General features: G+C 62.3%; 42 protein-coding genes and 1 riboswitch (1 of these 43 running past the window's edge). Of the genes, 25 read left to right on the forward strand and 17 right to left on the reverse strand.

Annotated features, from left to right (window positions below; genetic code table 11):
- Positions 1-1,598 precede the first annotated feature (1,598 nt).
- Both ACMO9O_RS00080 and plsY read right to left on the reverse strand, forming a co-directional pair.
- Entirely contained in the window at positions 1,599-3,299 is a 1,701-nt protein-coding gene (locus ACMO9O_RS00080) for an AMP-binding protein (RefSeq protein WP_418981560.1), read from the reverse strand.
- A 21-nt stretch (positions 3,300-3,320) separates the two neighbouring features.
- Positions 3,321-4,031 carry a glycerol-3-phosphate 1-O-acyltransferase PlsY gene (plsY, locus tag ACMO9O_RS00085; RefSeq protein WP_418981562.1) on the reverse strand — a complete coding sequence of 237 codons (711 nt, stop codon included), beginning with the start codon at positions 4,029-4,031 and terminating at the stop codon, positions 3,321-3,323.
- A 141-nt stretch (positions 4,032-4,172) separates the two neighbouring features.
- Here plsY and der point away from each other — a divergent pair, with 141 nt between their 5' ends.
- Complete coding sequence (gene der / locus ACMO9O_RS00090) at positions 4,173-5,477, forward strand: ribosome biogenesis GTPase Der (protein WP_418981564.1); 1,305 nt, start codon at positions 4,173-4,175, stop codon at positions 5,475-5,477.
- 440 nt (positions 5,478-5,917) lie between these two features.
- On the opposite strand, the gene ACMO9O_RS00095 is transcribed toward der, so the two are convergent.
- The 4 genes from ACMO9O_RS00095 to ACMO9O_RS00110 all read right to left on the reverse strand — a co-directional run bounded on the left by ACMO9O_RS00095 (position 5,918) and on the right by ACMO9O_RS00110 (position 12,213).
- Complete coding sequence (locus tag ACMO9O_RS00095; RefSeq protein WP_418981566.1) at positions 5,918-7,486, reverse strand: DEAD/DEAH box helicase; 1,569 nt, start codon at positions 7,484-7,486, stop codon at positions 5,918-5,920.
- A 26-nt stretch (positions 7,487-7,512) separates the two neighbouring features.
- Positions 7,513-8,880, reverse strand: a complete 1,368-nt coding sequence (miaB, locus tag ACMO9O_RS00100; RefSeq protein WP_418981568.1) for a tRNA (N6-isopentenyl adenosine(37)-C2)-methylthiotransferase MiaB — start codon at positions 8,878-8,880, stop codon at positions 7,513-7,515.
- A 3-nt stretch (positions 8,881-8,883) separates the two neighbouring features.
- On the reverse strand, positions 8,884-9,876 hold the full coding sequence (locus ACMO9O_RS00105) for a YitT family protein (RefSeq protein ID WP_418981570.1): 993 nt from the start codon (positions 9,874-9,876) through the stop codon (positions 8,884-8,886).
- 237 nt (positions 9,877-10,113) lie between these two features.
- On the reverse strand, positions 10,114-12,213 hold the full coding sequence (locus ACMO9O_RS00110; RefSeq protein WP_418981572.1) for a cation:proton antiporter: 2,100 nt from the start codon (positions 12,211-12,213) through the stop codon (positions 10,114-10,116).
- A 570-nt stretch (positions 12,214-12,783) separates the two neighbouring features.
- Here ACMO9O_RS00110 and ACMO9O_RS00115 point away from each other — a divergent pair.
- From ACMO9O_RS00115 to uxuA, 7 genes are all read left to right on the forward strand, one after another.
- On the forward strand, positions 12,784-13,944 hold the full coding sequence (locus ACMO9O_RS00115; protein WP_418981573.1) for an MFS transporter: 1,161 nt from the start codon (positions 12,784-12,786) through the stop codon (positions 13,942-13,944).
- A 1-nt stretch (position 13,945) separates the two neighbouring features.
- Entirely contained in the window at positions 13,946-14,539 is a 594-nt protein-coding gene (locus ACMO9O_RS00120) for a porin family protein (RefSeq protein WP_418981574.1), read from the forward strand.
- A 3-nt stretch (positions 14,540-14,542) separates the two neighbouring features.
- The gene (locus tag ACMO9O_RS00125) at positions 14,543-15,550 is read left to right on the forward strand and encodes a PhoH family protein (protein WP_418981575.1); all 1,008 of its coding nucleotides are present in this window, start codon (positions 14,543-14,545) and stop codon (positions 15,548-15,550) included.
- Positions 15,551-15,552: 2 nt separating this feature from the next.
- Positions 15,553-17,016, forward strand: coding sequence for an aminoacyl-histidine dipeptidase (locus tag ACMO9O_RS00130; protein ID WP_418981576.1), 1,464 nt, complete (start codon positions 15,553-15,555; stop codon positions 17,014-17,016).
- Between the two features lie 5 nt (positions 17,017-17,021).
- On the forward strand, positions 17,022-18,119 hold the full coding sequence (locus ACMO9O_RS00135; protein ID WP_418981577.1) for a diacylglycerol/lipid kinase family protein: 1,098 nt from the start codon (positions 17,022-17,024) through the stop codon (positions 18,117-18,119).
- A gap of 119 nt (positions 18,120-18,238) precedes the next feature.
- The gene (locus tag ACMO9O_RS00140; RefSeq protein WP_418981578.1) at positions 18,239-19,051 is read left to right on the forward strand and encodes an SDR family oxidoreductase; all 813 of its coding nucleotides are present in this window, start codon (positions 18,239-18,241) and stop codon (positions 19,049-19,051) included.
- Positions 19,052-19,061: 10 nt separating this feature from the next.
- Positions 19,062-20,237 carry a mannonate dehydratase gene (gene uxuA, locus ACMO9O_RS00145; RefSeq protein WP_418981579.1) on the forward strand — a complete coding sequence of 392 codons (1,176 nt, stop codon included), beginning with the start codon at positions 19,062-19,064 and terminating at the stop codon, positions 20,235-20,237.
- A gap of 40 nt (positions 20,238-20,277) precedes the next feature.
- Here the strand turns inward: uxuA and ACMO9O_RS00150 are convergent, their stop codons facing one another.
- Positions 20,278-21,969, reverse strand: coding sequence for a SulP family inorganic anion transporter (locus ACMO9O_RS00150; protein WP_418981580.1), 1,692 nt, complete (start codon positions 21,967-21,969; stop codon positions 20,278-20,280).
- Between the two features lie 167 nt (positions 21,970-22,136).
- A riboswitch (TPP riboswitch) is annotated at positions 22,137-22,234 on the forward strand.
- 40 nt (positions 22,235-22,274) lie between these two features.
- On the opposite strand from ACMO9O_RS00150, the gene ACMO9O_RS00155 reads away from it, so the two are divergent.
- Complete coding sequence (locus tag ACMO9O_RS00155; protein WP_418981581.1) at positions 22,275-24,554, forward strand: TonB-dependent receptor; 2,280 nt, start codon at positions 22,275-22,277, stop codon at positions 24,552-24,554.
- Between the two features lie 113 nt (positions 24,555-24,667).
- Positions 24,668-25,381 carry a nicotinamide riboside transporter PnuC gene (gene pnuC / locus ACMO9O_RS00160; RefSeq protein ID WP_418981582.1) on the forward strand — a complete coding sequence of 238 codons (714 nt, stop codon included), beginning with the start codon at positions 24,668-24,670 and terminating at the stop codon, positions 25,379-25,381.
- A 32-nt stretch (positions 25,382-25,413) separates the two neighbouring features.
- On the opposite strand, the gene ACMO9O_RS00165 is transcribed toward pnuC, so the two are convergent.
- Positions 25,414-25,797 carry an MmcQ/YjbR family DNA-binding protein gene (locus ACMO9O_RS00165; protein WP_418981583.1) on the reverse strand — a complete coding sequence of 128 codons (384 nt, stop codon included), beginning with the start codon at positions 25,795-25,797 and terminating at the stop codon, positions 25,414-25,416.
- A gap of 82 nt (positions 25,798-25,879) precedes the next feature.
- Here ACMO9O_RS00165 and ACMO9O_RS00170 point away from each other — a divergent pair, with 82 nt between their 5' ends.
- The gene (locus tag ACMO9O_RS00170; protein WP_418981584.1) at positions 25,880-26,455 is read left to right on the forward strand and encodes a hypothetical protein; all 576 of its coding nucleotides are present in this window, start codon (positions 25,880-25,882) and stop codon (positions 26,453-26,455) included.
- A gap of 82 nt (positions 26,456-26,537) precedes the next feature.
- Here the strand turns inward: ACMO9O_RS00170 and ACMO9O_RS00175 are convergent, their stop codons facing one another.
- The 4 genes from ACMO9O_RS00175 to ychF all read right to left on the reverse strand — a co-directional run bounded on the left by ACMO9O_RS00175 (position 26,538) and on the right by ychF (position 31,508).
- The gene (locus ACMO9O_RS00175; RefSeq protein WP_418981585.1) at positions 26,538-27,593 is read right to left on the reverse strand and encodes an aldose epimerase family protein; all 1,056 of its coding nucleotides are present in this window, start codon (positions 27,591-27,593) and stop codon (positions 26,538-26,540) included.
- Positions 27,593-29,128, reverse strand: coding sequence for a glutamate--tRNA ligase (gltX, locus tag ACMO9O_RS00180; protein ID WP_418981586.1), 1,536 nt, complete (start codon positions 29,126-29,128; stop codon positions 27,593-27,595). Before gltX ends, ACMO9O_RS00175 begins: the two co-directional genes overlap by 1 nt.
- A 524-nt stretch (positions 29,129-29,652) precedes the next feature.
- Complete coding sequence (locus ACMO9O_RS00185; protein WP_418981588.1) at positions 29,653-30,378, reverse strand: SIMPL domain-containing protein; 726 nt, start codon at positions 30,376-30,378, stop codon at positions 29,653-29,655.
- 29 nt (positions 30,379-30,407) lie between these two features.
- The gene (gene ychF / locus ACMO9O_RS00190; RefSeq protein WP_418981589.1) at positions 30,408-31,508 is read right to left on the reverse strand and encodes a redox-regulated ATPase YchF; all 1,101 of its coding nucleotides are present in this window, start codon (positions 31,506-31,508) and stop codon (positions 30,408-30,410) included.
- 365 nt (positions 31,509-31,873) lie between these two features.
- Between ychF and ACMO9O_RS00195 the strand changes: the two genes are divergently transcribed.
- From ACMO9O_RS00195 to ACMO9O_RS00215, 5 genes are read left to right on the forward strand one after another with little or no spacing between them, the layout of a single operon-like run.
- On the forward strand, positions 31,874-33,145 hold the full coding sequence (locus ACMO9O_RS00195; RefSeq protein ID WP_418981591.1) for a hypothetical protein: 1,272 nt from the start codon (positions 31,874-31,876) through the stop codon (positions 33,143-33,145).
- Positions 33,146-33,147: 2 nt separating this feature from the next.
- Positions 33,148-33,855, forward strand: a complete 708-nt coding sequence (rsmI, locus tag ACMO9O_RS00200) for a 16S rRNA (cytidine(1402)-2'-O)-methyltransferase (RefSeq protein WP_418981592.1) — start codon at positions 33,148-33,150, stop codon at positions 33,853-33,855.
- 1 nt (position 33,856) lies between these two features.
- On the forward strand, positions 33,857-35,239 hold the full coding sequence (locus ACMO9O_RS00205) for a TIGR00341 family protein (protein ID WP_418981594.1): 1,383 nt from the start codon (positions 33,857-33,859) through the stop codon (positions 35,237-35,239).
- 11 nt (positions 35,240-35,250) lie between these two features.
- The gene (locus ACMO9O_RS00210) at positions 35,251-36,171 is read left to right on the forward strand and encodes a lysophospholipid acyltransferase family protein (protein ID WP_418981596.1); all 921 of its coding nucleotides are present in this window, start codon (positions 35,251-35,253) and stop codon (positions 36,169-36,171) included.
- Positions 36,158-37,168: a glycosyltransferase family 2 protein gene (locus ACMO9O_RS00215; RefSeq protein WP_418981598.1), complete on the forward strand. Its 1,011-nt coding sequence runs from the start codon at positions 36,158-36,160 to the stop codon at positions 37,166-37,168. Before ACMO9O_RS00210 ends, ACMO9O_RS00215 begins: the two co-directional genes overlap by 14 nt.
- A 563-nt stretch (positions 37,169-37,731) precedes the next feature.
- On the opposite strand, the gene ACMO9O_RS00220 is transcribed toward ACMO9O_RS00215, so the two are convergent.
- From ACMO9O_RS00220 to ACMO9O_RS00240, 5 genes are all read right to left on the reverse strand, one after another.
- The gene (locus ACMO9O_RS00220; RefSeq protein WP_418981600.1) at positions 37,732-38,382 is read right to left on the reverse strand and encodes a hypothetical protein; all 651 of its coding nucleotides are present in this window, start codon (positions 38,380-38,382) and stop codon (positions 37,732-37,734) included.
- 118 nt (positions 38,383-38,500) lie between these two features.
- Entirely contained in the window at positions 38,501-39,514 is a 1,014-nt protein-coding gene (gene fbp, locus ACMO9O_RS00225; protein ID WP_418981602.1) for a class 1 fructose-bisphosphatase, read from the reverse strand.
- Positions 39,515-39,569: 55 nt separating this feature from the next.
- Positions 39,570-40,790, reverse strand: a complete 1,221-nt coding sequence (locus ACMO9O_RS00230; protein WP_418981603.1) for a sensor histidine kinase — start codon at positions 40,788-40,790, stop codon at positions 39,570-39,572.
- 121 nt (positions 40,791-40,911) lie between these two features.
- A complete protein-coding gene (locus ACMO9O_RS00235) occupies positions 40,912-42,588 on the reverse strand; it encodes a glutamine--tRNA ligase/YqeY domain fusion protein (RefSeq protein ID WP_418981604.1) in 1,677 nt (558 codons plus the stop codon).
- 3 nt (positions 42,589-42,591) lie between these two features.
- The gene (locus tag ACMO9O_RS00240) at positions 42,592-43,704 is read right to left on the reverse strand and encodes a hypothetical protein (protein WP_418981605.1); all 1,113 of its coding nucleotides are present in this window, start codon (positions 43,702-43,704) and stop codon (positions 42,592-42,594) included.
- A 91-nt stretch (positions 43,705-43,795) separates the two neighbouring features.
- Here ACMO9O_RS00240 and ACMO9O_RS00245 point away from each other — a divergent pair, with 91 nt between their 5' ends.
- From ACMO9O_RS00245 to ACMO9O_RS00285, 9 genes are all read left to right on the forward strand, one after another.
- Positions 43,796-44,332, forward strand: a complete 537-nt coding sequence (locus tag ACMO9O_RS00245; protein ID WP_418981751.1) for an RNA methyltransferase — start codon at positions 43,796-43,798, stop codon at positions 44,330-44,332.
- A 329-nt stretch (positions 44,333-44,661) separates the two neighbouring features.
- Positions 44,662-45,477, forward strand: coding sequence for a 3-methyl-2-oxobutanoate hydroxymethyltransferase (gene panB / locus ACMO9O_RS00250; protein ID WP_418981607.1), 816 nt, complete (start codon positions 44,662-44,664; stop codon positions 45,475-45,477).
- A 198-nt stretch (positions 45,478-45,675) separates the two neighbouring features.
- On the forward strand, positions 45,676-47,154 hold the full coding sequence (guaB, locus tag ACMO9O_RS00255) for an IMP dehydrogenase (RefSeq protein ID WP_418981609.1): 1,479 nt from the start codon (positions 45,676-45,678) through the stop codon (positions 47,152-47,154).
- 1 nt (position 47,155) lies between these two features.
- On the forward strand, positions 47,156-47,491 hold the full coding sequence (locus tag ACMO9O_RS00260; RefSeq protein WP_418981610.1) for a DUF3795 domain-containing protein: 336 nt from the start codon (positions 47,156-47,158) through the stop codon (positions 47,489-47,491).
- 21 nt (positions 47,492-47,512) lie between these two features.
- Positions 47,513-49,039 carry a glutamine-hydrolyzing GMP synthase gene (guaA, locus tag ACMO9O_RS00265; protein WP_418981611.1) on the forward strand — a complete coding sequence of 509 codons (1,527 nt, stop codon included), beginning with the start codon at positions 47,513-47,515 and terminating at the stop codon, positions 49,037-49,039.
- Positions 49,040-49,452: 413 nt separating this feature from the next.
- Entirely contained in the window at positions 49,453-52,698 is a 3,246-nt protein-coding gene (locus tag ACMO9O_RS00270; protein WP_418981613.1) for a SusC/RagA family TonB-linked outer membrane protein, read from the forward strand.
- 13 nt (positions 52,699-52,711) lie between these two features.
- On the forward strand, positions 52,712-54,217 hold the full coding sequence (locus ACMO9O_RS00275; protein ID WP_418981614.1) for a SusD/RagB family nutrient-binding outer membrane lipoprotein: 1,506 nt from the start codon (positions 52,712-52,714) through the stop codon (positions 54,215-54,217).
- Positions 54,218-54,236: 19 nt separating this feature from the next.
- Positions 54,237-56,354, forward strand: coding sequence for a DUF5689 domain-containing protein (locus ACMO9O_RS00280; RefSeq protein WP_418981615.1), 2,118 nt, complete (start codon positions 54,237-54,239; stop codon positions 56,352-56,354).
- A 14-nt stretch (positions 56,355-56,368) separates the two neighbouring features.
- Positions 56,369-57,671, forward strand: the 5' portion of a protein-coding gene (locus tag ACMO9O_RS00285) for a calcineurin-like phosphoesterase C-terminal domain-containing protein (protein ID WP_418981616.1). It continues 875 nt past the right edge of the window; only the first 1,303 of its 2,178 coding nucleotides appear in the window; the start codon lies at positions 56,369-56,371; the stop codon falls past the right edge of the window.

A 57,671-nucleotide genomic window follows, 5' to 3' on the forward strand; every position in this document is an offset into this window, starting at 1 on the left:
GGAGCCTGCATCAGCAGCGCATAGACGTGGTGTGCCTCCCGGCGCAGGGTCTCGAAGTAATCGAGCAGCTGCGAGCGGAAGATCAGCGTTTCGAGGTATTCGCAAATCCCCGGATCATCGGCATAGTCTTTCAGCGATTTCATAGGTGAAAGTTGGGATGAGGACACAAAAAAAGACGGGCGTTATGCGCTGCCACGTCCCCGGTTTCCGATCGAGGGTGATCGGTCGCCTTTTCATAAAAGGCATAAAAAAGCAAGGGACGCGAGTACAAATCCCGTTCGAAGGTATTAGGCGACCCGGAGTGAGGAAATGTACCGCGCCCTTGCAAGTTCCGTCCTTTCGGACGGAACAAAACAAGGGCTGGCAACATTTATACCCACTCACGAAAAGTGCCTAATTTCTCGAAACGGTATAAAGAGTTGCTACTCTTTATTATGTCTTTCGGCTATGCCGAAATGTCTATTGGCAAAGTTAGCATAATTTCTGCAATCATATTAGGTTGTTGCTGATGCAAATGTAAAAAAAAGATTTCAAGGGTGCAAGCACCAGTGTAAAAAAATGTATTGATTTATTCTTTTGTATCAATGAAACAACGAAGAGACGATATATTATACGATATGATTATTCTGCGTATTAAAGAAATACGTAAAATTCATAATCATTCGCAAGAATATGTTGTCGAAAATACAAAATTGGATATTCCACATTTTGAATCGGGGAGATATGTTCCCTCAATAGGTTCGCTTGCAATATTTTGTAGGTTCTATGGGATTACTCTCGACGAGTTTTTCGCCCCGTTGAACTATCCCCCAAATGAGAAATAATTAAACCTGACGGAAAGAGGAATCTTTCCGTTTTTTGTATAAAGGTGTGGAGGGCCGCAGCCTGCGAAGGACGGTGATGCGTGGCCTCTTATTGACGGTTTGGTTCAGTACTCTCGGGCAGCAGCCTGCGGAGTGCACGCGAAAAGCGGGCCTCCGCCGCCGGAGGCTGCGGCCCGCCGGCTCTTCGAGCCGCTGCCGGCATGCAAAAATTCATATCTGATGTTCTTCGTCCCTCCCGAGCGAGGGGGCAGGGGTGGGATCAGATTTGCAGACGCGGCGGGACGCCGCGAGATTCGGCGATCGAAAGCGTATTTACGTTGGTGGAATCCCTGACCGGGCGGTGCGATTATCCGCCTGGGCCTCCGCGCCCGGCGGCTGCGGCTCGCCGGTTCTTCGAACTAAACGTTCTTGCCCTTTCTTTAGAAGAAAGGGCGAAAGAACCGCGCACGCAGAAAACGGCGGGCGTCCGTCCTCCGCCTCGCTGAACGGGCATGAACGCTAAAGCATATCGCACACCCGTTCCGGGCGCTCGGCGTCGGACAACCGCAATTCCCGCCGTTTCCAGAAGTGCGCGAGCAGGTGCGGCACACAGCGCCGCAGATTAAGATTGTAGGAACGCTTTGTTTTCGGGCGCAGCCTGCGGTCGGATAATCAAGAAGTAAATAAAAGCTACAACCTATGCAATATTAAATTTAATCCGACCGTGAGGAGTAAACGGCGGAGGCTTTCCGGATATCAAAGGCGAAGAGCTTCAGTTGCCTGCGGCAGCGCGGATTACTTACTCAGCAGCGATGGGCTGTAGAGGTAGCGTTTAATGCTTCGTTTGGGGGTCTTTTCGAACTCGGTGGGGTAGATCACCAGCTCCGAAACCCGCTCGTAGGCGGCCAGCAGTTTGTTCAGCTCCTCGAGGTTGTTCTGCATGATCTGCGGCAGGTCGTTCTTGTCGACACCCTCCTTCTCGGCCTGCTCGTAGTCGGGAACCACGAGCGCCTTGAGCCGACCGTTCCCCGCGTCTACAACAAGCGATTCGAGCACCATATACATGTTGTTGAGCTTGTCCTCGATCTCTTCGGGGTAGATGTTCTGCCCGTTGCCCGAAAGGATCATGGTCTTCGAGCGGCCGCGGATGTAGAGCGTGCCGTCCGCGTCCATCGTGCCCATGTCGCCCGTGTGGAGCCAGCCGTCGGCGTCGAGCACCTTCTGCGTATCCTTGTCGTTCTTGTAGTAGCCGGCCATGACGTGCTCGCCGCGGACGACGATCTCGCCGGCCACGTGCTCCGGGTCGGGCGAGTCGATCTTCACCTCGAGCATCTCGCGGATGTAGCGCCCGCACGATCCGGCCTTGAACTCGTTGTCGGGCGCGAAGCTGACGAGCGGGGCGCACTCGGTCATGCCGTAGCCGATGGTGATCGGGAAGCGAATCTTCATCAGGAACGCCTCGGTCTCCTGGTTCATCGGTGCGCCGCCCACGATGAAGATCGTGACGTTGCCGCCGAAGGCGTCCATCAGTTTCTTGCGGATTACCGAGTGGATGGCCGTGTTGAGCAGCGGAATCTTCATGGCGATCGACATGGGACCTTTCTCGAGCAGCGGAAGCACCTGCTTGCGGTAGACCTTTTCGAGGATCATCGGCACGCAGCAGATGATCGTCGGCTTGACGACGGCCATCGCTTCGAGCAGAATCTTGGGCGAGGGGATGCGGCCCAGCAGCGTGATGTGTCCGCCCACGGCCAGCGGGGCCAGAAAGTCGAACGCGCAGCCGTAAGCGTGGGCCAGCGGCAGGAACGAGAGGGTGCGGCCGCCTTTCTGGAAATAGAGCGTGCCGGTCTGCGTATTGAGCGCCGACATGGCGAACAGCACGTTGCCCGTCAGGTTATTGACCGTAAGCATCACCCCTTTCGAGTAGCCGGTGGTTCCCGACGTATAGTTGAGCAGGATTACCCGGTCGTTGGGTATTTCGGGGTATTTGATGTCGTTGATGCTGAAGCCGCGCGGGTATTTGGCGCGGTAGTTCTTCAGGATGTCGCGCTGGAACTTGGTCAGCGCCTTGCCGTCGCGTTCGTAGATGACGTGGAAGTCGGTCAGCGAGAAGACGGCCTCGATCTGTCGGATCTGGTCCTCCTCGATCACGTCCCAGAAGTTGTCGCCCAGGAACAGCAGGCGGCTCTCCGAGTGGTTGACGATATGGATGACGTCCGAGGGGGTGAAGTCCTGCAGGATGGGCACGATGACTGCGCCGTAGGTGATCGTGCCGATGTAGGTGATGCACCAGCGGGGGTTGTTGCGGCCGATCAGGGCGATCTTGTCGCCCTGCTTGATGCCCGCTTTCTTGAAAATCAGGTGGAGTTTGGCGATCTCCTTCGCCATTTCGTAGTACGAGAACTCTTCGTTTTTGAAGTAGTCGGTCAGCGCCGGCATTTCGCGGTTTTCGCGGAAACTCTGCTCGTAAATCCGGATGAGGTTCTCCTGTAACATGGGCGGGTCGGTATTACGTGGTTATTTCCCTTGCGTCGGGTCGTCGGGGCTCTTCGCGCCGGCATCTTTCTCGGGGTCGATTTTCACGGGCCGCTGCCGCCAGATGTAGGTTTTCGATTCGGTTCCCGCGATCAGCCGCCGGATGTTCTTGCGGTGGGTGACGATCAGCAGAATGGCGATCACGAACGAGAAGACGTCGAAGGGGATCGACTCGTTGACCTTGGGCGAGATGAGCGTGAAGACAGGGAAGCAGCAGCCGGCGATCAGCGAGGCGAGCGAGACGTAGTGCGAGACCATCAGCACCACGAACCACACCCCGAAGCAGAGCAGCGCCACGGGCGGGTAGATGCCTGTCACGGCCCCGACGAGCGTTGCCACGCCCTTGCCGCCGCGGAATCCGGCGAAAATGGGGAAGATGTGCCCGAGCACGGCGGCGAACACGGCGACGATCTTGAGGTTGATCAGGTCGTTGTCGCCGATGTGGACGTCGTATTTGAGCATTTCGATGATGGTGACCGCCACGAATCCCTTCAGGAAGTCCAGTGCGAAGACCGGCAGGGCGGCCCGGCGGCCCAGCACGCGCAGCATATTGGTCGTGCCCGCGTTCTTCGAGCCGTGCTCGCGGATGTCGATGCCGTAATATTTTTTGCCGATCCAGACAGCGCTCGGAATCGAGCCTAACAGATAGGCGATGATAATCATCGTCGTAGCGGTGTAGTAGGTCAGTATCATGCGGTCACGCAAGTGGGTTTATAGATGCAAATATAATCAAAAATTCCGGATGTGGAAGCTGCGGTGGAAAAAACCGGGGGCGGGGAACGGCGTTTTCGGAAGAAATTCGTACCTTTGCACCCTAAATAAAAAGTATAGCGTATGAGCCTGGTAGCAATCGTCGGACGCCCCAACGTGGGCAAATCGACCCTCTTCAACCGCCTTGTAGGAGAGCGGAAGGCCATCGTGGACGCGACGGCCGGAACCACGCGCGACCGCCACTACGGCAAGACCGACTGGAACGGACGCGAGTTCTCGGTGATCGACACGGGCGGCTACACGGTCAATTCGGAGGACGTCTTCGAGAGCGAGATCCGCCGTCAGGTGCTCCTGGCCATCGACGAGGCGGACGTAATCCTCTTTCTGGTCGATGTGCGCACGGGCATCACCGATCTGGACGCGCTGATGGCCGACATTCTGCGCCGCACCTCCAAAAAGGTAATCCTGGTCTGCAACAAGGTCGACACCAACGAGCAGATCTACTCCTCGCACGAGTTCTACGCGCTGGGGTTGGGCGATCCCTACTGCATCTCCTCGATGTCCGGAAGCGGCACGGGCGATCTGATGGACGCCATCCTCGCGGCGCTGCCCGCCGACACGCAGGCCGAGGCGGACGACGACCTGCCGCGCATCACCATCGTCGGACGGCCCAATGTCGGCAAATCGTCGATGACCAACGCCCTGCTGGGCGAGGAGCGCAATATCGTGACTTCGGTGGCCGGAACCACGCGCGACTCGATCCATACGCGCTACAACAAGTTCGGCATGGATTTCTACCTGGTCGACACTGCCGGCATGCGCAAGAAGGGCAAGGAGATGGAGGACCTGGAGTTCTACTCCGTGATGCGCTCGATCCGCGCCATCGAGAGTTCGGATGTCTGCATCCTGATGCTCGACGCGCAGCAGGGACTCGAATCGCAGGACCTCAATATCCACAACCTGATCGTCCGCAACCGCAAGGGGTGCGTGATCGTGGTCAACAAGTGGGATTTGATCGAGAAGGAGAACAATACGATGAAGGAGTGGACCGAGTTTCTGAAGAAGAAGCTCGCGCCGTTCAACGACATTCCGATCATCTTCACCTCGGCGCTCACCAAACAGCGCATTCTCGACGTACTGCAAACGGCCATCCGCGTCTTCCAGTCGCGCAAACGCCGCATCCCGACCTCGGAACTTAACGAGGTGCTGCTGCCGCTGATCGAGAACTATCCGCCGCCGGCCACTAAAGGCAAATACATCAAAATCAAGTACGTGACTCAGCTTCCCACGCCGACGCCTCAGTTCGCGTTCTTCGTCAACCTGCCGCAGTATATCAAGGAGCCGTACCGGCGTTTTCTGGAGAACAACATCCGCGACCGCTGGGATTTCGCCGGCGTGCCGATGCAGATCTATTTCCGGCAGAAATAAACCATTTTTTACGCGGCGGGGGCAAGGATTTCCGGCAGCGATAATTCACTCCGATTGCATTTTGCAGTCCGCAGAGGGCGAAGGTTGGGCCGCAGGTCAAATGCAACCCTTCGCACCGGGCGGCTGCGGGCTGCCGGGTCTGTCCGCCCCGAATGTATATTTATAAAGGCCTTCCGAGATAATTGCAATTATTTATTGCTTTCTCAGCCTGCAGCCGGCGGAGGCCAAACGAAACGAATGTGGAGTGCAGCCCTCCGCACCGGGCGGCTGCGGGCTGCCGGGGCCGACGGCTGCCCCGATCATTTCATTCTCATGCAGAATAGCTATGCAATAGTATATTGTTTTATTTTTCCCGTAAACGCACAGAGGGGCAGTAACCGCTCCTCCATAGAAACAACCGTGCCCCGAGGGACACGGTAACTGTTGTACGGAAGCAAGAATTACTCCGCAGAAGTGCCTCCGCCTCCTGCCTGCGGGACGCTTCCGCCCGACTGGGGCGTGCCCTCGTCCGCGGTTTTGCCGCCGTTCCCGCGGCGGTTGCGGCCTCCGCGGCGTTTGCGGTCGCGCGAACCCCGGTTGCCCTCGCCGCGTCCCGACGCGTGGTCGTTATCGAGCGGGGCAGACGGATTCACACCTGCCGTAGCCTCCGAAGTGGGGGCCTGCGCCGTCTCGGGTCGTCCTTCCGACCGCTTCCTCTCGCCGCCTGACCGCTCGCCGCGGCCCGAGCGCTCGCCCCGACTGCCCGAGCGTTCTCCGCGGCCTCCCGAACGATCTCCGCGGCTTCCTGAGCGTTCGCCCCGTCCTCCCGGACGACCTCCTGCGGTCCGTCCGCGTCCGAAGCGCCCCCGGTTTTCGTCGGGCGCATATTTGGGCCCTTCGCCCACCGCTGCGGGCAGCTCCGCCTTGCGAATATCCTTCTCGATGAACTTCTCGATCTGGTGGAAACGGCCCTGGTCCTCTTCGCTGACGAACGTCACGGCAGCTCCGGAGGCCGCAGCGCGGGCCGTGCGGCCGATGCGGTGGATGTAGTCCTCGGGGTCGTGCGGCACGTCGTAGTTGATGACCATGCCGATATCCTCCACGTCGATGCCGCGTGCCACGATGTCCGTAGCGACCAGAATCGAGATTTTGTTGTTGCGGAAAGCGAGCATCACCTCCTCGCGCTGGGCTTGCTCCAGATCGGAGTGCATCGCTGCGACGTTGAGTTTCATCCGCTTGAGCGTATGGGCCAACTCCTTGACCTTGAGTTTCGAGGAGGAGAAGATGATGGTTTTCGAATCGGTCGGCTCGGCGAACATTTCGCGGATGATGCCCAGCTTCTGGCTTTCGTAGCAGACGTAGGCCGACTGGTCGATGGCCTCGTTGGGCTTCGAAATGGCGATGTTGACCTCGGCGGGGTTGTGCAGGATGGTCTTGGCCAGTTCGCGGATTTTCGGCGGCAGCGTGGCCGAGAACATGATGGTCTGCCGCTGCTTGGGCATGTACGACACGATCTTCATGATGTCCTCCGAAAAGCCCATGTCCAGCATGCGGTCGGCCTCGTCGAGGATCAGGCATTCGACGTGCGAGAGGTCGATGCCGCTATTCTGGATGTGGGAGATCATGCGGCCCGGAGTGGCGATCACCACGTCCGAACCCATCAGCATGCCCTTTTTCTGCACGTCCCACCCCTTGCCGTCGCCGCCGCCGTAGACGACCGTCGTCGAGACGGGCAGGTAGTACGAGAAGCCCTGGAACTGCTGGTCGATCTGCTGGGCCAGCTCGCGCGTGGGTACGATGATGACCGACTTGATCACGTTGTCCTCGTTGCCCTCCAGCAGCAGCTTGTTCAGCAGCGGCAGCGTGTAAGCCGCCGTTTTTCCTGTTCCGGTCTGGGCGCAGCCGATGATGTCGCGCCCCTCGAGGATGATGGGGATGGTGTGCTCCTGCACGGGGGTCATCTCCTCGAAATGCATATCTTCAAGTCCGTCGAGGATTTCATCCTCCAGGGGAAGTTCGTCAAATCGCATAAATAGTAACTCTTAATGGTTAGTTCTTAATTTTTTTTCGGTTCGGCGATCTCTTCGCCGAACAGAGTCGCTGCCGTGCAGCCCGTGATGCGGACGCGCACGTAGTCACCGATCCGGCGGTCGCCGCGGTCGAAGACCACGACCTTGTTCTGCGAGGTGCGGCCCGAGAGCTGGTTGGGGTCCCGTTTGGACAACCCCTCGACCAGCACCTCCGCTTCGCGTCCCACGTCGCGGCGGTTGCTCGCCAGACCCAGTTCGTTTTGCAGGGCGATGATCTCCGAAAGGCGGCGGGATTTCACCGCGTCGGGCACGTCGTCCGGCAGGTGTCGCTGCGCGTAGGTCCCGGGTCGCTCGGAATATTTGAACATGTAGGCGAAGTCGTAGCCCACCTCGCGCATGAGCGACAGCGTGGCGGCGTGCTCCTCCTCGGTCTCGCCCGAGAATCCGGCGATCAGGTCGGTGGTCACCGAACAGTCGGGCAGCATGCGGCGGATGGCGGCGATGCGGTCGAGATACCACTCGCGCGTGTATTTGCGGTTCATCCTTTGGAGCATCGAGCTGGCGCCCGACTGCGCCGGCAGGTGGATCGAACGGCAGATGTTGGGCATGGCGGCCATCACCTCCAGCAGCCGGTCGCTCAGGTCCTTGGGGTGCGACGTGGCGAAGCGCACGCGCAGCAGCGGCGAGATCGTCGCCACGAGGCGCAGCAATTCGGGAAAGTCGACCTCTCCGAAGCGGTAGGAGTTGACGTTCTGCCCCAGCAGCGTCACCTCGCGGTAGCCGTTGTCGAACAGCGTGCGGGCCTCGGCCACGATCGTTTCGGCGTCGCGGCTTCGTTCGCGGCCCCGCGTGTAGGGAACTACGCAGTAGGAGCAGAAGTTGTTGCAGCCGCGCATGATCGAGACGAATGCGCTCACCCCGTTGCGGTCGAGCCGCACGGGTGCGATCTCGGCGTAGGTCTCCTCGGTCGAGAGCAGCACGTTGATCCCCTTGCCGCCCGCCTCCGCCTCGCGGACCAGCCGCGGCAGGTCGCGGTAGGCGTCGGGTCCCGCCACGACGTCGACCCCCTCGGGGCCCTCGACGAGGCGCTCCTTCAGCCGCTCGGCCATGCAGCCGATGACCCCGACCACCACGCCCGGCCGTGCCCTGCGGTAGCGGCGTATCTCGGCCAGCCGTCCCCAGATGCGCTGTTCGGCGTTGTCGCGGATCGAACAGGTGTTCAACAGGATGATGTCCGCTTGGTCGATCCGATCCGTGTAGACATATCCCTCGCGCTGCATCAGCGACACCACGATCTCCGTGTCGCCGACGTTCATCTGGCAGCCGTACGTTTCTATGAAAAGTTTGCGTCCCGCGCCCTGAAGCGGGCGCAGCGTGTTGACATTCGGATTCATTCGTTACTGGGCTTGTATCTCGTCCTTTTCGGGGAAGGGCTTGAAGCCTTCGCCGTAGGTGTCGTAGGCGTCGGTCACCACGACGAATGCCTTGGGGTCGATCTCCTTGATCTTGTGCTGCACCAAATGCACTTCCTTGCGGCTGACGACCAGGAAGATCATGTCGCGCGACTGGTCGGTGTACATGCCCCGCGAGTGGATGTAGGTGGCGCTGCGGTCGAGGTCCTCGATGATGAAGCGTTTGAGTTCGGCGTGCTGCTGGCTGATGATGAAGAGCAGTTTGTCGTACGACGCGCCGTCGAGCAGGTAGGCCACCACCCGCGAGGAGATATAGATGGTGATGAGCGAGTAGAGCGTCAGCATCCAGCCGTTCGACGCGGCCTCGCCCAGTCCCAGACCGAAGCCGATGACCACCAGACCCGACAGGACGACGAAACCGTCGGCCAGCAGGATGCCCGTGGAGAACTTGATGCCCGCGAATTTCTGCAACAGCATGCCCACGATGTCCGTGCCGCCTGTGGTGGCCTGCTGGCGCACGACGATGCCCTGTCCCAGGCCGACGACCACCGCGCCGATGATGCACGTCAGCAGCAGGTCGTGCGACAGGTCGAGCCGGCCGCCCAGCAGCAGCGACGGGTCGAGCGATTCGATCGCCTGCGGATCGTCCGGATAGACCAGCCGCGTGAGAAGGTTCATGAATCCCGGCGTGTAGAGGGCCGCCAGCACCGTGCGCGTTCCGAACTGCCCGCCGAAGACGAGCATGGCCGTCAGCATCAGCGGGATGTCGAACATGTAGCCGAACGTACCCACCTGCACCGAGGGGAAGATGTTGTGAAGGACGATACCCATGCCGTAAACGCCGCCGGGGACGAACTTGTAGGGGTTGATGAAGAGCACGAAACCCGCGCCCATAATCGAACACCCCAGGAAAATGAGGAACCACGAGCGCCACCACGCCCAGGAACCCATCGGTTCGAGCAATGCCTTCGTATTCATAGCACCTTTAATTTTGTTTGCAAAGACGACGCGCAACGGGCGGAACCTGCGTGCGTTCCTACACGTACCGGAGTGCGGCCTGTCTGAGCCGAGGTTTATAATGTGCAAAGATAGTGTAAACGGTCCGTAAAACCAAATGCGCCGGAAAATCGTGCGGCTGCCGTTTCCGGGGCCTCGCCGGAGCCTCCGAATCCGGCCTGTAATCCGCCTGCAGACGGTCGTCGCAATCCGTCCGCCTCAGAGATAGCGGTTGTCGGTCTTGCCCGCCTGCTCGGGGAATACCAGCACGAAGCTGTTTTCGGGCAGCTGCTCCTCCAGATAACCCGGCACGCGGCTCATGGCGGCTTGGTAGGAGATGCGGTCGCGGCGGCTCATGACGATCCACACGCAGTCGTCTGGGCGGACCTGACCGAGCAGCGTCGCGGGCAGTTCGTCCCAGCTCTCCTCGGGAGGATGGACCACGTAGGAGGCGATGTCGGCGCGGCGGCGCTTGCGGCGCAGCTGCTCGACGGTCTGCTCCGTGGCGTGGAAGATTAGCTTGGCCCCCGTGTCGTGCGCGAGGTGGCGGATGCGCAGCACCCAGGTTTGGAATCCCGCTTCCAGCTCCGCCTTGCGCGGCACGATGACCAGGTGGCGGCGGACGGTCGGAAGGGGCTGCGCCGCGCGGTAGACGAACGTGGTGACGTTGCACTGGGCGATGACGGCCGGGATGAGCTTGCCCAGCGGCGAGGGGCTGCCTGCGCCCAGCATGCCGGGGACGGTCAGCGTCGGTGCATCGTCGTCGCGGTGCATGCCCAGCACCAGGTCGGTGATGTTGCGTTCGCGCACGACGCTGACGATGGCGTTGACGGCGTTTACGTCGTAGCGGAGCAGCCGGTGGAGGTGAATATTGGCCGCCGCGGCCGCCGTGACGGCCTGATCGAGCAGTTTGTGGGCACGCTTCTGCACGTCGGGATCGTCGATGTTGTTGTCGATGGCTTTCAGCGCATAGAGACTGCGGTATTTCTGCTTGGTGACGGCGATGCTCAGCCCGACCAGTTCGCCGATGCTTTCGGCGCGGGAGATCGGGATGAGCACGTGCTCGCCCGTGCCTTCGCTTTCGGGGTCGGCCTGCTCGCCCTTGGCGGCGATGTTGTGCGCCCCGCGCTGCGCCGCGAACGTGGAGATGGTGCAGGTGGCCAGGATCATCAGGATCGTGCCGTTGAGCACGCTTTCGTCCAGCAGGCGGATCGGTTCGCCGTCGGGCGTCTGACCCAGCACGACGTTGTAGCCGACCATCACGGCCGCCAGCGTCGCGGCCACGTGGGCCGAGCTGAGCCCGAAGATCATCGTGCGCTGATCGCGCGAGAGACGGAAGGTCTTCTGCGTGAGGTAGGCCGCGGCGTACTTGGCCGAGGTGACCAGCACGATCATCACCGCGGCCACCTCGATGCTCTCCCAGTCGCGGAAGAACGCGCGGTAGTCGATCAGCATGCCCACGCCGATCAGAAAGAAGGGGATGAAGATGGCGTTGCCGACGAAATCGATGCGGTTCATCAGCGCCGAGGTGCGCGGAATGAGCCGGTTGAGGGCCAGTCCGGCCAGGAACGCGCCGATGATCGGCTCCAGCCCGGCCAGATGGGCCAGGTAGGCCCCCAGAAAGACCATCACCAGCACGAAAACGTATTGCGCCACGTTGTCGCTGCACCGCTTGAAGAACCAGTGGGCCAGCGGCGGGAACAGCAGGACAATCACCGCGATGCACGCCGCCACCGAGCCGCTCAGCCGATACCAGAAGTGCTCGTCGACATTGCCCGTGGCCATCCCGACGATCACCGTGAGCAGCAGCAGCGCCAGCGTGTCGGTGATGACCGTACCGCCGACGGAGATCGTGACGGACTTGTCGCGCGTGATGCCGAGTTTGCTGACGATGGGGTAGGCGATCAGCGTCTGCGAGGCGAACAGTCCGGCCAGCAGGATCGAGGAGTAGATCGGGAAGCCCAAGAGGTAGTGCCCGGCCAGTATGCCGAACAGCAGCGGGATGCAGAAGGTGTAGAGACCGAAGACCAGGCTGCGCCAGCTGTTTTTGCGGAAGTCGCTCATGTCCAGTTCCAGTCCCGAGAGGAACATGATGTAGAGCAGTCCGGCCGTGCCCGAGAGGATGATGCTGCTGTCACGCAGGACGAGATTCAATCCGTGGGGACCGATCACCGCACCCGCGATGATAAGTCCCAGCAGGTAGGGGATTTTGAGCTTGTTGAGCAGCAGCGGAGCCGCAAGGATGATGACCAGAATCAGGAGGAACTTGAGAATCGGGTCCTCCAGCGGCAGGGTTATATGGGCGAAAAGCGGCAGCATGTGTATCGGTTTGCGTAGGTGTGTTATGGTGACAAAACCCGCCCGGCGTGCCGTTTCCGATTCGAAACAGTTGCTATAAAGGTTTTGTGTTGCATTCTCTCAGCCGCCGGTTTGCGGCTCATCGGAGCCGTTGGGCCACAATTGGGTTAATCTGTTTCGACCTATAGGTCGGCGGGCCGCAGCCTCCGACCGCGGAGGCCCGCTTTCCGCGCCCCTCCGCAGGCTGCTGCCCGTACCTGATCTGCCTCCTCCGAGCGGTCAGTGGATCGTGGGGCTGTATCCCATTGCCCCCCCCCACCGGCTCCAAGACGTTCCGCCTTTTTGCAGGCAGCCCCGCTGCAACCGAGGGACAAATATACCAAAAATCGGGAAATTCGCAAGTCGCCGGGCGCGGAATTTGTGAAAACGCCGTCCGGACCGCAACCCGCCCCATACCCGCGGGAACAACGCTCCCGGACCGCCGTCCGCCGGGGAGGGGCCGCTGTGCGGACAGAAAAAATCGGGATCGACGCTCGATGTTTGCGCAAAAAAACGTAACTTTGAAAAATCGAAATGGGAAAAAACGAAGCTATGAACTCTCGGAAAGTCGATAAGCGCTTGTTGTGGCCCGTATTGGCGGGTTTCTTCATCATGGGTTTCTGCGACATCGTGGCCCCCGTCACGGGCCGGATCGCCGCGGAGTTCGGCCCCGAGCGGCAGGCTGCGGTGAGTTTCCTGCCGACGATGGTCTTTCTGTGGTTCCTGGTGCTTTCGGCCCCCGTGGCCGCGCTGATGAACCGCTGGGGCCGCAAGCGCACGGCGCTGACGGGCTACGCCTTCACGATCGTCGGCCTGCTGGTTCCCTACCTGGCGGGCGAAGGGAGTTCGCTGGGGTGGTATTTCGCCGGGTTCGGCCTGCTGGGCATCGGCAATACGGTCGTTCAGGTGGCCGTCAATCCGCTGCTGGCGACGATCGTGCCCGCGGAGCGGATGACCAGCTACCTGACCGTGGGGCAGATTTTCCGCAACACCTCGCTGTTGCTGCTGGCTCCCATCGTCACGGGGCTGGTCGCCTGGACGGGTTCGTGGCGGCTGTTGCTGCCCCTCTACGCCGCGCTGACGGTCGTGGGCGGCGTGTGGCTGCAGCTGACTGCGGTCCCCGAACCGTCCGAAACGGGCCGTGCCGCCGGACTGGCCGACTGCTTCCGCCTGCTGCGCAACCGCCGGGTGCTGCTCTCGGCGCTGGGCGTGGCCGCGTTCATCGCCGCCGACGTGGGGATCAACTTCGTCGCCGTGCGGCTGATCGACAACCCCTCGTCGATCCTCACCACGACGGGTTTCTACGCCTGCCGCATCGTCGGCACGCTGGTCGGTGCGTGGGTGCTGATCCGCTACTCCGACGTGAAATACCTCAACCGCAACATGGCGCTGGCGCTGGCGGCCCTCGCGTGGCTGCTCGTGCTGCGTCAGGCCGACGCGATCTACGTGATCGTCGGTCTGCTGGGCTTTGCCATGTCGTGCGTCTTCGCCACTTTCTATGCGGTGGCGACCAAAGCCGTTGCGGAGCGCGAAGCCAACGGCGTGGCGGGGCTGATGATCCTGGCCATCTCGGCCGGAGCGCTCTCCGGCCCGGTGTGCGGGGCGTTGATTCGCTGGACCGGCTATGCGCCTTGCGGGCTGTTGTTTCCGCTCCTGTGCGTGGGATATATGTTCTGGGCTTCGTTCCGGTTGAATACCAAAAACTCAAAATAGCATGCGCAAGATTTTACTGACCCTGCTGCTGGCCGCTGCGGCCCTCACCGCTTCGGCGCAAAGACCCCGCACGCGCGTGGAGTGGGGCTTCGTGGGAGGTCTCAACATCCCCGACTTTACCACCAACATGGACCAGACCGAGATCAAGAACAAACTCGGCTGGCAGGCCGGCATCGTCACGGCCATCAACTTCGGCGCCGTGGCCGTCGAGCCGCAGATACTCTACGTGCGGCAGGGGCTGCGCATCCGTCCCGAGGGCGGCGACGAGATCAACCTCAAATCCAACTCGATCGACGTGCCGGTGCTGGCGTCGCTGCGCCTGCTGCATCCGGTGCGCATCTTCGCAGGTCCGGTCTTCACGGTGATGAACGACTGCAAGCAGAAGTCGGGCGGTGATCTTTTGGATTTCGGCCGGGTGCGTCCGTCGGTTTCCTATACGGTGGGCGCGAGCATCGTGCTGATGCGTCACCTGCTCATCGACCTGCGCTACAACGGCCAGTTCAAGGGGAAAAAGGACGTGGTGCTGCCCGACGGGCGGCAGCTCGACAAGCTGCGTTCGTACAACGTGGCGCTCAGTTTCGGATACATCTTTTAACGCATGACGGAAGCTGTCGGTAAGGAAATTGTCCTCGAGGGGGCCGATCCCCGCGAAATTTACGGGGCGCAGAACGTCTACCTCGACCGGATTCGTACGCTGCATCCGGGCCTGAAGATCGTGGCGCGCGGCTCGTCGCTCAAGGTGCTGGGTCCCGAGCAGGAGGTCGCCCGCTTCGAGAAACGGCTCGGCGGGCTGGTCGCCTACTACCTCAAATACGGGCATATCTCCCCCGAGGTGGTCGACCAGAGCTTCGCGGGCGTCGCGGCCGAGCCCGAGACGCCCGCCGACAAGGATGTGATCGTCTACGGCAACAACGGCAACATCGTCCGTGCGCGTACCGTCAACCAGCAGCGGCTGGTCCGCTCGTACGATACGAACGACCTGCTCTTCGCCGTGGGTCCCGCCGGTTCGGGCAAGACCTACACGGCCATCGCGCTGGCCGTAAGAGCGCTCAAGGAGAAGCAGGTGCGGCGGATTATCCTCACGCGTCCGGCCGTCGAGGCGGGCGAGAAGCTGGGTTTCCTGCCCGGCGACATGAAGGAGAAGCTGGACCCCTACCTGCAGCCGCTCTACGACGCGCTGAACGACATGATTCCGCCCGCCAAGCTGGTCAAATACCTCGAGGAGGGAACCGTGCAGATCGCGCCGCTGGCCTTCATGCGCGGCCGCACGCTCGACAACGCCTTCGTCATTCTGGACGAGGCGCAGAATACGACCCTGTCGCAGATCAAGATGTTCCTCACGCGCATGGGTCGCAACGCCCGCTTCATCGTCACGGGCGACGTGACGCAGATCGACCTGCCGAAGAAGGAGGACAGCGGTCTGGTGCGCGCCATGCGCTTCTTGCGCGAAGTGAAGGGGATCGGCATGGTGGAGTTCGACCGCCGCGACATCGTGCGTCACGAGCTGGTGAAGCACATCGTCGACGCCTTCGACCGCCATGCGCAGGAGGAGAGCACCCCCGAACCCGCCGAGCGGCCAGAGAAGAAGAACCTTAAAAAAGAATAGTCATGGACAAGAACTTAACCGCGCTCAAACCTGCGCTCGTATGGAAACACTTCGCCCAGATCGTCCGCATCCCGCGTCCTTCGGGCCACGAGGAGGCGATCCGCCGCTACGTACTCGATTTCGCCCGGTCGCGCGGGCTGGAATGCTGCGAGGATGCGGCGCATAACGTCTACGTCCGCAAGCCTGCTTCCGCGGGGATGGAGAACCGCAAGGGCGTCGTCCTGCAGGCGCACCTCGACATGGTTCCGCAGAAGAACAACGACAAGCGGTTCGATTTCGAGAAGGACCCGATCGAGGCGTACGTCGACGGCGAGTGGGTGACGGCCGACGGCACGACGCTCGGCGCGGACAACGGCATCGGCGCGGCGGCCATCCTGGCCGTGCTGGAGGACGATACGCTGGTCCACGGTCCGCTCGAAGCGCTTTTCACGGCGACCGAGGAGACGGGCATGGACGGCGCTTTCGGACTGGAGAAAGGGTTGCTCAAGGGCGACATCCTGCTCAACCTCGATTCCGAGACCGAGGGCGAACTCTACGTGGGCTGCGCCGGCGGACTCGACGCCAACATCACATTCGAATATGCGGCTTCCGAGGCGCCCGCGAACGGCTATACCGCCGCCCGCATGACCGTCAAGGGGCTGAAGGGCGGTCACTCGGGCATCCAGATCGTCTGCCAGCGCGCCAACGCCAACAAAGTTTTGTTCCGTTTCCTGAACGCCGCATCGAAGAAGTGCGATCTGCTGCTCTGCTCGGTGGACGGGGGCGGACTGCGCAACGCCATCCCGCGCGAGGCCGAGGCCGTCGTGCTCGTTCCTACGGCCGACTATGCGGATTTCGCCGAGGCGGTTGCCCGGTACGAAAAAGTGATTGCGGCCGAATACGCCGGGGTGGAGGACGCCGTTTCGATCCGCGTCGAGCCGTGCGACGCCCCGCAGGAGACGATCGACCCGTCGGTGGCCGCGAAGCTGATGAAGGCCGTCGTCGGCTGTCCCGACGGGGTGCAGCGCATGTCCGAGTCGATGCCCGGACTGGTCGAGACCTCGACCAACCTGGCCCGTGTCGTTTCCGACGGCAGGAACATCAAACTGCAATGCCTGCTGCGCAGCTCGGTCAACACGGCCAAGGAGGCGCTGGGCGAGGCGATCGAAGCGGTCTTCTCGCTGGCCGGGGCCTCGGTCGAGCTGACCGGGAGCTACAACGGCTGGAATCCCGACATGTCGTCGCCAATCCTGAAGGCCATGACCGCCTCCTACGAGGCGCTGTACGGGGTGAAACCCGCCGTGACGGCCATCCATGCCGGACTGGAGTGCGGCATCATCGGTGCGAACTATCCCGGTCTGGACATGATTTCGTTCGGGCCCACGATCTGCTACCCCCACTCGCCCGACGAGAAGGTGGAGATCGCCTCGGTGGCCAGGTTCTACGACTTCCTGGTCCGCACGCTCGGTAACATTCCCGAAAAGTAGCGACGGTGGAAGCCGACCGACAGAAGTGGTTCGTGATCGTCAACCCCGTGGCCGGAGGCGGCCGCGGGCTGGACGACTTCCCGCAGATCTCCAAGCATCTGCGCGATGCGCAGATCGAGTGCGAACCGGTCTTTACGGAGCATAAATTCCACGCCACGGAACTGACGGTCACGGCCGTGAACGGCGGTTACCGCCGCATCATCGTCGTGGGCGGCGACGGCACGCTGCACGAGGTGGTCAACGGCCTGTTCATCCAGCAGGCCGTGCGCCCCGACGAGGTGCTGCTGGCCGTGGTGGCCGTCGGCACGGGCAACGACTGGGTCCGCACGTTCGGCATCTCGAACCGGATCAAGGACGCCGTTAGGGCCATCAGCGAGGGGCATTCGTTCCTGCAGGACGTGGGCGTGGTCTCCTACGAGGAGTCGCACTACCGGCAGAGCCGCTACATCGCCAACGTGGCCGGAGCGGGGTTCGACGCCTACGTCATCCGCCGCCTGTCCCACCTCAAGAAGAAGGGCCGCAAGAGCCGCTGGCGCTATACGTGGTGTCTGGTTCGTTCGTTCTTCCGCTACAAGTCCACGGGTGTCAAGGTGTGGGTCGACGACCGGCTGGTCTACAACAACCTGCTGCTGTCGGTGGCTATCGGCATCTGCAAGTACAACGGCGGCGGCATCCAGCAGCTGCCCGAAGCGGTGGCCGATGACGGCATGCTCGATTTGTCGCTCATCCGCCCGGTGCACTTCTGGCACGTGCTCTTCCGCTTCCACTACCTCTTCAACGGCGGCATCTACCGCATCCGCCACATCCTCAAGGAGCGCGGCAGCCGCATCCGCATCGAGTCCTCGCCCGAGGTCTCGGTCGAGGTCGACGGCGAACTGCTGGGCGAAACCCCGCTCGAATTTTCGGTGCTCCACAAGGCGGTCCGCATCGTGGTGGGGGCCGACTTCCTGCGCGGCATCGCCGGACAGGGTTGCGAATGTGCGCAGGCCCCTGCGGAAAGTCCGGCGGCAGCCGCGGATACGGCCGGAAACCGGACAGCCGCGGCCCTCTCCGCAAACCCCGCCGCGCCGAACGCTTCGGCCCCGCGTGCCGGAGGAATGTAGCAGGAGAGGAGAGCCTTTTCGTTTCCGACGGCCGGTTTCCCGGGTCGGTTCCGGCGGAAAGTCCGGCCGCAGAATCCCGGACCGTATTTTGTACGGTCACCGAAGAAATGTTGTAAGCTATGAACGATCTATTCGATATCCGCAACCGGGTCGTCGTCGTGACGGGCGGAACCGGCGTGCTGGGCCGCCCGATCTGCGCCTATCTGGCCGGGCAGGGTGCGCGCGTGGTGGTGCTGGGCCGCAACGAGCAGGCCGGGCGCGAGCTGGTGGGCACGATCCGCGAGCAGGGCGGCGAAGCGCTCTTTCTGACGACGGACGTGCGCAGCCGGCAGCTGCTCGAGGCCAACTGCACCGCCGTGCTCAACGCCTACGGTTCGGTCGACGTGCTGTTGAACGCCGCCGGAGGCAATCTTCCGGGCGCGACGATCGCCCCGGATCAGACGCTCTTCGACGTGGATATGGAGGCATTCCGCCGGGTGGTGGACCTGAATCTCTTCGGGACGGTGCTGCCCACGACGGTCTTCGCCCGGGCGATGGTCGAGCGGGGCCGGGGCGTGGTGCTCAACTTCTGCTCCGAATCGGCGCTGCGGCCGCTGACCCGCGTGGCGGGTTACGGAGCCGCCAAGGCCGCCGTGGCCAACTTTACGAAGTATCTGGCCGGAGAGCTGGCCCGCAAATACGGCGAGGGCTTCCGCGTGAACGCCGTCGCTCCCGGATTCTTCCTCACCGAGCAGAACCGCACCCTCCTGACCGCCCCGGACGGCTCCTACACCGAACGGGCGCGGACGATCTTGGCCCATACCCCTTTCGGCCGCTTCGGGCGGCCCGAGGAGCTGCTGGGGACGGTGCATTATCTCATCAGCGACGCATCGTCGTTCGTGACCGGCACGCTGGCCGTGGTGGACGGCGGTTTCGACGCATTTTCCATCTAAATTTTCAGCCATGTATCTTTGCGAACAGACCTGGCGGTGGTACGGACCCGACGACCCCGTCAGCTTACAGGATATTCGTCAGGCGGGCGCGACGGGCGTAGTGACGGCCCTGCATCACATCCCCAACGGGGAGGTGTGGCCCGTCGGCGAGATTCGGGCGCGGCAGCGGATGATCGCCGACGCGGGCCTTACGTGGTCGGTGGTCGAGAGCCTGCCCGTGCACGAACGGATCAAGACTCGCACGGGCGACTACCGCCGTTTTGTCGAAAATTACAAGGAGTCGATCCGCAACCTGGCCGCCTGCGGCATCCGGGTCGTCACCTACAACTTCATGCCCGTGCTCGACTGGACGCGGACCGATCTGGCCTACCCGATGGAGGACGGTTCGCGGGCGCTGCGCTTCGAGCGGGCGGCATTCATGGCTTTCGACCTTTATATCCTCCGCCGTACGGGTGCAGAGCGGGAGTACTCTCAGGCCGAGCGGGCCGCAGCGCGCGCCCGCTACGAGCGGATGGATGCGGCCGAACGTGAGCTCATCACGCGCAACGTGATCGCGGGGCTGCCCGGCTCGGAGGAGAGTTTCACACTGGAGCAGTTCCGCCGCGAGCTGGATCGCTACAAGGACGTTTCCGCCGAACAGCTGCGGGCGAACCTGATCGCCTTTCTGAAAGAAGTCGCGCCCGTGGCCGACGAGGCGGGCGTCGTGCTGGCCATCCATCCCGACGATCCGCCCTTTCCGATCCTCGGGCTGCCGCGTATCCTCTCGACCGAAGCCGACTTCGAGGCGCTCGTGGCCGCCGTTCCCAACCCCTCGAACGGGTTGTGCCTATGCACGGGTTCGTTCGGCGTGCGGGCGGAGAACGACCTGCCGAGGATGATGCTCCGGCTCGGGGATCGGGTGCAGTTCGTGCACCTGCGTTCCACGCAGCGCGATGCGGAGGGGAATTTCTACGAGGCCGACCACCTGGAGGGCGACGTGGATATGTACGCCGTGATGCGCAGCCTGCTGGAGATTCAGCAGCGGCGCGGCGTGTCGATTCCGATGCGTCCGGACCACGGCCACCAGATGCTCGACGACCTGAAGAAGCGGACCAATCCGGGCTATTCGTGTCTGGGGCGTCTGCGGGGACTGGCCGAACTGCGGGGACTGGAGTTGGGAATCGCCCGGTCGCTGTACGAAGGTTGATGAACGAAAAGCCCGGCACTCGATTGTGCCGGGCTTTTGTTTATTGCTTTTTCGCTGCGGTCAGCGTGGCGGCCCGCCCGAGCGCCGCCTGAATGTCGGGACAGATGTTCTCCGGGCCTAGCATGCGGTAAAGCCCCGAGCGTTCGAGCGTCGCGCGGACGGCATCGTTCACGCCCGAGAGCACCACGTCGATCCGTTCGCGGTGCGACATTTCGCAGAGTGTGGTGAGGTTGTGAATGCCCGTGGAGTCGATGAAGGGGACCTTGCGCATGCGGATGATCCGCACGCGGGGCCGGTCGCCCAGCTGCGCCATCAGCTCCTCGAAACGGGTGGCGATGCCGAAAAAGTAGGGACCGTTGATTTCGTAGACCTCCACGCCCGCGGGTACGGCAAGCGGCTCTTCATGCAGTGCGACGTCCAGCCCCGCCGAGGGGTCGATCTCGTCGCGGATGACCGAGATTTCGGTGGTCTCCATCACGCGCTTCATGAAGAGCACGCAGGCGATCAGCAGGCCTACCTCGATGGCCACAGTCAGGTCGAAGAAGACCGTCAGCAGAAATGTCACCAGCAGCACCGCCACGTCGGAGCGCGGATTGCGCAGCAGCGAGCGGAAGGTCCGCCAGCCGCTCATGTTGTAGGCCACGACGGCCAGCACGCCAGCCAAACAGGCCATCGGGATGTACTGCGCCAGGGGCATCAACAACAGCAGGATCAGCAGCAGCACCACGGCGTGAACCAGCCCTGCGACGGGCGTGCGGCCGCCGTTGTTGATGTTGGTCATCGTGCGGGCGATGGCGCCCGTGGCCGGAATGCCGCCGAACAGGGGCGTCAGCAGGTTGGCGGCCCCCTGCGCGACCAGCTCCGTGTTGGAGTCGTGGCGGTCGGAGATTACGCCGTCGGCCACCGTGGCCGAGAGCAGCGATTCGATGGCCCCGAGGATGGCGATGGTCACGGCCGCCGGGAAGAGGCTGCGGATGGCCTCCCAGTCGATCTGCGGAAGCGCCGCCGCGGGCAGCTCGGCCCGGATGGTGAAGCGGTCGCCGATCGTGTCGATCCCCTCCACACCCGCATAGGTGCGCAGCAGCCACACCCCGACGGTCATCGCCACGATGGCCGCCAGCGAGCCGGGAATACGGCGCAGAAAGCGGGGCGTAAGGACGATCAGCAGGATGCTCAGACCGCTTACGGCCACGTCCCAGCCGTTCACCGAGCCGAAGTGGCGGAAGTAGAGCGCCCACTTCTCCACGAAGCCGCCCGGGACCGCCTCGCCCGCGAAGTCGAGACCGAACAGGTCGGCGATCTGCGTGGTGAAGATCGTCACGGCGATGCCGCTCGTGAAGCCCACGATGATGGGGTAGGGGATGAACTTGATGACCGTCCCCAGCCGGCAGAGGCCCATCAACACCAGCAGCACGCCCGCCATGAGCGTGGCCACGAGCAGCCCCTTTTCGCCGTATTGCTGGATGATGCCGTAGACGATGACGATGAATGCGCCGGTGGGACCGCCGATTTGCACGCGGCTGCCGCCCAACAGCGAGACGACGAACCCGGCGATCACCGCCGTGACGATGCCCTTTTCGGGCGAGACGCCCGAGGCGATGCCGAAAGCGATGGCCAGCGGCAGGGCCACGATGCCGACGATCACGCCGGCCATCACGTCGCGCACCAGATCGGCGCGCGAGTAGTTTTTCAGCGTATCGAAGAGTTTGGGACGGAAGGCTAAAACTTTCATCTGTTTGCGGATAATTTTCAACGAAGCCGCAAAATTAGTGAAAAAAATCGGGTTCGGTATCGAAAAACGATTTTCACCTTTCGTAATACCCGCTCCGGGAAGGCGGCCGGAAGAAAAAGACCGATAAATTTGCCGATCTGCTCCGGATGTTCTATCTTTGCGACCGTCATTCCAGTAAGGGGTGCTCGCCGTTGCGCGGGCTGAGATTATACCCATTGAACCGGACACGGGTAATGCCGAGACCGGGACACGATAATCAATATCACATACCCCTTTTCAGTTCTTTAACTTCAAATTAAAGGTTTATGAAAAGGTTTCTACTACCCACAGCGGCCGTCGTCCTTAGCGCGGCCGCTTCCGCGCAGGGGCTTCCTGCACAGGACGACTCGGTGCGCATGTACCGCATGCAGGAGGTCGAGGTGACCGCCACGCGCGCCACGCGCACCACGCCGGTCGCTTTCACGGACATTACGCCCGACGAGATCGTCCGCGGCAGCTACGCGACCGACATTCCGACGGTGCTGGCGCTCACCCCCTCGATGATCGCCACCAACGAGACCGGCATCGGCATCGGCGGCACGTCGGTGCGGCTGCGCGGCACGGACGCGACGCGGCTCAATGTGACGATCAACGGCGTTCCGATGAACAACCCCGACTCCCACTCGATGTACTGGTACGACACGCCCGACCTGATCTCGGCCGTGGGCGACATGCAGGTGCAGCGCGGCGCGGGCGTCTCGACCAACGGCACGGGTGCGTTCGGCGGGGCGGTGAGCATGACCACCGCGCCGCTCTCGACGGGCTTCGGCGGCTCGGCCTCCCTGTCCTACGGCTCCTACAACACCAACAAGCAGGCCGTGCAGCTCTCCTCGGGGCTGTTGGGCGGTCATTGGGCCGTGGATGCGCGCCTGACGCACATCGGTTCGGACGGCTACGTCGACCGCGGCGGGACGGACCTGAAGTCCTACCTCTTCCAGGGGGCGTACTACAACGGCAATACGATGCTCCGATTCCTTTCGTTCGGCGGCAAGGCCAAAACGGCGCTCAGCTACACGGGGGCGACGCGCGAGGAGATGCGGCTGAACGGCCGCCGCTTCAACCCCGAGGGGATGTTCACCGTCACCGACGGCTGGTCGCAGCGCGTCTGGCACGGCGATCCGCCTGCGTGGAAGCAGGTCGCCTACTACGACGACCAGACCGACAACTATTTGCAGATCAACAATCAACTGATTCTCAACCACCGGTTCAACGAAAAGTGGACGCTGAGCGCCACGGGGTTCTACACCTACGGTTACGGTTTTTACAAGCAGTATAAGGACAATGCCAAGTTGTACGAATATGGTTTCTCGGGCGACATCGCCTACGACGATGCCGGCAACAAGATCAGGCGCGATCTGATCCGCGAGAAGCTCATGCGCAACCACCTGGGCGGTCTGAACGCTTCGGCGCTCTACACCTCCGGGCGGCTCGACCTGGCCTTCGGCGGGTCGTACAGCTACTACACCTGCCCGCACTGGGGCACGCTCGACTGGGTCGAGGGGGTGGACGATGCGCTGCTCGGGGGACGCTGGTACGACAACGACGTCGACAAGCAGGATGCGAACCTCTTCGTGAAGGGTAACTGGCAGGTAACCGAGGGGCTGAATCTCTACGCCGACCTCCAGTACCGCTACGTGCACTACCAGGCGTGGGGCGTGAACGACAATTATGTGGATGACACCAAGCAGATGCAGCCGATCGACGTCGACGAGGTTTACCACTTTTTCAATCCGCGCGTGGGACTGAGCTATACCGCGGGTCGTCACAACCTCTTCGCCTCGTTCGCCGTGGCGCAGAAGGAGCCGACGCGCAGCGACTTCACCGACCGCTACCGCTTCGCATCCGACGACACCTATCCCGCCTCGGAGCGGCTTTGCGACTACGAGATCGGCTATCGGTACGAAGCACCTGCGTTTTCGGCGGGCGTGAACCTCTACTACATGAAGTACCGCGACCAGCTTGTTCCCACGGGCATGGTCAACGACGGCGGCTCCGACATGCTGAACGTCAACGTGCCCGACAGCTACCGCCGCGGCGTGGAGTTGTCGGCGTCGTGGAAGGCGGCCCGCTGGTTCACGGCGAGCGCCAACGCCACCTTCTCGCAGAACCGCATCGAGGATTATGTCGACCTGCTGGCCGACAGCCCCACCTACGGACAGAATTTGGGCGAGAGGACCATCGCCTATTCGCCCTCGGCGATGGGATCGCTCATGCTCGACTTCCACGGGGGCGGTTTCGAGGCCGTGTTCCATACGCAGGCCGTGGGCAAGCAGTATTTCAGCAACAACGAAAACGAAGTCCTTTCGCTGGGCCGCTACTGCGTGACGAACCTCAACCTGGCCTACACGCTGCGGGCGAAAACGACGCGGACGGTGCGGTTCGGCCTGACGGTGTTCAACCTCTTCAACCAGGAGTATTGCAGCAATGGTTACGGCTATTCCTACATTGATTCGTGGAGCTTCGACACCCCGCAGCGCGTCGATATGGCCTACTACTTCGCCCAGGCTCCGCTGCACGTGCTTGCGAACGTGACGGTCAAGTTCTGACATATTGGGGTTCCGGCAGTCCGCAGCCGGCCGGAGCGGGGTCCCGGCCTGCGGCCCGGGGCATCGGACGGCTGCGGACAATTGGCGGAAACGCACGATAAACGGATGGAAAGATGGATTTGAAACTGATTTTGCAGATCGTCGGAGTGGCGCTCGGACTGCTCTACCTCTGGCTGGAGTACCGTGCCGACATCCGGCTGTGGGTGGTGGGACTTGTCATGCCGCTGGTGCACGGGACGCTCTACTTCCAGTCGGGGCTTTATGCCGACGCTTCGATGCAGGTCTACTACGTGCTGGCGGGCCTCTACGGCTGGGCCGTGTGGCACAACGCCCGGCGCAGAAAGACCGCTGCAAGCGTTCAAACTACCGGCATCACCGACACCGCCGGGACTGCTGAAACGGCCGGGACCATCGGGAACACCGACACCGCCGGGACTGCTTGTACGGCCGGAACCACCGGGACCGTCGATACCGTCGGAACCCCGGAAGCGCTCCGGATCTCCTATACCCCGCTGCGGCGCGTTCCGGCGCTTGCGGCGGTCTATCTGGCGGCGCATGCGGGGCTGTATTTCCTGCTCGTGCGTTTCACCAACAGCACCGTCCCGTTCTGGGACAGCCTGACCACGGCGCTCTGCATCGTGGCCTACTGGATGCTCTCGCGCAAGTACGTCGAACAATGGCTCGTGTGGCTCGTCGTGGATCTGATTACCGTGGGGCTTTACCTCTACAAGGATATTCCGCTCACGGCGGGGCTTTATGCGCTCTATTCGGCGCTGGCCGCGGCGGGTTACCTGCGCTGGCGGCGGCAGGCAAAAGCAGCCGCCTGATTCGAAAGGCCCATCCGCGGATGGGCCTTTTGCTATTGGGGCAATCCGTGCTGTTCGACGTAGGCCGTGATCTCATCGCGCAGCGCGCGCGGAGTGACGTTCTGCCGCAGGACCAACAGGTAGGAGTTGCGGATTTGTTCGCGGATAAAGCCGTCGGGCAGGTCGCCGTCCGTGCGGATGTCGTTCCAGTGCCGTTTGCTCGAGTGCCACGCCGGGGTGATTTCGGGGTATCGTTCCCGCAGGGCGATCGCCTCGTCGGGGTCGCACTTGAGGGCGATGCGCCGGAAGTCGGCCATGTCGGCGTAGGCGTACATGCGGCCTCCGACCTTCATGACGAGCGTCGTCTCGTCGAACGGGGTCGACTCCTCGCTCATCGGCAGCGAGAGGCAGTAATCGCGGAAGGAGAGTATGTCCATATGCAGCGTTTTGCCAAATGTAGCGAAAATTTGGCACATTGATTGCGTCCCCGCAGGAAGTAAAACCAAAATCTCAGGTAAAATGAAAAAAATTCTCCTCAGTTCCCTCCTGCTGACCCTGTTCGCGGCCGGCTTCATGGGCTGCTCCAAATCCCGCGAGTGGACACACGAGCAGCGCAAGCAGATGCGCGAATCGCTGCGCGACTACCGCAAGATGGTTTATCTGGACGATCTGAACGACGCCGAGTTCGTAGTCTTCACGGACAACGTAACCGGCACGCTCGAAGAGTCCTATCCCGTTTATACGACGTTCATCTCCATGCCAGGCGTAGAAGACACGGTGGACATGGTGGTCGTGACGACCATCGTCGACGAACTGAACGCCGACGCGCGCAACATGCGACACATCTATCCCTACAACTACCTCGTGGCACAGGGCGTGCTGCCCGCGGGGCTGGACCACGACCAGCGCCACTCCTTCTACAACTGCTTCGCCGGCAAAGTGAACTCCACTTTCAACTCGATGACGCAGTTCTTCAACGCCATTCTGGCCGATACGACCGACATGTCGCAGATTCGTCAGATGGAGACCCAGTGCGCCAACGATCTGTTCGGCTGGACGGTCACGGAGGTCGACGTGGTAGAGAGCGAAAATTAATCCGAAAAAGATACGTCTGCCAAAGTTAAGTGGAACAGGCGCTGCCGGGATGGCAGCGCCTGTTTTTTGCGCCCTGTCCGGATCAATAGGTCCCGAACCGGAAGACCGTCTTTTGGCAGTACAGTTCGCCCAGCCGCAGCAGCGGCGAAGGAAATTCGGGCCGGTTCACGGCGTCGGGGAAGTGCTGGCACTCGATCGCAACCCCCGCATGGGCCGCGTAACGGCCGCCCGATTTGGTTTCGGGACAGCCGCCTGCGAGCCAGTTGCCCGTGTAGATCATCACCGACGGCTGCGACGAGAGCACCTCGACCTGCCGGCCCGATGCGGGGTCGCGCAGACAGCCCACCTCACCCAGAATGTTGGGCTGCCAGCCGTCGACGGCGAACGGATGGTCGTAACCGCCGAAGTCGGCGATGTGGTTGAATGCGGCGTCGATACCGGGGCGGAAGGCGCGGAACGTGCGGAAATCCTGCGGCGTACCCGCCGCGTCGAGCAGGCGGCCCGTGGGGATCTGCTGCGCGTTCATCTCCGGTACGCGCGAGGCGTTCAACCGCAGCTCGTGGTCGAGCACCGAGCCGCTTCCCTCGCCCGAGAGGTTGAAGTAGACGTGGTTTGTGAGGTTCACGACGGTCGTCCGGTCGGTCCTGGCCAGGTAGGTGATTTCCAGTGCGTTCTCCTCGTCGAAATCGAATACGGCCTCGGCGTACAACTCGCCCGGATAGCCTTGGTCGCCGTCCTCCGACGTGAGGGCCATCACCACGCGGCTGCCCTCCGCGCGGCTCTCCCAGACACGGTTGGCGAAGTTGTTCGTGCCGCCGTGCAGGTGGTTCTGTCCGTTGTTGATCTCCAGCGCATACTCCTGGCCCTCGATCTTCATGCGGCCGAATGCGATCCGGTTGGCGCAGCGGCCCACCGACTTGCCGCAGGCGGCCGGGTCGCGGAAGTAACCCTCCGGATGCTTGTACCCCAGCGCCACGTCGGTCATATGCCCCTTGCGGTCGGGGACGATCACCGAGAGGATCGCCGCGCCGTAGTTCGAAAGCGCGACTTCGGCCCCCTGCGCGTTGCGCAGCGTGTAGCGGACGATGGCCTCCCCCTCGGGGGTCATGCCCCAGAGCTGTTGTTCGAGGTCGATCATCACGCGGCAGGTTCGAGGGTTGCGAAAAGCCGGTCGATGCGGCGCAGACACTCCTCGCGGCCGAGGAACTCCGTCACGTCGTACATGCCGGGGCCTTTGCCCGCGCCCACCAGGGCCAGGCGCAGCGTATTCATCACCTGCCCCATGCCGTAGCCCTGCTCCTCGATCCATGCGTGGACGATGCGTTCGGTGTTCTCTTTCGAGAAGTCGTCGATGGCCGCCAGCACCTCGCGCAGTTCGCGCAGAATCTGCGGGTTGTCGCCTTTCCAGTACTTTTTCGTCTGCTTCTCCTCGTACTCCGCCGGAGCCGCGAAGAAGAATGACGTAAGGTCCCATAGATCGGTCAGGAGCGTGGCGCGCTCCTTCATGATTCCCGCCGCGCGGCCGGCCAGCGCATCGGAAACTTCGATGCCGTGTTCGCGCAGGGTGGGCTGGTAGAGCGCCGCAAGCTCGTCGTCGCTCAGACAGTGGAGGTACTGCGCATTGAACCACTTGGCTTTTTCGGGCTGGAAACGCGCGCCCGACTTGGAGACGCGCTCCAGCGAGAAACTGTCGATCAACTCCTGCATCGTGAACAACTCCTGCTCCGTGCCGGGGTTCCAGCCCAGCAGCGCGAGCATGTTGATGAACGCCTCGGGCAGGTAGCCGTCCTCGCGGTAGCCGCGGGCCGTCTCGCCCGTCGCGGGCGATTTCCAGAAGAGCGGGAAGACCGGGAATCCCATCTTGTCGCCGTCGCGCTTCGACAGCTTGCCGCCGCCCGTGGGCTTGAGCAGCAGCGGCAGGTGGGCGAAGCGGGGCTGCGTGTCGGTCCAGCCGAAAGCCTTGTAGAGCAGGTAGTGGAGCGGCAGCGACGGCAGCCACTCCTCGCCGCGGATGACGTGCGAAATCTCCATCAGATGGTCGTCGACGATGTTGGCCAGGTGGTAGGTGGGCAGCGCGTCGGCCGATTTATAGAGCACCTTGTCGTCGAGCGTCGAGGTGTTGACCTCGACGTGGCCGCGGATCAGGTCGTCCATCCCGACCACCTCGTTCTCGGGCATCCGGAAGCGGATCACCCACTGATCGCCGCGGTCGATGCGGGCCTGCACCTCGTCGGCCGGGAGAGCCAGCGAGGTGGCCAGCTTCCCGCGCACGGCGTAATTGTAGGCGAAAGTCTCTCCGCGCGCCTCGGCCTCGCGGCGCAGCGCGTCCAGCTCATCGGCGGTATCGAATGCGTAGTAGGCCCAGCCGGCGTCGACCAGCTGCAGGGCGTAGCGGAGGTAGAGGTCGCGCCGCTCGCTCTGGCGGTAGGGGGCGTGGGGACCTCCCACGCCGACACCCTCGTCGATCTCGATGCCGCACCAGCGGAGCGACTGCAGGATATACTCCTCCGCACCGGGCACGAACCGCTGCGAGTCGGTGTCCTCGATGCGCAGAATCATCTGCCCGCCGTGTTTGCGGGCGAAGAGGTAGTTGTAAAGCGCCGTGCGCACGCCGCCGATGTGCAGCGGGCCGGTCGGGCTGGGTGCGAAGCGCACCCGGACGGGTCTTTCCATAAGTTATGATGTAGTTTGTCGTATGAATCGCACTTGGGTCCTGTCTGGTTCTGCGGCTCTTTTGAGCCGCGCGGGCCGCAGCCTCCGGGCGCGGAGGCCCGCATTGTGCGTTCCTCCGCAGGCTGCTGCCCTTAATTAGTCTTACCCGGATTTCCGGTTATTCTCTCTCGGTTCGAAGAACCGATGGCCGCAGCATCTGGTCGCGAAGGCCCAATGAGGGTTGCCGAACAGGATGTCATTCGGTCGCAATACCGTAAATCTATTTCGACCGTTGGAGCCTCGCGGCCTTTGGCCGCGTTTATAAGTCTGACCCCACCCCCGACCCCTCCCTCGGGAGGGGCGAAGAACCTCAGGTATAGAACTCACTTACTCGGTTTTGCGGCTCTTGAAGCTGCGGGCCGCAATTCGGTTTGTCTGTTTTCGGCTGCTAAGCCGGCGGGCCGCAGCCTTGTGGGCGCGGAGGCCCGCATTGGCGTCCCTCCGCAGGCTGCTGCCCGTTAATTTTGCATCCTGCCGCGCAGCATCTATTTCACCCGATACTCGATCCGCATGGTGATGCGGGCCTTTTTCGTGCGGCTGGTGGTGTTGAACGAGCCGCCGGCCGAGAACTCCTCGTTGGAGTTGGCTCCGGTGATCTGGAAGACGCCCATGCGCGCCGAAGCGACCTTGCCGATCTTCGTGCCGGCGTTGTCGGCGATCTTCTCGGCACGCATGCGCGCATCGGCCGAAGCCCGCTCGATTAGCCCCATCTTCACGTCGTCGAGCTTGGTGTAGTAGTAGTCGGGTGCGTACGCCTCGATCGAGACGCCCTGCGCGATGAGCGACGAAATCTCGCGCGAGATGGTCTCGACCTTCTCCACGTCGTGCGACTCGACGGTCACGTTCTGCCGCAGTTCGTACCCCGTGAAGCGCTGCCCGGCCCAGTTGCCGTTGGCATTGTAGACGGGCTGGAACTGCTTGTTGACATTCACGAAGCCGAAGACCACCGCCTCGGCGGGCAGCCCCTTATCGGTGAGGTAGCGGCTCACCTTGGCCTTGCTCTGTTCGATTTGCGCGTAACCGGCCTCGATGGTCGGCGCTTCAGCCGTCAGCGCGGCGTTCCAGACGATCAGGTCGGAGACAAACTCCGTTTCGCCCAGACCCGTCACCACTACGGTGTCCTGCACGCGGTATTTGTAGGTGTAGGCGCGGCCCAGCACGACGGCGCAGACGATGGCTGCGATGCCCAGAATCAGATACTTGCTTTTCATGGTCGTATGTTTTTACGGTTGCGTTCCGATCAGACGTTGAACAGGAAGTGCATGATGTCGCCGTCCTGCACGACGTACTCCTTGCCCTCGATGCCGATCTTGCCCGCATCGCGGCACGCCTTCTCCGAGCCGAGGGTCGTGTAATCCTCGTACTTGATGACTTCGGCGCGGATGAACCCCTTTTCGAAGTCGGTGTGGATGATTCCGGCCGTCTGGGGCGCCTTCATGCCGCGCACGTAGGTCCAGGCGCGGGTCTCGTCGGCCCCGGTGGTGAAGAACGTTTCGAGGTTGAGCAATTTGTAGGCCGATTTTATGAGCCGCGCCACGCCCGACTCCTCCAGCCCGAGGTCTTCGAGGAAGAGCTGCCGCTCCTCGTAGCTCTCCAGCTCGGCGATGTCGGCCTCGGTGGCCGCCGCGACGATCAGCATTTCGGCCTTTTCGCCCGCGATGGCCGCCTTGACCGCTTCGGTATAGGCGTTGCCCGTGGCGGCGCTCTTCTCGTCGACGTTGCAGACGTAGAGCACGGGCTTGTCGGTCAGCAGGTTGAGGTCGGCCACCAGCTTGCGGTCCTCTTTGTCCAGCTCGACCGTGCGGGCGCTCAGACCCTGTTCCAGCACGGCCTTATACTGCATGAGCAGCTCCACGGCGCGCTTGGCCTGCTTGTCGCCGCCCGAGGTGGCCTGCTTCTGGGTTTTGGCCAACCGGTTTTCGATGGTTTCCAGGTCTTTGAGCTGCAATTCGGTGTCGATGACCCCCTTGTCGCGCACGGGGTCGATCGTGCCGTCGACATGGGTGATGTTTCCGTCCTCGAAACAGCGCAGCACGTGGATGATGGCGTGCGTGTTGCGGATGTTGGCCAGGAACTTGTTGCCCAGCCCCTCGCCCTTCGAGGCCCCTTTGACCAGCCCCGCGATGTCGACGATCTCTATGGTGGTGGGAACCACGCGTTTGGGGTTGTCGATCTCGGCGAGCCGGATCAGCCGCTCGTCGGGAACCGTGATCACGCCCACGTTGGGCTCGATGGTGCAGAAAGGAAAGTTGGCGGCCTGCGCCTTAGCGTTGGAAAGACAGTTGAAAAGCGTCGACTTGCCCACATTGGGAAGGCCCACGATGCCGCATTGTAATGCCATGTTCTGTTATCGGTTGTCGTTTTACTTGCGTTTTTTGGTATGCGCTGCCCGCCGGACCTTTCGGTTGGCGGTTGTGCCTGCGTACCGTCCGGCCGGGAAACCCCGTTCCGGGCAGGCAAAGATACGAAAAGTCGAGGGCAAAAAAGCAAACTCGTTTGCATTTTTTGCCGGGACGGAGTATCTTCGGCAGAACCAGAGATACGAAAAAGCCGCGTGCAATGCCAAATTTATTTGCGCATTGCCGAGGCAGGTATCTAAGGCGAAGCCAAAGATAGGAATTTCTTTTCCATTTTCCGCCGCTATTCCGCCTCGATTGCTCGGTATGGAAAATTATTGCTATATTTGTCGGTAAATTTCGCGTGGAGATGGACTTGAAACAGATACGGGAGGAGTTGCGCCGGCTTACGGCGCTGACCGACGGATGGAGCGCCACGGAGGAGCTTCCGGCCGTGGAACGCGATCTGGCGCTCGATAAGCTGCGCGCCCTGTACGATGCGGTGCGCTTCGCCGGGGGGAGTGATGCCGCGCCGGAAGAGACCGCCGCGGACCCCGCTCCGAAAGCGGTTCCCGTCGATCTGGGGCTGGATGTCCTGCTGCCGCCCATCGTTCCGGTTCCCGACCGGGAGGCGGATTCGTACAGCTCGGCGCCGGATAAACCGGCAGTTGCGGAGACGGCGGCCGAAAAGCCGATGATCGAAGAGGCGGCTGCCGATCTGTCGGCGGCGACCGAATCTCCGGCCCCGGAACCGATCGTGGCGCCGCTGCCGGTCCCGGATTCGGAGGTTGTATCCGAACCCGTATCGGAACCGGAAGCCACACCTGAACCTGAACTCGCATCGGAGGCCGTATCCGAACCTACGTCGGAACCGGAACCCAAACCCCAACCCGAGCACGGACACGAATCCATGTCCGAGCCGGAACCAGAACCCGTATCCCCGCCGGAACCCAAATCGGAACCCGCACCCGCTCCCCAACCGGTAGTCGGCTCGCTCTTCGGTTTCGAAGAGGAGGAGACCTTGCGCCACCGCCGCAAACAGCGCGTGATCATGTCGCTTTACGACGTGGAAGAACCCGCCCCGAAGCCCGCGGGCAGTGAGCGGCCCGGCCGCAGGGAAGAGGCCCCGCAGCCCCCTGTCAGGGAGTTCTCGGGCGAGCCTGCCGCCCCCAAGGAGGTCCCTGCTCCCGCGGTTGAAGCAACCCCCAAAACAGCGCCCCAGGCTATCCCCGAACCCGAACCCGTCCCCGAAACGCCGGAAACAGTCGATACGCTCGCCGCCGAAAAACCCGGGCCGGAGCAGACCGCCCTCCCGACGGGCAGCGTGCTGGGCGAGGTGATCAACCAAGACGTGCAAACGCTGGCCGACACGCTCGAAGCCCCGCGCGATGTGGCGACCGAACTCAAACGGCGCGAACCGGTGACGGATCTGGAGCGGGCCATCGGCATCAACGACAAGTTCCTTATGATCCGCGACCTGTTCAACGGCGATGCGGCGGCCTACGAGACCGCCATCCGGACGCTCAACGGTTTCGAAGAGTTGGACGACTGCATGATTCATATCGCCGAGCACTACGCCTGGAACCCCAACTCCGACGGGGCGAAGCTAATGGCGGAACTGCTCGAACGCAAATTCTCCTGACGATGCCCAAACTCTATATCGTACCCACGCCCATCGGCAATCTGGACGACATTACGCTGCGCGCGGTGAAGGTGCTGCGCGAAGTGGACTTCATCCTGGCCGAGGACACGCGGACGACCTCGTTCCTGCTCCGCCACCTGGGTATCGAGAACAAGCTCCACTCGCACCACAAGTTCAACGAGCACGCCACGGTCGGGATGGTCGCCGAGGCGATCGCCGCGGGACGTGATGCGGCGCTGGTGTCGGACGCCGGAACCCCCGGCATCTCCGATCCGGGCTTTCTGCTGGTGCGCACCTGCGTCGAAGCGGGCATCGAGGTGGAGACGCTGCCTGGCGCCACGGCTTTCGTGCCGGCGCTGGTGCAGAGCGGCTTCCCCTGCGACCGCTTCTGCTTCGAGGGGTTTCTGCCGCAGAAGAAGGGACGCCTCAAGCAGTTGCAGGCGCTCGCCGACGAGCCGCGCACGATGGTCTTCTACGAATCGCCCTACCGGGTGGTCAGGTGTCTGGAGCAGTTGGCCGAGGTGTTCGGAGCGGAGCGGGCCGTGTCGGTGTCGCGCGAGCTGACCAAGAAGTTCGAGCAGACCGTGCGCGGAAGCATCGCGGAGGTGTTGGAATATTTTCGTCAGAACGCCCCGCGGGGCGAGTTCGTGATCGTCGTGGCCGGAAAACCCAAAGCCGGACGCGCCGACCGGGAAGAAACCGAAGAATAATATGGAAAACAAGGATACGAATACACAGGGCCTCGGACGGTCGTTCGGGGCGTGGCTGGACGATCTGCGCGCCTTTCTCAGGGGCCGTTTCAGCCTCGATGACGACAAGGCGCAGCGCGACGAGGTCGTGGCGGCCATCTCGAAAGGGGTCGAATTCCGGGGCGTGAACCTCTGGGTGCTGATCTTCGCCACGATGATCGCCTCGCTGGGGCTGAACGTCAACTCGGCCGCCGTAATTATCGGCGCGATGCTCGTCTCACCGATCATGGGTCCGATCATGGGCGTGGGACTGTCGCTGGGCATCAACGACTTCGAACTGCTGAAAAAGTCGCTGCGCAACCTGGCGCTGATGTTCATCGTGGCGATCATCACCTCGACGCTCTACTTCCTCGTGTCGCCCCTTTCGTCGAACAGCAGCGAGCTGCTGGCGCGCACCGTGCCGACGACCTACGATGTGCTGATCGCCCTGTTCGGCGGTCTGGCGGGCATCGTGGCCCAGACGCGCACCGACCGTACGTCGACCGTCATTCCGGGCGTGGCCATCGCCACGGCCCTGATCCCGCCCCTCTGCACGGCCGGGTTCGGACTGGCCACCGGGCAGATGCGCTTCTTCCTCGGGGCATTCTACCTCTTTTTCATCAACTCGGTCTTCATCGCGCTGGCCACCTACGCGATGGTGCGCTTTCTGAAGTACGAGAAGAAGGCGTTCATCGACAAGACGCGCGAACGCAACGTCAAGCGCCTGATGATGGTTATCACGCTGGTGACCTTCATCCCGAGCGTGGTCATCGGCTTCCACATGGTCCGCGTCTCGTTGTTCGAAGCCGTGGCGGACAAATACGTGACGCAGGTCTTCGCTTTTCCGCATACCCGCGTGATCGAGTGCAACAAGCACTATGCCCGCGGAAAGAACCCCTCGCAGATCGAACTGCTGCTTATCGGCGAACCGCTCGGGCAGGAGGTCATCGAGAACGCCCGGACCCAGATGCGCAATTTCGGACTGGAGAAGACCGAGCTGATCGTCCGGCAGGCCAACACGGAGGACAAGATCGACGTGGCTTCGCTGCAGCAGAGCTACACCGACCTGTTATCGGAGAAAAACCGCCGCATCGAGGAGATGTCCTCGCAGCTCAAACGTTACCGGGTGACCAACGTCGAGGTCAACGACATTTCCCGCGAGGTCGGGACCATGATGGACAACATCGCCGCCATTTCGCTGATGAAAGGCATCACCTTCGACGTGGGCGGAACGCCGCGCGACACGACGCTCGTCTGCGTGGTCACGCCGCAGGATTCGCTGCGGCCGATCGACCGCACGACGCTCGAACGCTGGCTCAGGGTCCGCACCAAGGTCGATAACGTCAAACTCTTCGTCGAACGCTAACCCGATAGAGGATGAAACCCGCGGAACTGACCACGATGCAGCGGATAGGGCTGGAGATGCTTTGGGCGACGGCGCGTCTGTTCGCCGTCATGCCCTACTGGTTCAAATACTACATCGTCGAGAACGTCCTGTTTTTCCTGCTCTTCTACTGTCTGCGCTACCGCATGAAGGTCGTCACGGCGAACCTGCGCAATTCGTTCCCCGAAAAGAGCGAGCACGAACGGCGCGTCATCCGCCGCCGCTTCTACCGCACGCTGGCCGAACTGTTCGTCGACACGGTGAACATGGCGCACATGAGCCCCGAAAAAGCCCGCACGGTGATCGGGGTCAAGGACCTCGAAGCGCACACCGCCGCGGTCCACGGCCGCGACTGGATCGCCATGACGGCCCACTTCGGCTGCTGGGAGTACTGCTCCTACTGGGGGCTGTACGAACGTTCGCAGATGCTCGTGGCCGTCTACCACCCGCTGCGCAGCGTGGTCATGGAGCGCTTCTACCGGCGGCTGCGCAACTTCGACAACTCGATGACCGTCGCCATGCGCGATAGCCTGCGCTTCTACCTCCGCAACCGCGAAAAGGGCGTCGACGGCAAGAATCTGGTCATGGGGTTGATCGCCGACCAGAATCCGCCGCTCAGGCCCGACAGCCATTGGTTCCGCTTCCTCAATCAGGATACGATCTTCTTCGACGGGGGCGAGAAGCTGGCCCTGCGCTGCCACCTGCCCGTCTATTTCGTCAAGATGGAGCGCCTGCAGCGGGGCCGCTACCGGATGTGCTTCGAGCCGATCTACGACGGCGAGGAGGAGGTCGCACCCAACGTCATCACCGAGCGTTACGTCCGCAAACTGGAGGCGATGATCCGCGAACGGCCCGAACTTTGGATGTGGTCGCACCGTCGCTGGAAACGCAAACGCCCCCATGTCAACGGCTAAAATCGTCATTCTCAACTGGAACGGCGCGCACCATCTGCGCCGTTTTCTACCCAGCGTCGTGGCGGCGGCTCCCGCCGGGGTCGAGGTCATCGTGGCCGACAACGGCTCGACGGACGACTCGGTGGAGGTGATCGCCCGCGAATTTCCGACGGTCCGCGTGCTGCGGTTCGATGCCAACTACGGCTTCGCCGGCGGTTACAACCGCGCTCTGGAGCAGGTCGAAGCCGATTATTTCATCCTGCTCAATTCCGATGTCGAAACGCCCGCCGGGTGGCTCGGGCCGATCCTCGAATGCCTGGACGCTCACCCCGACGTGGCGGTCGTCTCCCCGAAACTCATCGCGTGGAGCGATCGGTCGAAGTTCGAATACGCGGGGGCGTCGGGCGGCTTCATCGACTTTCTGGGCTATCCCTTCTGCCGCGGGCGCATCCTGCAACGGGTCGAGACCGACTGCGGTCAGTACGACGACGCGCGCGACGTCTTCTGGGTGAGCGGCGCGGCGTTCTGCTGCCGGGCCGACGTGTTCCGGGCGCTGGGCGGCTTCGATGCCGACCTGTTCGCCCATATGGAGGAGATCGACCTCTGCTGGCGCATGCAGCTGTCGGGTTACCGGGTGCGCGTCGTGCCCGAGAGTAAGGTCTACCACCTGGGGGGCGGCACGCTTACGACCGATTCGCCGCGCAAGGTCTTTTTCAACCACCGCAACAACCTGGCGATGCTCTACAAATGCGCGCCGCCCGTGCAGCGGGCCGTGGTGGCCGTCGTGCGCCCGGGGCTGGACCTGCTGGCGGCTCTGTCCTATCTGGTGCAGGGGCGGGTCGATAATTTCTGCGCCGTGTTCCGCGCCTGGCACGACTTCTTCCGCTGGCACGGTGCGCTCGGCCGCAAACGCCGCGCGATCCGCTGCGCCCGCAAGGCGGAGGCGGCCGGCATCTACCGCGGCTCGGTGGTCCTGCGCTACCTTTTCGGCCGCAGGACTTTCGGGAGGATGATGTAAGTCTTAGCGGACCACCACTTATCCAAAATTCTTTCCCTCAGATGGGAACATAGCCTGCGTTGGGACGCGATGGAGGGGTCTGGAAGGACAGGACTGCAATTCGGGGCGCAGCCTGCGGAGGGACGCGGTATGCGGGCCTCCGCTGCCGGAGGCTGCGGCCCGCCGACCTGATGGTCGAAAAACGGACAGACCCAACACGAAAGGCTTAACTTCGTACCTGATGTTCTTCGCCCCTCCCGAGGGAGGGGTCGGGGGTGGGGTCAGACTTATAAACGCGGCGTGCCGCCGCGAGTTTCGGCGATCAAAAGCGTATTTACGTTGGTAGAATCCCTGACCATCCGGGGCGACTATCCTTTTTGGGCCTTCGCGGGGCGAGGCTGCGGCCCGCCGACCTGATGGTCGAAAAGCGGACAACTTGTGCGGCTCCGAGGAGCCGAAGACCGAATACGAAAGGCCTAATTTCGTACCTGAGGTTCTTCGCCCCTCCCGAGGGAGGGGTCGGGGGTGGGGTCAGATTTATAAACGCGGCGTGCCGCCGCGAGTTTCGGCGATCAATAGCGTATTTACGTTGGTAGAATCCCTGACCATCCGGGGCGACTATCCTTTTTGGGCCTCCGCGCCCGGAGGCTGCGGCCCGCCGACCTGAAGGTCGAAAAGCGGATAACCTGTGCGGCTTCGAGGAGCCGAAGACCGAATACGAAAGGCATAACTTCGTACCTGATGTTCTTCGCCCCTCCCGAGGGAGGGGTCGGGTAGTACATTCGGCCGGATGATGTAATCACTTTCGCTTCCGCATCCTCCGGCAACGTATCGGGCCGGATATATCCGGCCGAGTCGAGGCGGGCGATCGCTTCCTCGACCGCCTGCGCATACTGCGCTGCAAAGGGGTCCTGCGCCGTAATGTGGAAGCGCACGGTCTGCTGCGGATGAAGCAGCAGCTCGGCGGTGGGGTCCAACCCCGAAAAGGTGATGCGGCAGCGGGCTTCGTGCGCTTCGATCCTGCCGGCAAGCGTGAAACGGTTGTTCAGAATCAGACACGAATCGAGCACCCGCCCCTCGTCATCGAGCAGATAGGCGTGGTGGTAGTCAATCCTGCGTATATGATCGTCGAAAGAGCCTTCGACGGTGGCGATGCGCGAGGTTCCGCGCAGGGCCAGCGCACCGCTTGCCGCCAGGCCGAGGAGCAGGACGGCGAATATGAGGGCGTTTCTCATTTGTATACTAATTTTTTAGTAGATATGCAAATATAGATCCCTTTCGCAAGAAATGCAAATTCGAAAGGGATTTTTTTGCCCAAACCACCCCGGCGAGCGGCAGAACGCTTTTCCGGTCTCAGCGCGTGCCGAAAAGGCGGAGGAACTCCGTCGTCTTGTCCATCATACGCTCCGATCCGGCATAGAACGGCGTACGCTGGTGAATATCCTGCGGGGTGATGTCGAGGATGCGCCCCAGACCGTTCGTGGCCTGTCCGCCCGCCTGCTCGACCAGATAGGCCATCGGGTTACACTCGTACTGCAGCCGCAGCTTCCCGTGCGGATGGCTCTCGGTTTCGGGATAGATGTAGATGCCGCCCTTGAGCATGTTGCGGTGGATGTCGGCCACGAGCGATCCGATGTAGCGCGAGGTGTAGGGGCGGCCGCTGCGGGGATCGCTCTCCTGGCAGAATTTGATGTAGCGTTTCACCCCGGGCGGGAACTTCTCGTAATTGCCTTCGTTGATCGAATAGATCCTGCCGTCGGCGGGGAAGCGGACGGCGGGGTGCGAAAGGCAGAACTCCCCGATCGAGGGGTCGAGCGTGAATCCGTCCACGCCGCGCCCCGAAGAGTAGACCAGCATGGTCGAGGAGCCGTAGATCACGTACCCGGCGGCTGCGAGCGCCGAACCGGGTTGCAGGAAGTCGCGCTTTTCGGCAGGGCCGCCCAGCGGGGAGAGCCGCTTGTAGACGGCGAAGATGGTTCCGACCGAGACATTGACGTCAATGTTCGACGAGCCGTCGAGCGGGTCCATGCAGACGATGTAGCGGCCGTTGCGCTGTAACCCCTCCTCGAAGATCACAACGTCCTCGTTCTCCTCGGAGGCCACTCCGCAGCACTCGCCGCTGGCGCGCAGCTCGTCGAGGAACGTTTCGTTGGCGTAGAGGTCCAGTTTCTGCTGTTCCTCGCCCTGCACGTTCTCGGCTCCCGTGCGGCCGAGAATATCGACCAGCCCGGCCTTGTTCACTTCGCGGTTGACCTTTTTGGCGGCGATGCCCAGGTGGTGGAGCAAGCGCGAGAAACCTCCGGTAGCTTCGGGAATCTCGTGCTGCCGCTCGATGATGAACTGATTGAGGGTGACGACCTTATTCATAAGAGTATGGAGTAAGAGCGGGGGAGTTGCGGACCTTCCGGAGGGGGAAGCCTGCTTAATGTTTCGCCTCGCGGGGCAGCACGAACCAGAAGGTCGAGCCCTTGCCTGCGACGGATTCCACGCCGATGCGGCCGCCCATCGACTCGACGATGGATTTGCTGATGGCCAGCCCGATGCCGACCCCCTGCTTGTGGGAGCCGATCTTCACGAAGCGCCGGAAAAGCTGGCCGACCTGCTCCTCGGGAATGCCTACGCCCGTGTCGGTCGTGTAGAAATAGATCTGCTCGCCGCGGATTTCGTAGCCGAAGACGATCTCGCCCTCGCTGGTGAATTTCAGGGCGTTGCTCAAAAAGTTCGAGAGCACCTGCATCAGGCGTTGGCGGTCGGTGCGGAGGCGGCACGAGGGGTATTGCCGCCGAAATTCGATCTTTACGCGGCTTCCTTCCGACCGCTTCATGCGGTAGATGCCTTCCAGCTCCTCGCACATGGTGTTCAGCTCCTCGTCCGTATAGGTGTACTCCAGCGTGCCGGCCTCGATCTTCGACAGGTCGAGAATGTCGCGTATCAGCTGCAGCAGCAATTCGCTGTTGGTGCGGATGATCCGCACGTAATCCGCCTTCTCCTCCGGTGTGGGGTCGCCGGCCAGCAGCTCCGAAAAGCCGAGAATCGCGTTGAGCGGCGTGCGCAGCTCATGGCTCGTATTGGACAGGAAGAGCGTCTTCATACGGTCCGACTCCTCGGCCCGGATGCGCGCCTGGGTAAGCTCCTGTTCGATGCGTATGTGGTCGGTGACGTCGTGCACGGTCAGCAGCAGCAACGCCTTGCCGCGGGGATAGACGAAGTTGCCCGTGACGCGGACCACGCAGTCCACCGACTGGCTGTTGTCCTCGGAGGTATAGAGCGTCATCGGGGCTTCGAGGCCCGAGAAGTTCTCCTTGCTGCGGAAAGCCTTTTCGATGGCCGCGCGCACCGGACAGTGGGCACACATCTCGTGCGTGCCGCACGTACCCGCGTCCTCGCCGTTCTTGCAGCGCAGCAGATTGCCCACTTTGGGGCGTTTCGAATGCCGTTTGCGGTCGTGCAACAGGTAGTAATTGGTCCACACGACGTTGAAATCCGCGTCGATCAGAAGAATATAGGCATCGGTGTTGCGCAGGATGACTTCGGCGATGCGCTGGCTCGAAGACTCCTTTTGGCGTGCTTTGCACAGTCGGCTGCCCTGCCAGAATGCGAGGGCGGTCAACAGAATGACTCCTGCTATCAGTAGTAGCTGCATGATCGGTTCTTTAGTCGAACAAATATAGCGAAATTTTAAACAATTATCCAATCCGGACGAATCTGTCCTCCAAAAAAACGCCCGGCTGTAAAGCCGGGCGTCTCTCCTTTTCGCGGGAGCGCTATTTGTTGATCTTGGCCCACGAATCCTTGAGCGTCACCGTGCGGTTGAACACCGGATGCTCCGGCGTCGAGTCGGTATCGGGGCAGAAGTAACCCACGCGTTCAAACTGCACGGCCTGTCCGACGGGAATCTCTTTCAATGAGGGTTCCAGATAGCCCGTGATGCGGACCATCGACTCGGGGTTGAGGTTGTCCTCCCAGGTCTGTCCCTCGGCCACGTCGTCGGGATTCTCCTTTGTGAAGAGCGGGTTGAAGAGCCTGATTTCGGCCTCGACGGCGTGCGGAGCCGACACCCAGTGGATGACGCCCTTCACGCGGCGGCCGTCGCTCGACGAACCGTTGCCGGACTGCGGGTCGTAGGTGCAGCGCAGTTCGGTGATGTTGCCCGCGGCGTCCTTGACGACCTGCTCGCAGCGGATCAGGTAGGCGTAGCGCAGGCGCACCTCGCCGCCCGGTTGCAGGCGGAAGAATTTCTTGGGCGGCTCCTCCATGAAGTCGTCGCGCTCGATGTAGATCACCTTCGAGAAGGGAACCTGCCGCGTTCCGGCGGCCTCGTTCTCGGGGTTGTTGACCGCCGTGAAGAGTTCGGTCCGCCCGTCGTCGTAGTTGGTGATGACGACCTTCAGCGGGTTCAGCACGGCCATGCGGCGCTCGGCGACCTTGTTCAGGTCCTCGCGCACGCAGTACTCCAGTTTTCCCAGGTCGATTACGTTGTCGCGCTTGGCCACGCCCACCATCTCGGCGAAGTTGCGCACCGAGGCGGGCGTGTAGCCCTTGCGGCGCAGGGCGCAGATGGTCGGCATGCGGGGGTCGTCCCAGCCCATCACCGCCCCCTCCTGCACCAGTTTGAGCAGCTTGCGCTTGGACATCATCGTATAGGTGAGGTTGAGCCGTGCAAACTCGTACTGGTGCGACGGATAGATTTCGAGCGCCTGGATGAACCAGTCGTAGAGCGGACGGTGCACGTCGAATTCGAGCGTGCAGATCGAGTGGGTGATCCGCTCGATCGAGTCGCTCTGGCCGTGCGCATAGTCGTACATGGGGTAGATGCACCACTTGTCGCCAGTGCGGTGGTGTTCGGCGTGGATGATCCGGTACATGATCGGGTCGCGGAAGAGCATGTTGGGATGCGCCATGTCGATCTTGGCGCGCAGCACCTTCTCCCCGTCGGCGAATTCGCCCTTGCGCATGCGTTCGAACAGGTCGAGGTTCTCTTCCACCGAGCGGTCGCGCCACGGCGAGGGCTTGCCCGGCTCGGAGACCGTGCCGCGCGTCTCGCGGATCTGGTCCTGCGTCTGGTCGTCGACATAGGCCAGCCCCTTGCGGATCAGCACCAAAGCCCACTCGTAGAGCTGGTCGAAGTAGTCCGACGCGTAGCGCTCCACGGCCCAGTCGAATCCCAGCCACTGAATGTCGCGCTTGATCGAATCGACGTACTCCACGTCCTCCTTGACGGGGTTCGTGTCGTCGAAGCGCAGGTTGCACTTGCCGCCGTACTTTTTGGCCAGCCCGAAATTGATGCAGATGCTCTTGGCGTGGCCGATATGCAGGTAACCGTTCGGCTCGGGCGGGAAGCGGGTCTGTACGCGCGTCTCGCCCCGGGCGATCGACTCTTCGATGATCTCTTCGAGAAAGTTCAGCGACTTCTCGCGTGTTTCGTTCGTTTCGGTTGCCATATCCTATTTTTTATGATTTTTGCTGTTGTAAACCGGTTTGAGCAGTTTGACGCCCACTTCGAGCAGCTGCTGCGTGCCGAGCGCCGTGCCGTCGTGGTGGGCGACGAACTCGGCCCGCACCCATACCGTGTCCTTGAAGAAGTGGCGGCGGTAGGAGAGCGACGTGCGGCTGTAAACCTTCTCGGTGGTGCGGAAGAAACTCTCGCCCGGATAGAGTTCGCGGCCGTAGACGATGCCCGCTTCGGGATGGCCGTAGAAGAAGGGGTGGATGTTGTCCCCGACGTAGAGCCGCTCGTCGAGCGTCAGCCCCCAGCGGCTCATGCGGAAGGCGAATTCGCCCATGCAGGGCGTCTCCCACGAGTGGCCGAAACTGCGGTCGCGCTGCGCCGTGAGCAGCGCCCCCAGCTTGATGTCGAAGTCGAAGAAGGCGTTGAACTTTACGCCGACGCAGGGGTTGAGCAGCTGGAGGTCCACCACGTTTTCCTCCTCGTCCTGCGGCGTTTCGCCCTTCCGGCCGGCGAAGTGGAACATCGAATAGTTGAATCCGTAGTAGAAACGCTCCAGGTAGTGCCGTCCGGCAAGCAGGATGCGGAACTTCTCGCGCGAAGCGGTCGAGTACATGCCCTCCCAGTCGCAGGCGAATTCGACGTACGAATTGCGCTGGCCCTTGTATTGAGCCAGTACGCCGTTCATGCGGTCGTGCGTGAACTTGTGCGCCTCGGTGAAAAAGGCGGTCGAATAGTCCTCGTCGTGCATCAGGTCGCGCGTGAAGATACCCGCCACGGCCCGCACGCGGTTGGTCTCGAACTGGTAGTAGATCACCGGCTTGACCTCCGAGACGAACGACGAGTTCTGTTCGCCGAAGTTCTGGAGCATGTCCGCACCGAAGATGAGCGTATTTTTATCCTCCCAGCGGATGCCTACCTTGGGAAGCAGCCGCGCGGCGAAGTCGGTTCCCGATTCGATGTCCAGCCCCGGAACGGCGAACCGGTTGCTGCCGAACTCCTTGTTGTCGAAATACATCTTGAAGTCCGCACCGACCAGAATTTCCTGTGCGGCGGCCGGGCGCGGGGTTGCCCCGAGCAGAAGCGCCAGGGCGAAGAGCGTTTTTTTCATGCGATCGTTCATTCCAATGACCGACAAAAGTAGGGAAAAGATTTTAATTTTGGCTACATTTGCCGCTGAAATCGAACCAACTGAGGAGATCATGCGCAAAATAACCAACCTGGAACTGGGCCGTCCGACCGCCGAGCAGTATGCCGCAATGGAGAAGATGGCGGTGGCGGTGGTGCTCGACAACGTTCGCTCGCTGCAGAACGTCGGGTCGTTTTTCCGTACTGCCGACGCATTCGCCGTCGAGCGGATCGCCCTGTGCGGCATCACCGCCACGCCGCCCAGCCGCGACATCCACAAGACGGCGCTGGGCGCGGAGCTGACCGTTCGGTGGGACTATTTCCCCCGGACCGAGGAGTGCATCGCGCAGTTGCGCGGGGAGGGGTATCGGATTCTGGCCGTGGAGCAGGTCGAGGGGGCCGCGAGGCTCGATGCGTTCCGTGCCGAGCGGGGCGTGAAGTACGCGCTGGTGTTCGGCAACGAAGTCGCGGGCGTGGGGCAGGAGGCCGTCGATCTGTGCGACGGAGCCATCGAAATCCCGCAGGCAGGGGTCAAGCACTCGCTCAACGTCTCGGTCTCGGCCGGTGTGGTGCTGTGGGAGTTTTTCCGGCAGATCGGGCCGAAGCGCTGACCGGCGTGCGGGCGGGCAATGTCGGGGCGGGGAGTATCGAAATCGTTTGTTTTGCGGCTCTTTGAGCCGTGCGGGCCGCAGCCTCGCCCCGCGGAGGCCCGCTCAAACGCGTGCCTCGCAGGCTTTGCCGCCCGAAAAAGATCAGGGGTGGTCACTTTGTTTTGTCGATTCGAAGAAGTGATGGGCCGCAGCTTCCGGCAGCGGAGGCCGTTCAATCGCGTGCTCCGCAAGCTGCCGCCCGATCTCTTGCCCCGTCCAGCGCAAATAAATTTGGCATTGTGCCCGGCTCGCTCTATCTTTGCCGCGTACTTAAACCCAAAACCGATACTATGTCAGTAGAAAGTACGGTCCGTGCGGTGACTACCTACCGCCTGACCGAGATGAAACAGCGGGGCGAAAAGATCGCCATGCTTACCTCGTACGACTATTCGATGGCCCGGATCGTCGACGCTGCGGGCATCGACGTGATCCTGGTGGGCGACTCGGCCGCCAACGTGATGGCCGGCTACGAAACGACCCTCCCCATCACCCTCGATATGATGATCTACCACGCCCGTTCGGTGGTGCGTGCCGTTCAGCGTGCGCTGGTGGTGGTCGACCTTCCGTTCGGAACCTATCAGGGCAATTCGAAGGTGGCGCTCGATTCGGCCATCCGCATCATGAAGGAGACCGAGGCCGACGCCGTGAAGATGGAGGGCGGCGAAGAGGTGCTCGAATCGGTCCAGCGCATCCTTTCGGCCGGTATCCCCGTGATGGGACATCTGGGCCTTACGCCCCAGTCGATCCACAAGTTCGGAACCTACACCGTCCGGGCGAAGGAGGAGGCCGAGGCCGAAAAACTCGTCCGCGACGCCCGCCTCTTGAGCGACGCGGGGTGTTTCGGCATCGTGCTGGAGAAGATTCCCGCCGCACTCGCGGCCCGCGTGACGGCCGAGATTCCCACGCCGACCATCGGCATCGGCGCCGGGGCCGGCTGCGACGGACAGGTGCTCGTGATCCACGACATGCTCGGCATCAACAAGGGCTTTTCGCCCCGCTTCCTGCGCCGCTACGCCGATCTGCACACCGTCATGACCGACGCCGTAGGGCAATATATCAAGGACGTGAAGGAGTGCGATTTCCCCAACGAGAAAGAGCAGTACTGAATCCGCCGGTAACTGCCGGGCGGGAGGCTGCCGCTTTCAGTCGTACGCCCGAACGGCGTGCAGTTCCGATTCCCCGCTCCGGCGGGGAATTTTGTTTGGGGCGGGGAATCGGCGAAAAAAATCGCGCGAACGGGCGGCATGTTAGGCCGTTTCGAAAAAAATAGTTATCTTTGCGAGCAACAAAAATCCGCGTTCCTTATGTCATTTATCCATGAAAGGGTTCAGCCCGAAGGACTTACCTTCGACGACGTGCTGCTCGTACCCGCCTATTCGGAAGTGTTGCCGCGTGAGGTCTGCATCGAAACCCGATTCTCGCGTAATATCAAACTCAACATCCCCATCGTGTCCGCGGCCATGGACACCGTAACCGAAGCTCCGCTGGCGATCGCTCTGGCCCGGGAAGGCGGCATCGGCGTGATCCACAAGAACATGACCATCGAGGCGCAGGCCGCCGAGGTGCGCCGCGTGAAACGTGCCGAGAACGGCATGATCTACGATCCGGTGACCATCTCCAAGGACCATACGGTCGGCGATGCGCTCGACATGATGAAAGAGTACCGGATCGGCGGCATCCCGGTGGTGGACGAACGGTGCAGACTGATCGGTATCGTCACCAACCGCGACCTGCGCTTCCAAACCGACATGACGCGCCTGATCGCCGACGTGATGACTCCCGGCGACCGGCTGGTCACCACCCACAGCACCGAACTGGACAACGCCAAGCAGGTACTGCTGAACAGCAAGATCGAAAAGCTCCCCGTGGTCGACGACGAAGGCCATCTGGTGGGGCTTATTACTTATAAGGACATCACCAAGGTCCAGGATCACCCCAACGCCTGCAAGGACGCGAAGGGCCGCCTGCGCGTGGCTGCGGGCGTGGGAATCACCCCCGACGTGATGGACCGCGTGGCGGCGCTGGTCGCCGAGGACGTCGATGCCGTGGTGCTCGACTCGGCGCACGGCCACTCGGCCAACATCGTCCGGGCGCTCCGTCAGATCAAGCAGACCTACCCCGCGCTGGACGTGGTGGTGGGCAATATCGCCACGGCCGAGGCCGCGCGCTTTCTGATCGACAACGGAGCCGACGGCATCAAGGTCGGCATCGGTCCCGGCTCGATCTGCACCACGCGCGTGATCGCGGGCGTGGGCGTTCCCCAGCTTTCGGCCATCTACGCTGCGGCAACCGAGGCGCGCGGTTCGGGTGTGCCGGTCATCGCCGACGGCGGGCTGCGCTATTCGGGCGACATCGTGAAGGCGCTGGCTGCGGGCGGCGACTGCGTGATGATCGGTTCGATGTTCGCCGGCACGGAGGAGTCGCCGGGCGACACGATCATCTACAACGGCCGCAAGTTCAAGAGCTACCGGGGCATGGGCTCGATCGACGCCATGAAGGCGGGTTCGGCCGACCGTTATTTCCAGCGGGGCTGCGACGGGAATATCAACAAGCTCGTTCCCGAGGGCATCGTCGCCCGCGTGCCGTTCAAGGGGGCGCTGAGCGAGACGGTCTACCAGTTGGTGGGTGGCATCCGTTCGGGCATGGGCTACTGCGGCGCGGCGGACATTGCGGCGCTCAAGACGGCGAAGTTCATCCGCATCACCGCGTCGGGCATCCACGAGAGCCATCCGCACGACGTGACCATCACCAGCGAGTCGCCCAACTATTCGAGCGAACGGTAGTATGGAGCGTCCGATCGCCTCCTGCGGGCTGTACTGCGGCGCCTGCCGCAAATACCTGAAGGGAAAGTGCCCCGGCTGCCGGCTCAACGAGCGGGCCGCGTGGTGTGCGATCCGGACCTGCTGCATCGAACACGGCTGGCAGAGCTGCGCCGACTGCACGCTGGCCCCGCTTGCCGCGTGCCGCCGGTTCAACAACCTGCCCGGCAAGATTTTCGGGATGCTCTTCGGCTCCGACCGCAGCGGGTGCATCGCCCGCATCCGAGAGGTCGGCGCGGAGGCATTCGCCGCGGAGATGGAGCTGGCCGGGAGGATGAACCGGCCCGTAACGAAAAAGTAAATCCGAGTTTCCCAATAACCTATGGAAAAAATCCTTATTCTGGACTTCGGTTCGCAGTACACGCAGTTGATCGCACGCCGCGTGCGCGAGCTGAACGTCTACTGCGAAATCCATCCGTTCAACAAGATTCCGGCGCTGGATGCGTCGGTGCGGGGCGTGATCCTTTCGGGCAGCCCCTACTCCGTGCGGGATGCCGCGGCTCCGCGTCCCGACCTCTCGGCCTTCAAGGGACGGCTGCCGCTGCTGGGCGTCTGCTACGGCGCGCAGCTTCTTGCCGCGGCCTACGGCGGCGAGGTGCAGCCCGCGCCGAGCCGCGAATACGGCCGCGCCATGCTGACGGTGGGCGACGGCGCGGATGCGCTCTTGCAGGGGCTTCCGGCCAAAACGCAGGTGTGGATGTCGCACGGCGACACGATCACGCGCGTGCCGGACGGCTACCGCCTGATCGCCGGCACGGAGGATGTCCGCGTGGCGGCGTTCCGCATCGACGGCGAGCCGACGTGGGGCATCCAGTTCCACCCGGAGGTCTACCACTCGACCGACGGCAAGGAGCTGCTGAAAAACTTCGTCGCGGGCATCTGCGGCTGCGCACAGACGTGGACCTCGGAGAGTTTCGTCGAATCCACCGTGCGCGAACTGCGCGAAAAGATCGGCGGCGACCGCGTGGTGCTGGGCCTTTCGGGCGGCGTCGATTCGTCGGTGGCCGCCGTGCTGCTCCACAAGGCGATCGGCAAGAACCTCTACTGCATCTTCGTCGATTCGGGCCTGCTGCGCAAGAACGAGTTCGAGGACGTGCTGGAGTCCTATAAGAATATGGGGCTGAACGTCAAGGGTGTGAAAGCCGGGGACAAGTTCCTGGGCGACCTGAAGGGTGTTTCGGACCCCGAGCGGAAGCGCAAGATCATCGGCCGCGACTTCGTGGAGGTGTTCAACGAGGAGGCGCAGCGGATCGAGAACGTCCGCTGGCTGGCGCAGGGAACGATCTATCCCGACGTGATCGAGTCGTGCTCGGTCAATGGACCGTCGGCCACCATCAAGTCGCACCACAACGTGGGCGGTCTGCCCGAAAAGATGAACCTGCGGATCGTCGAGCCGCTGCGGCTGCTGTTCAAGGACGAGGTGCGCCGCGTGGGTCGCTCGCTGGGTATCTCCGAGCAGCTGATCGGCCGCCATCCGTTCCCCGGACCGGGGCTTGCGATCCGTATTTTGGGCGACATCACGCCCGAGAAGGTCGAAATCCTGCAGAACGTGGACAAAATCTATATCGACGCGCTGCGTGCCGCCGGACTGTACGACCGGGTGTGGCAGGCGGGAGCGATCCTGCTTCCGGTCAAGAGCGTCGGGGTGATGGGCGACGAACGTACCTACGAGAGCTGCGTGGCGCTGCGCGCCGTGACCTCGACGGACGGCATGACCGCCGACTGGGTGCACCTGCCTTACGAGTTCCTGGCGGACCTGTCGAACGAGATCATCAACAAGGTGCGCGGGGTCAACCGCGTCGTCTACGACATCTCCTCCAAACCGCCCGCAACCATCGAGTGGGAGTAGTCGGTGACCTGTTTCCGAACCAAGCGGCCTTACCCGAGCGGGTAGGGCCGCTTGGTTTACCGTATGGCTTCCCGCCGATGCCGCTTAAAATCTCCGCCCTACCTTGCGCCGGCTTGATATTTAAAATATTTAATAAATTTTGTCCCGTATTCGGGTTTTTGGTCGACCAATTATTAATAAAGAAATTTAATTTCAAAATATTGTTTTCATCCGTTGTTTTAATTAAAAAATCCCTTTATATTTGTCAGACAAATAAGATAAAACAGATAGAATAATACCGACTTCAGAAAGCAACTGTCTGATCGATCGAAGATTACCGCCTTTCCACTCGCTCTTCCTCTGCAGGCTCGTTGCTTCCATCTCCTTCGACCAACGATTAAAAACCAGCCAATACTAACTTTAAAACGGAAGTTATGAATCTAAAACTACTCCGAAAAAGATTCTTTCTGCTCTGTCTCCTGCTGCCGGTGGCTTCGGTCCTCCCGGCGCAGACGCGCACGGTGAAGGGTACGGTGTACGATTCCGACGGAAAGACGCCGCTGATCGGTGTATCGGTGATCGTGCAGGGGGCGACCCCCCCCCGCGGTACGGCCACGGCGGTCGACGGAACCTATACGCTGAGCGTCGGCGAAAAGGACGTGCTGCTCTTCTCCTACGTGGGTTACGACAACGCGACGGCCGAGGTCGGCACGCGCACGCGCATCGATCAGACGATGACCCCCGCGGCGCAGGCGATCGAAGGCGTGGTGGTGACGGCGCTCGGCCTTACGCGCCAGCAGAAGGCGCTGGGCTACGCTGTGACGAAGGTCGACAACGAGGACCTGACGGGTTCGGTGTCGAACAACTGGCTCAACTCCATGTCGGGCAAGGTCGCCGGTCTGAACTTCGACCAGGCGTCGGCCGGACCGGGCGGTTCGGTGCGCGTGACCCTGCGCGGCGAGTCGTCGGTCAACCTCTCGAACAACACGGCGCTCTTCGTCATCGACGGCGTTCCGATGTCCAACTCCACCAACGCGATGGGCGGTTCGGCCTACGACAACCCCGACGCTTCGGTCGACTACGGCAACGGAGCCGCCGACATCAACCCCGAGGATATCGACAACATTTCGGTGCTTAAAGGCCCGGCGGCCACAGCGCTCTACGGTTCGCGCGCGGCCAACGGCGCGATCGTCATCACGACCAAGGCGGGGCGCACGACCAAGGGTTTCGGCGTCTCGTTCAGCTCCAACTTCTCGTTCGAGCGCGCCGGGTTCTGGCCCGATTTCCAGGACGAGTACGGTCCCGGCTCCACCGGCGGCAACTACTATTCGTTCTACAACGTAAAGGCCAGCGAATCGACCACGGGCGAGGCGGCCAACCGCACGTACAGCCGTTTCACGTGGGGTCCCCGCTACGAGGGGCAGCGCTTCTACCAGTGGGCGTCGCTCGACCCCCAGACGGGCAAGTATACGCCGCTGCCGTTCGAACCCCGCGACTGGTACAAGGGATTCTTCGAAACGGGAGCCACCTACAAGAACTCGGTTTCGATCTCGGGCAACGACGGCAAGGGCGGCATGATCCGCGTCTCGTTCACCGACCTGCGCAACACGTGGATCGTGCCCAACACGGGGTACGACTCGCAGAGCTTCGCCGTGTCGTTCGAGAAGAAATTCAAGTTCTTCCGGTTGGGCGGCAAGGTCAACTACTACCGCAAAGACAGCGACAACCTGCCGATGATCGGTTACAGCACTGCATCGCCCACCTATACGCTCTTGTGGAGCCGCAACAACCTCGACGTCGGCTGGTACGAACAGGAGTACCGCGAGAAGCGCTACGGCGGGACGCTGAGCCTGAACGCCCTCTCGGACAACCCCTATTTGCAGACCTACGAGCAGCTGAACTCGATCGACCGCGACCGTGTTTTCGGCAACGTCAACGTCACGTTCGACATCTACAAGGGGCTTAAACTGATGCTCCGCACGGGTCTCGACACGGCGCGCGACTTCACCAAGCGGCAGAAACCCAAGCGGTCGATCTCGGCCGTCAACGGCTACTACCGCGAGCAGTCGATCCACGATCTGGAGATGAACAACGACTTCCTGTTTACCTACGAGCACGATCTGAGCAAGTTCAACATCAACCTTACCTTCGGCGGCAACAGCATGTACCAGGAACGCCGCGTGACCACCTCCACGGCCGACGGCCTGCTCACGGACGGGGTTTACAACCTGGGCAACGCCATGTCGGGCGTCATCACCAAGGCGCAGCACCGCCGCAAGATGATCAACAGCCTCTACGGCATGGTGCAGCTCTCCTACGACAATTTCCTCTTTCTGGACGTGACGGGGCGCAACGACTGGTCGTCGACGCTGGCGCGCGGCAACTGGTCCTATTTCTACCCCTCGGTGAGCGGCAGCGTCGTGCTGACCGACATCGATCGGTGGGGCCTGCGCAAGAAGCTGCCGTGGCTGACGTTCCTCAAGCTGCGCGCTTCGTGGGCCAACGTGGGTAACGACACGCAGCCCTACGCCATCGACGACTACTACGAGGTGTCGGACTTTGCGAGCGCCTTCTCGCTGCCCACCTCGCTCGCGTTCCGCGACCTGAAGCCCGAAAACGTCGAGAGCTGGGAGGTGGGTCTCGAAGCCAAAATGTTCAGCAACCGCTTCACCATCGACGCCGCCTTCTACAACAACATCTCCACGAACCAGATCATCAACGCCCCGGTCGACGCCGCGTCGGGACGCCGCTCCAAGTGGATCAACGCCGGCAAGATACGCAACCGGGGTGTCGAACTGGCGGCCCGCATCCAGCCCGTGCGAACCAAGAATTTCCGCTGGGATGTGAACCTCACCTGGTCCAAGAACTGGAACCGGGTGCTCGAACTGGCTCCGGGCGTCGATAAGTGGGTCATCTCCTCGGGCGCCCGCGGGCAGGTGATCGCCACGGTCGGCGGATCGCTGGGCGACCTTTACGGCTACGGCTACCAGAAGGCCGAGGAGGGATCGTACATCCTCAACAGCGACGGCTCACGTATCGACGTTTCGGGACAGACCGTCGTCGATTCGAACGGCTATCCCCAGCTGGCGACCGAGAAGATGGAGAAGCTGGGCAACGTGCAGCCCGACTGGAAAGCGGGTCTTTCGACCTCGTTCAGCTACCGCAACCTGCGCCTGAGCGCCACGTTCGCCGGACAGTGGGGCGGCAAGGCCCACTCGCTGAGCTATGCGCAGCTCTCGCGGCAGGGTAAGCTGACCAACACGCTCTACGGCCGTTACGGCGGCGTGCTGCACGAGGGCGTCGTGCCCCGCGGGCTGGATGCGCAGGGCAACATGGTCTATGCGCGCAACACGAATGTCTGCGACGATGCGGTGACCTACTACATGGAGTATGTGTACAGCATGAATAACGTCGAAAGCAGCGTCTTCTCGACCTCCTACCTCAAACTGCGCGAACTTCGGCTCGAGTATTCGCTGCCCAAGAAGTGGATGACCCGCACGGGATTCCTGCAAGGGGTGACCGTCGCCGTCTTCGGCACGAACCTCTTCTGCTGGACCGACTGGCCGATCTACGACCCGGAGGTGGGCACGATCAACGGCGGTTCGATCACGCGCGGTTTCGAGACGGCCTCCTATCCGATGACGCGGACCTACGGATTCAACATCAAACTCGATTTCTAAACCGATGCGACCCATGAAAAAGATCGTCTTATATCCGCTCCTTGCGCTGCTTGCCGTGCTCGCGTCGTGCACGGGCAAATTCGAGGAGTACAACACCAATCCCGAGAATCCCCGCGAGGGCGATACGGACCCCATCACCCTGATCGAGGACCTGATCGCTTCGAGCGCCTCCGACCTCCAGCACCGTTCGTGGCAGTGCCACAGCGAGATCATGCAGTACACGGTCGACGTGGGCAACAGCACCCGCTACTCGTTGTATCGTTTCCCGGCTTCGATCTTCGAAACGTTGTGGAACACGTTCTACACCCATGCCGCCAACGCCGATGACGTGGTCCGGCAGGCGCGCAAGTACGAGGAACCGAACCTCGAAGCGATGGGCATTACGCTCAAAGTGATGTATTTCGCCATCCTGACCGACATGTACGGCGATGTTCCCTACTCGGAGGCGCTGCGCATCAAGGAGGGCGTCACGCAGCCCAGGATGGACCGCCAGCGCGACATCTACGAGGGGCTGATCGGCGAGCTGCTCGCGGCCAACGATCTCTACGTAACCTCGCAGTCGCTGCTCGTTCCGGCCAAAGACCTGCTCTACGGCGGCGACATCGCCAAGTGGAAGAAGTTCACCAATTCGCTCTGCCTGCGCCTCTGTCTGCGGCTGAGCAACCGGCCCGAGAGCATCGGCCTGGAGACGCTGAAGATCATCGTCGAGAATCCGGGCGTCTACCCCATATTCACCTCCGCGGCCGACGATGCGAAGATCGCTTTTTCGGGCGTGGTTCCCTTCCGCGGCCCGTTCGGCGGCATGACCGACGGCAACTTCACCTCTTCGTCGCACAAGTGCAGCGAGCGCTTCGTCGACCGCCTCTACAAGACCTACGACCCGCGCCGCAGCGTGTGGACCACGCAGCCGGGCGACGAGGCGAAGGGCGTGCCGAGCGGCTGGGTCGATCCCGACGGCACGGGGTGCGTCTACCTCAATACGAAGGTGCTGAAGCCCTACGACGCTCCGGCCTGGTTCATGACCGCTTCGGAGGTGAAATTCATCCTTGCCGAGGCCGCGCTGCAGGGTTACATCGCGGGCGGCGAAGCCGCAGCGAAGAGCTATTACGAAGAGGCCATCGCGGCGTCGGTCAACCAGTGGAACCCGAAAATCACTCCGGCCGACCTCGAAAAATTCATCAACGGCGCAGGTTCGGAGGTCCGCTTCGACGGTACGCTCGAACGGATCATCGAGCAGAAGTGGGTCTCGCTGTTCATGCAGGGCTTCGAATCGTGGAACGACTACCGCCGCACGGGGTATCCGCAGCTGGTGATCGGCGGCGGTGCTGCCGAGGTCAACGGCGGCATCCTGCCCACGCGCATGCTCTACGGACAGACGACCATCTCCACCAATGCCGACCATTACGCCGCCGAGGTGGCTTACCTGCGCGCGGCCTATCCCGGCGTGGGCGGCGACAACATGCGAACGCCCGTGTGGTGGAGCCGTCGCGCCGTCGAACTGGAGAACGCAAACCGCTGAAACGTAAAATCCGAATCGTATGAAATGGAGTGATATACTCAGACTGACGGTCTTCGCGGGGGCGGTGGCCCTCGCCGCCGGCTGCTCGGACGACAAGACCGAATATTCGACCGAGGTGGCGTTCCGCGACGGTGACGGCACGTACGTCCTGCCGGCCGCCGGGGGCGCGCATGACGTAACTTTCTACTCGCAGTGCGGCCACTGGGAGATCGCCGTGCCCGAGGGCGTCGGCGAGTGGCTCGACGTGTGGCCGCTCTTCGGCGACGACAACGGCAAGACTACCTTCAAGGTCGCGCGGCTCGAACGGGCCTACGACCGCACGGCGACGCTCGACATCGTGACCGAGCGCGGGGTAGTGGGGCAGATCCGCGTCCGGCAGCAGGGCGCTGCCCCCGAAATGCGCTTCGACCTGCTCTCGAACCACATCCGGGCCGACTATCAGGGCACGCCCGTGGTGGTCAACGTGACGGCCAATTTCGACTGGGAGGCGGACATCCGCCCCGCCGCGGGCGAGGGGCCGGTGACGTGGCTGACGCTCGGCGAGACGACCCCGACCTCGCAGCAGTTCCTCTTCGCGGACAACACCGGTCAGCCCAAACGCGAATGTACGGTGCGCTTCCGCATGACGGGCGGCACGCACTACGTGGACCTGCCCGTGACGCAGCGGGCCGGCGACAACGTGTACGAACGCGCCGAGCACATCACCGTGGCCGAGCTGCTCGACAAGGTGTCGCTCGACGGATCGGGCGCCTGGGAGATCGAGGACAACTACGCCGTCGACGGCTGGGTAATCTCCGACTTCCGGCACAAGAACCTGCCCGACAGCGTATTGTGGGTGCAGGACGGGAGCGGCCGCGGCCTGAAGCTTCTCCTGAAGGACAAGCAGGATTTCCTCGATCCGCCTGCGGACCGCGCCGGGTGGTACGATTGCGGCAGCCATCTGTCGCTGCACGTCTGCGGCCTTGAATTTCGCCGCGACGCCGAGGGTAATCTGGCGATCTGCGACTTCCCCGCTTCGGTGGTCATGGCCAGAGGCGAGGAGCCTGCGAGCCGGCTGGCCGTGGCGCGGCCCGACTTTTCGGACCTGGACAAGTGGGTCAACACGCTCGTTGCGGTCGATCCCGTGGAGTTCGTCTTCACCTACGGCTGCTACACGAACTACTGGGAGGTGGCGGCGCAGTCGATCGACAAGGTCGAGGAGCTGTGGAAGAACGACGTGCCTGCGGCCTACAAGGCGACCTACACCGATTTCCACCTCTACCCGCAGCTGCTGCGCGACCGGACGGGCCGGATTGCCAAAGCGTTGTTCTCGTGCGACTTCACGCAGGCCCTTTCGAAAAACGTTCCCGCCGGACGGGGCGCACTGCGCGGCATCGTCACTATGTTCGGCGGCGAGCCGGTGATCCAGCTGCGTGACAGCGACGACGACAAGCTGCCCGCGACGGGAGACCGCACGGCCACGACGCTCGTCAAGGGCGGTCCGTGGCGCGACGTGACCCGCACGGAGGCGGCGTTCGAGGCGGGCAACGACGGCGGCGACCGAACGCAGATCGTCTTCTCGCTCAGGAACAGCGTCTGGGAGAACGACGGCATCGCGCCTCAGTCGAGTGTCGACGGCACGAAGATCACCTCGGGCATGTACTGGCTCAGCGCCGCCATCCGCTACGACCACGCCAAGAAGTATGCGGCCTCGGACGAGAACCGTTACCTGTCGCTCAACGCCATGAACTGGTGGAACGGCACGGGCTCCGTCCTCTCGAACGTACACGATTCGGGCGAGGGCTTCATCCTGCGGACCAACGCGCTGCGCAACGCCACGGGCGACCTCTGGTTGTCGTTCTCGACGACCAGTTCGCTGGGCGGACCGGGCGAGCTGAAGATTCAGTGGGCCGAGAGCGATGCCGAGGACCTCACCGGGGTCGCGTTCGCCGATGTGGCGACCTACGACGCCCCCGTACTCGACTACACGCCTTACCTGATGCCGTACAGCGTTCGCCTGCCCGACGCCATGAAAGGCAAGGAGAACGTGGTGATCCTCTTCCGCTGCGCCTCGAAGGTCAATGCCAAGCGCGGCGGCGAGGTGGTGGCCACCGGAACCAACCGCCTGGGCAGCATCGAAATCGTGGAGATCAAATAAAACGACCCGAAACTATGAAAAAGTTCCTGAAACTTTCCTGGATCATGACCACGGTTCTCGTCGTCGGAGCGCTTCTTGCGGGAAGCTGCTCCGACTCCGAGACCGACGAGCAGCCCGCGCCCGCGCCGGAGCCGCAGCTGGTCGTGGCGCTTGTCGACGAGGCTTATGCGCTCGATTTCGCCGGACCGATGCAGATCCGCATGCTCGAATTTGCCGACGGGGACAAGATTCTCTTCAAGCAGGGCAGCCGCGCCGAGGCCGACGCCTCTTCGGAGGAGTTTCCCGTCACCGTCAGCGAGATTACGCCGACCCGTATCACGGTAGTCATCACCCCCGAGATCGTAACGGGTGCGTGGAGCATCTACTGCCGCCGCGGCGACAAGACCCAGTACCTCGGTACGACGCGGTTGGAGGTGGACATCTTCCGCCTGGTGCGCAACGTCCGGATCGGAGAGAGCTATCTGCTGGACAGGGGCGACCGCATGACCCTCGCGGGCGAGGGCTTCGCCGAAGGGGATGAAATCCTCTTCAGTCAGGCCGCCGCAACGCTCGCCGCTGCCGAAACCGTCGTCACGGAGGAGGGAATCGTCGTGCGTTTGGACGAGGCGATGACCTCGGGCGAGTGGACGATCACCTGCCGCCGCGGCAGCGACAGCCAGCTGCTCGGGACGACCGCAATCACCGTCACTCCGTTCCCGGCGATCGACCCCGCTCAACTGCCCGATGGCACGAACGCCTACGGTCGGGTTTACTGCGGCGACCGACCCCTTGCGGGCGTTGCCGTCTCGGACGGGGCGGAGATCGTGCGGACCGATGATGCGGGCGTCTACGCCATGAAATCCGAGCGCAAGGCGGGGACGCTCTTCGTCTCGCTGCCCGCCGGTTACGAAGCGCCCGTCGAGGGGTGCGTCCCGCAGTTCTGGGCGCTGTTCGAGCCGGAGCGCGACCGTTACGACTTTCCGCTCATGGAGGCCGACCAGTCGAATTACGTGCTGCTGGTCTCGGCCGACATCCAGATCGACAACGAGACGCGCAAGGTCGTGCCCCAAAGTTCGCTCAAAAGCTGCAGCGACACCTTTGTCCCGGCCTACCGCCGGGCAATCGAAGAGTACGCGGGCCGGAAGATTTACAGCGTCTCGCTGGGCGACATGGTCTACGACAAGTTCTGGTACTCGCGCCGCTTCGGGCTGAAGGAGTACAAGGAGCTGATCGGGCAGTTCGGCGTGCCGTTCTTCCACATCATGGGCAACCACGACAACGATCCCTACTGCGCGGGCGACGCCGAGGCGGAACACGCCTTTAGGGAGGAGCTTGGCC

Origin of the sequence: Alistipes sp. (genome assembly GCF_048465635.1) — a bacterium.
Lineage (GTDB): Bacteria > Bacteroidota > Bacteroidia > Bacteroidales > Rikenellaceae > Alistipes.

What these genes read in the sequence shown, in the direction of transcription:
- der (WP_418981564.1), top strand. Translation starts at nt 4,173, where the DNA reads ATGAGCCTGGTAGCAATCGTCGGACGCCCCAACGTGGGCAAATCGACC.
- ACMO9O_RS00170 (WP_418981584.1), top strand. Translation starts at nt 25,880, where the DNA reads ATGAAAAAAATTCTCCTCAGTTCCCTCCTGCTGACCCTGTTCGCGGCC.
- ACMO9O_RS00280 (WP_418981615.1), top strand. Translation starts at nt 54,237, where the DNA reads ATGAAATGGAGTGATATACTCAGACTGACGGTCTTCGCGGGGGCGGTG.
- ACMO9O_RS00215 (WP_418981598.1), top strand. Translation starts at nt 36,158, where the DNA reads ATGTCAACGGCTAAAATCGTCATTCTCAACTGGAACGGCGCGCACCAT.
- ACMO9O_RS00230 (WP_418981603.1), bottom strand. Translation starts at nt 40,790, where the DNA reads ATGCAGCTACTACTGATAGCAGGAGTCATTCTGTTGACCGCCCTCGCA.
- ACMO9O_RS00175 (WP_418981585.1), bottom strand. Translation starts at nt 27,593, where the DNA reads ATGATCGACCTCGAACAACAGCTCTGGGGCATGACCCCCGAGGGGGAG.
- ACMO9O_RS00270 (WP_418981613.1), top strand. Translation starts at nt 49,453, where the DNA reads ATGAATCTAAAACTACTCCGAAAAAGATTCTTTCTGCTCTGTCTCCTG.
- ACMO9O_RS00220 (WP_418981600.1), bottom strand. Translation starts at nt 38,382, where the DNA reads ATGAGAAACGCCCTCATATTCGCCGTCCTGCTCCTCGGCCTGGCGGCA.
- ACMO9O_RS00210 (WP_418981596.1), top strand. Translation starts at nt 35,251, where the DNA reads ATGAAACCCGCGGAACTGACCACGATGCAGCGGATAGGGCTGGAGATG.
- ACMO9O_RS00195 (WP_418981591.1), top strand. Translation starts at nt 31,874, where the DNA reads ATGGACTTGAAACAGATACGGGAGGAGTTGCGCCGGCTTACGGCGCTG.
- guaB (WP_418981609.1), top strand. Translation starts at nt 45,676, where the DNA reads ATGTCATTTATCCATGAAAGGGTTCAGCCCGAAGGACTTACCTTCGAC.
- ACMO9O_RS00130 (WP_418981576.1), top strand. Translation starts at nt 15,553, where the DNA reads ATGGACAAGAACTTAACCGCGCTCAAACCTGCGCTCGTATGGAAACAC.
- ACMO9O_RS00115 (WP_418981573.1), top strand. Translation starts at nt 12,784, where the DNA reads ATGAACTCTCGGAAAGTCGATAAGCGCTTGTTGTGGCCCGTATTGGCG.
- rsmI (WP_418981592.1), top strand. Translation starts at nt 33,148, where the DNA reads ATGCCCAAACTCTATATCGTACCCACGCCCATCGGCAATCTGGACGAC.
- ACMO9O_RS00105 (WP_418981570.1), bottom strand. Translation starts at nt 9,876, where the DNA reads ATGAATACGAAGGCATTGCTCGAACCGATGGGTTCCTGGGCGTGGTGG.
- ACMO9O_RS00095 (WP_418981566.1), bottom strand. Translation starts at nt 7,486, where the DNA reads ATGCGATTTGACGAACTTCCCCTGGAGGATGAAATCCTCGACGGACTT.
- ACMO9O_RS00120 (WP_418981574.1), top strand. Translation starts at nt 13,946, where the DNA reads ATGCGCAAGATTTTACTGACCCTGCTGCTGGCCGCTGCGGCCCTCACC.
- plsY (WP_418981562.1), bottom strand. Translation starts at nt 4,031, where the DNA reads ATGATACTGACCTACTACACCGCTACGACGATGATTATCATCGCCTAT.
- ACMO9O_RS00235 (WP_418981604.1), bottom strand. Translation starts at nt 42,588, where the DNA reads ATGGCAACCGAAACGAACGAAACACGCGAGAAGTCGCTGAACTTTCTC.
- fbp (WP_418981602.1), bottom strand. Translation starts at nt 39,514, where the DNA reads ATGAATAAGGTCGTCACCCTCAATCAGTTCATCATCGAGCGGCAGCAC.
- gltX (WP_418981586.1), bottom strand. Translation starts at nt 29,128, where the DNA reads ATGGAAAGACCCGTCCGGGTGCGCTTCGCACCCAGCCCGACCGGCCCG.
- ACMO9O_RS00155 (WP_418981581.1), top strand. Translation starts at nt 22,275, where the DNA reads ATGAAAAGGTTTCTACTACCCACAGCGGCCGTCGTCCTTAGCGCGGCC.
- ychF (WP_418981589.1), bottom strand. Translation starts at nt 31,508, where the DNA reads ATGGCATTACAATGCGGCATCGTGGGCCTTCCCAATGTGGGCAAGTCG.
- uxuA (WP_418981579.1), top strand. Translation starts at nt 19,062, where the DNA reads ATGTATCTTTGCGAACAGACCTGGCGGTGGTACGGACCCGACGACCCC.
- miaB (WP_418981568.1), bottom strand. Translation starts at nt 8,880, where the DNA reads ATGAATCCGAATGTCAACACGCTGCGCCCGCTTCAGGGCGCGGGACGC.
- ACMO9O_RS00275 (WP_418981614.1), top strand. Translation starts at nt 52,712, where the DNA reads ATGAAAAAGATCGTCTTATATCCGCTCCTTGCGCTGCTTGCCGTGCTC.
- ACMO9O_RS00240 (WP_418981605.1), bottom strand. Translation starts at nt 43,704, where the DNA reads ATGAAAAAAACGCTCTTCGCCCTGGCGCTTCTGCTCGGGGCAACCCCG.
- ACMO9O_RS00245 (WP_418981751.1), top strand. Translation starts at nt 43,796, where the DNA reads ATGCGCAAAATAACCAACCTGGAACTGGGCCGTCCGACCGCCGAGCAG.
- ACMO9O_RS00165 (WP_418981583.1), bottom strand. Translation starts at nt 25,797, where the DNA reads ATGGACATACTCTCCTTCCGCGATTACTGCCTCTCGCTGCCGATGAGC.
- ACMO9O_RS00205 (WP_418981594.1), top strand. Translation starts at nt 33,857, where the DNA reads ATGGAAAACAAGGATACGAATACACAGGGCCTCGGACGGTCGTTCGGG.
- ACMO9O_RS00110 (WP_418981572.1), bottom strand. Translation starts at nt 12,213, where the DNA reads ATGCTGCCGCTTTTCGCCCATATAACCCTGCCGCTGGAGGACCCGATT.
- ACMO9O_RS00125 (WP_418981575.1), top strand. Translation starts at nt 14,543, where the DNA reads ATGACGGAAGCTGTCGGTAAGGAAATTGTCCTCGAGGGGGCCGATCCC.
- panB (WP_418981607.1), top strand. Translation starts at nt 44,662, where the DNA reads ATGTCAGTAGAAAGTACGGTCCGTGCGGTGACTACCTACCGCCTGACC.
- ACMO9O_RS00185 (WP_418981588.1), bottom strand. Translation starts at nt 30,378, where the DNA reads ATGAAAAGCAAGTATCTGATTCTGGGCATCGCAGCCATCGTCTGCGCC.
- guaA (WP_418981611.1), top strand. Translation starts at nt 47,513, where the DNA reads ATGGAAAAAATCCTTATTCTGGACTTCGGTTCGCAGTACACGCAGTTG.
- pnuC (WP_418981582.1), top strand. Translation starts at nt 24,668, where the DNA reads ATGGATTTGAAACTGATTTTGCAGATCGTCGGAGTGGCGCTCGGACTG.
- ACMO9O_RS00150 (WP_418981580.1), bottom strand. Translation starts at nt 21,969, where the DNA reads ATGAAAGTTTTAGCCTTCCGTCCCAAACTCTTCGATACGCTGAAAAAC.
- ACMO9O_RS00140 (WP_418981578.1), top strand. Translation starts at nt 18,239, where the DNA reads ATGAACGATCTATTCGATATCCGCAACCGGGTCGTCGTCGTGACGGGC.
- ACMO9O_RS00080 (WP_418981560.1), bottom strand. Translation starts at nt 3,299, where the DNA reads ATGTTACAGGAGAACCTCATCCGGATTTACGAGCAGAGTTTCCGCGAA.
- ACMO9O_RS00260 (WP_418981610.1), top strand. Translation starts at nt 47,156, where the DNA reads ATGGAGCGTCCGATCGCCTCCTGCGGGCTGTACTGCGGCGCCTGCCGC.